Below are 56,001 nucleotides of genomic sequence, written 5' to 3'. Positions count from 1 at the left end.
CCCCACCCCCGCTCCGGTTCCCCGCCCGGAGCGCTCGACACCCCTGCACTGAAAGGTCCTTCGCCATGTCCCAGAGCTACGACACGATCCGCGCCTGCCTGGTCGACGAGTTCGAGGTCGCGCCCGCGCTGGTCACCCCGGAGGCCACCCTCGCCTCGCTCGCCCTCGACAGCCTCGCCCTGGTCGAACTCTCCCTCGTCGTCGAGGAGCGGATCGGCGTCACCGTCGCCGACATCACCCCGGACCGCACCCTCGGCTGGCTCGCCGCCCACGCCGACGCCACCCTCGCGACCGACGCGGGCAGCGACGCCACCCTCGCGGCCACCGACGCCACCCTCACCGCGGGCGCCGTCAGTTGAGGGCGGCGCGCACGGTCGCCGTCACCGGGCTCGGCCTGGTCACCCCGGCCGGCACCGGGGCCGCCGCCGTCTGGGACCGGTTCCTCGACGCCGCGCCCACCGCCCGCCCCGACCCCGAACTCGCCGGCCTGGCCGTCGACTTCTCCTGCCGCCTCGCCGACTTCGACCCGCCCGCCCTGCTCGGCGGGCGGCTCGCCCGCCGCCTCGACCGCTTCAGCCAGATGGCCGTGGTCGCCGCCCGCCAGGCCGTGGCCGACGCCGGGCTCGACCCCGCCGGCTGGGACGGCCCCCGGGTCGGCGTCGTCCTCGGTGTCAGCGCCAACAGCGTCCACACCTACGCCACCGAGTACGCCCGGCTGGCCGCCGGCCGGGCCGACCTCGTCTCGCCGCTGATGCTGCCGCGCAGCATCCCCAACATGGCGGCCGGGGAGGTCGGCCTCGACCTCGGCGCCCGCGGCCCCGGCCTCGTGGTCAGCACCGCCTGCGCCTCCGGCACCACCGCCCTCGCCGTCGCCTGCGACCTGCTCCGCGCCGGCACCTGCGACCTCGTCCTGGCCGGCGGCACCGACAGCGCCCGCACCCCGATGACCGCCGTCGCCTTCGACCGGCTCGGCGCGCTCTCCCGCCGCCGCCACGACCCGGCCGGCGCCTCCCGCCCGTTCGACGCCGATCGCGACGGCTTCGTCCTCGGCGAGGGCGCGGGCGTCCTGGTGCTGGAGCGGGCCGAGCACGCCCGGGCCCGCGGCGCCCGCCCCCGCGCGTACCTCGCCGGGCACGGCGCCGCCGGGGACGCGTACCACTTCACCGCCCCGCACCCCGGCGGCGACGGCCTCGCCCGGGCCGTCCGCGCCGCCCTCGCCGACGCCGGGCTCGCCCCGGACGAGATCGGTCACGTCAACGCGCACGGCACCGGCACCGCGCTGAACGACCCGGCCGAGGCGGCCGCCCTGCGGCAGGTCTTCCACCAGCCGCCGCCGGTGACCGCCAACAAGAGCGTCATCGGCCACACCATGGGCGCGGCCGGGGCGATCGAGGCGGCGCTCACCGTCCTCACCCTCCAGCACCGGCTGATCCCGCCCACCGCCAACCTCGACCGGCTCGACGAGGCGATTGCCCTCGACGTGGTCGTCAAGGCGCCGCGCCCGCTCGCCGTCCCCGCCGCCCTGTCCGTCTCCAGCGGCTTCGGCGGGCACAACGCCGCCCTCGTTCTCACCGCCGCCTGACCCGGGAGCCCCCGCCATGCGCCGCCTCGCCCTCCGGTTCGCCCGGCTCTACTTCCACCTGCTGGCCCACCGGCCGCCCCGCGACTGGACCGTCCCGGTCGCCGACGGCCGGTACCGGCCGGCCGAACCCGCCCCCGACGAGCGGCCGCTCACCCTGCTGCTGCTCGGCGACTCGCTGGCCCGGAGCCTCGGCGCCCTCCGCCCCGAACAGACCCTCGGCGCCCGGCTCGCCCAGGGCCTCGCCGACCGCACCCGCCGGCCGGTCGACCTGCGGGTACGCGCCCGGGTCGGCGCCACCACCGGCGCCGTCGGCCGCCAACTGCCCCGGTCCGCGCGGCTGGTGCCCGGCATCGCGGTGGTGATCGTCGGCGGCAACGACGTGCTGCTGCCCACCCCGCTCGGCCGGGCCGGCCGCCGCTTCGCCCACCTGGCCCGCACTCTGCGGGAGGCCGGCTGGCAGCTCGTCGTGGTGCCCTGCCCCAACCCCGGCTACGGACCGGGCTTCCGCCCGCACGCCCGCTGGATCGGCCACCACCGCTCCCGCCGACTCGCCCGCCTCCAGACCCGCACCGCCGACCGGGTCGGCGCCCACCTCGCCCCCACCTCCGGCCCCGAGTTCCGCGACCGGGCCGCCCAACTCCTCGGCCCCGACGGCATCCACCCCTCCCCGTACGGCTACGCCACCCACGCCGCCCGGATGCTCCCGACCCTCCTCGCCGCCGCCACCCACCTCCCCACCCCGGCCCCGGAGCCGGCCCCGCACTGACCCGGCCGCCCCCTCGTACGCCCCGACGACGCCGGTCCCCGCACCCCAGGGGCGCGGGGACCGGCGCGCGGCGAACCGACCGGCCCGGACTCCGCCGCCTACCCCACCACCACCGCGTCCAGCTGCGCCGCCGTGGCCGCCCGGACCAGGGCCCGCATGACCCGCAGGTCGTCCCCCTGCTCGGGGTGCCACTGCACGCCGAGAGTGAACCCCGGGCCCTCGATCGCCTCCACCGTCCCGTCCGGGGCGTGGGCGCCGACCCGCAGGCCGTTCCCGACCCGGTCGACGGCCTGGTGGTGGAAGGTCGGCACCTCCAGTTCGCTCTCCGGCAGCAGCCCGCCGAGCAGCGTCCCCGGCACCGGCCGGACCAGGTGGGTGCCGTACCGCCCGGGCGAGCCGGCGTGCACGTCGACCGGCACGACGTCCGGCAGGTGCTGCACCAGCGTTCCGCCGCACACCACGTTGAGCACCTGCATGCCCCGGCAGATCCCCAGCAGTGGCATGCCCGCCGCCAGGGCGGCCCGCAGCAGCGCGACCTCCCACTGGTCCCGGTCGGGGTTGTCGACCTCGGTCCGCGGATGGGCGGGCTGCCCGTAGTAGGCGGGGTCGAGGTCGGGCCCGCCGGCGATGACGAGGGCGTCCAGCCGGGCCAGGACCTCGGGCGCCCGGTCCGGGGCGTCGGGCGGCAGGAGCACCGCGACCCCGCCGGAGTCCTGGACGTACGCGGTGTACCGCTCGGGGACCAGGGCGACCCGGCGGGCCCGCCAGTCGCTCCAACTCGCGTCCACCACGTAGGTGCTGACGCCGATGAAAGGCCTGCGATCCATGGCGGGCATTCTCCTCCCGTCCCGCCTGATCCCCCGTCAATCACGCATGTCGGCGCGCCACACCCGCCCGCCCTCTTCCGTGCCGCGAGCCGCAGGCCGTACGGTTCGCTGTGACCGCTTGCTCTCGAAGAGTGATCGAGGAGGAGGGTGTCCGCCATGTCCGAGAACGCCGCCGCGGCCGCGTCGCCCCGGGCGCCGCTGAGCCTGGACGAGCTGCGCACGCTGGTCGACGCGGGCGAGATCCACACCGTCGCGCTCGCCTTCACCGACATGCAGGGGCGCCTCCAGGGCAAACGGTTCGCCGCCCGCTTCTTCCTGGACGAGGTGGTCGAGCACGGCGCCGAGGCGTGCGACTACCTGCTGGCCGTGGACGTCGACCTGAACACCGTGGACGGCTACGCCTTCTCCTCCTGGGCCACCGGCTACGGCGACTTCGCGATGCGCCCGGACCTGGGCACGCTGCGGCGGATCCCCTGGCAGCCGGGCACCGCGCAGGTCACCGCCGACCTCGCCCGGCACGGCGGCCACCCGGTGGACGCCGCCCCCCGCCAGCTGCTGCGCTGCCAGATCGCCCGGCTGGCCGAGTACGGGCTGGCCGCCGACATCGGCACCGAACTGGAGTTCCTGGTGTTCCGGGACACCTACGAGCAGGCCTGGCTGGGCGGCTACCGCGGCCTGACCCCGGCGAACCTGTACAACGTGGACTACTCGATGCTGGGCACGGCCCGGGTGGAGCCGCTGCTGTCCCGGATCCGCAACGAGATGGCCGGCGCGGGCCTGGTGGTCGAGTCGGCGAAGGGCGAGTGCAACCTCGGCCAGCACGAGATCGCCTTCCGCTACGCCGACGCGCTGACCACCTGCGACCAGCACAGCGTCTACAAGACGGGCGCGAAGGAGATCGCCGCGCAACAGGGCTGCGCACTGACCTTCATGGCCAAGTACGACGAACGCGAGGGCAACAGCTGCCACATCCACCTGTCCCTGCGCGACGCGGTGGGCGCGCCCGCCTTCGCGGACCGGGGCGGCCGGATGACGGACACCATGCGGCACTTCCTGGCCGGACAGCTGACGGCGCTGCGCGAGTTCAGCCTGCTGTACGCGCCGAACATCAACTCCTACAAGCGGTACCGCCCGGGCTCGTTCGCCCCGACGGCGGTGGCCTGGGGCCGGGACAACCGGACCTGCGCCTACCGGGTGGTCGGCCACGGCCAGGGGCTGCGGATGGAGAACCGGGTGCCGGGCGGCGACGTCAACCCGTACCTGGCGGTGGCCGGCATGATCGCGGCCGGGCTGCACGGCCTCCAGCAGAAGCTGGAGCTGCCCGCGCCCTGCCTGGGCAACGCCTACGCGGTGGACGAGTACGCCCGGGTGCCCGGATCGCTGCGCGAGGCCGCGGAGTTGTGGGGGCAGAGCGAGCTGGCCCGGACGGCCTTCGGGGACGACGTGGTCGACCACTACCTGAACATGGCGCGGGTGGAGCAGTCCGCGTACGACGGGGCGGTCACCGACTGGGAGCGCTACCGGTCCTTCGAGCGGATGTGAGGCCGGTGTCCGAACCGGCCACCCGCCCCGACCCCACCCCCGGCCGACCCCAGCGAGGAGCAGGAGCCAGATGACCGAGAAGCACGACGCCCCGGTGTGCCGCCGACTGGTCGGCCGCACCGCCGTGATCACCGGCGCGGGCAGCGGGATCGGTCTGGCGGCCGCCCGCCGGCTGGCCTCCGAGGGCGCCAAGGTGGTCTGCGCGGACCTCGACGAGGAGACCGGGCGGGCGGCGGCGAAGGAGGTCGGCGGCCTGTTCGTGCACACCGACGTCACCGACCCGTACATGGTCGAGGCGCTGTTCGACGAGGCGTACGAGACGTACGGGAGCGTGGACGTCGCGTTCAACAACGCGGGCATCTCGCCGCCGGAGGACGACTCGATCCTGACCACCGGGCTGGACGCCTGGCGCAGGGTGCAGGAGGTCAACCTGACCTCGGTGTACCTGTGTTGCAAGGCCGCGCTGCCGTACATGCGGCGGCACGGGCGGGGGTCGATCATCAACACGGCCAGTTTCGTGGCCCGGATGGGCGCGGCGACCTCGCAGATCTCGTACACCGCCTCCAAGGGCGGGGTGCTGGCGATGTCCCGCGAACTGGGCGTGCAGTTCGCCCGGGAAGGCATCCGGGTCAACGCGCTGTCGCCGGGGCCGGTGGACACCCCGCTGCTCCGGGAGCTGTTCGCCGCGGACCCGGAGCGGGCGGCCCGTCGACTGGTGCACATTCCGCTCGGCCGGTTCGCCCGGGCCGAGGAGATCGCGGCCGCGGTGGCCTTCCTGGCGAGCGACGACTCGTCGTTCATCACGGCGAGCGAGTTCCTGGTGGACGGCGGCATCTCCGGGGCCTACGTCACCCCGCAGTAGGCCTGCCGGGCACCCCGCGCCGCTTCTCACCGGAATCTCATCGAAAACCGCCGGAATTCCCGGTTGCGCTGATTTCACGTTTATCCGCGTGCCTTTAGATTCTCTGCTGTGAGTGAGCAGATTCCCGCCGGGTGGTACCCGGACCCGAAGGACACCGCCAGCGACCCGAGACCACAGCGCTGGTGGGACGGCAAGGGCTGGACGGCCAGCACCCGGCCCGCACCCTCGGACGCCCCGCTGCCGGCGGAGCCGGCCGCCGGGATTCCGGAGCCGGCGGCGGCCGAGGAGCCCATGGCACCGGCCGGCGAGGAGCCCACCGTGCTGACGGGCGAGGTGCTGGGCAGCGGGCCGACGGTCCGCTACCCGGAGCCGCCGCCCTTCGGCACCGCCTACGGCGCGGCCGTCCCGGCGGAGCGCAAGCCCCGGCGCAAGCCGTCCAGGCTGGTGGTCGCGACCGGCGTCGCCGCGCTGCTCGGGCTGGCCGCCGGCTCCGGCATCACCTACCTGGCGATGGACGGCCACGACGGGGACCGCCCGCACCGCAACGCCCGCGCGGCCGTGCCGTACGGCGAGGACGGGCCCTGGGGCGGCTTCCCGGGTCTCGGCGGCGGCCGCGGCGACGGCAACGGAGACGGCGGCGGAGACGGCAACGGCGGCGGCAGCGGGGACGGCAAGGCCCCCGGTGGGAACGGCGGCAAGGGCGGCAACGGCAGCGGCAAGAACCGGCCCGGCGCCGGGAACGCGGTCGACCTGGTCAACCGGCTCACCCTGCCCGTCCCCGCCGGCTGGCAGGGCAGCCACACCGTCGAGGGCTTCGCCTCGCTCACCGTCGGCCAGTACACCTGCACGGACGGCACCGATGGCTGCACCCTCGGCGGGGTGGTCACCGGCCGGATCACCGACGGCGGCACCGACGCCCAGGCGGCGGCCAAGGCCGACATCGAGAAGGCGGCCAAGGAGTCCTACGGGGACATCACCGGCCACCAGGAGCTGAAGTCCGAGGCGGTCAAGGTCAACGGCCAGGACGGCTACCTGGTTCGCTGGAAGGTCGACGCGTCCAAGGGCAACAACGGTTACGTGGAGAGCGTGGTCTTCCCGTCCGCCGACGGAAAGTCGCTGGTCTCGGTGCACTTCGGCTTCGACATCGCCGACAAGGCGCCGGACCTCGGGGTGATGGACACCATCCTCAAGGGCATCTCCGACTACAAGGGCAAGCTGCCGTCCCTGCCCGGCGGCGGCCTCCCCGGGATGCCCGGTGTCCCCGGCGGCCCCGGCGCGTCGGGTGCCCCCGGCAACGGCACCTGACCGGCCCGCTCCTCACGCCACGGCGGCCCACCCGGAAACGCTCCGGGTGGGCCGCCGTCGTTCAACGAGCGGGTGGGGCGCCGTCGTTCACCGATCAGGCGGGCAACGGAACCGGGCCGGACGGGGGTTGGGGCCGGCCCGGCTCCGTATCCGGCGTCAGGAGTCGCGTCGAACAGCCTCGATGCGACGGCGCCGGAGCACCATGCCCGCCCAGCCGACGCCGATCGCGGCGGCGCCCGCCAGCAGCAGCGGGCCGGTGGCCGAGGTGCCGACCGCCGCCGAGGCGGTCGGGATCACCGCGCCGGCGGGGGAGTTGGGGTCGCCGCCGTGCCCGTGGTGGGCGACGGTGGACCTGGGTGCGTCGGCCGCGATCTGGGCGTCGCTGGGCGCGGCCGGGGCCTGCGCGGCGAGCGCGGGGGCCGCCTGGGTGCCACCGGTCGCGGCGGAGCCGCCGAAGTCGACGTCGGAGCAGCTGTAGAACGCCTCCGGGCTGTCGCTGCGCTGCCAGATCGTGTACAGCAGCTGGCGGCCGATGCGCTGCGGCAGGGTGCCGGAGTAGGTGTAGTACCCGTCGGTGGCGGTGCGGGTGACCGGCACCTGGGCGACCGGGGTCGGGTCGAGGTCCGACCACTTCAGCGGCTTGGTCGGGTCGTAGCCCTGCTTGGTGAGGTAGACGGTCTGGGTGCCGAGGTGCGGCGCGGTGGTCCGGAACTGGAAGTTGAACGCCCCGGCCTTGACCGGGGTGGCCGGCCAGTCGGTGCGCGGCCAGTCCAGGGCCTGGTACTTGTCGCGGTTGGCCGAGCAGAGCTTGCCGTCCGGGATCAGCGCCTGGTGGTTGCCGTTGGCGTTGGCGATGTTGACCTCGTTCCAGTCGTAGAGCGGCTGGGTGCCGCTCGCGGCGACGAGGTCCTTGCAGACCTGGGACACCGGGTGCTCGGGGCCCTCGGCGTAGCAGGCGGCGACCCGGCTGACCGGGTTGGTCATCGTGCCGTGCGCACTGGCGGTACCGGCGGTGGACGCGGCCACCGCGAGGACCGCGGCGCCGACCACGCCGACGGACAGGGCACTTCGCTTGATGGACATGGGGTGGGGACTCCTTGACCGTCGTTCCGGGCGAGTGTGGGGGAGCGGACACGCCTGCCCGTTCGGGGGCCGCCGGCCCGGCTCGCGGCTCCCCGGCCAGAGCGTATGATTGGTCTGGACCAGCTGGCAATAGCCGGGCGTATGACGCTTCTTGACGGACTGTAGGCTCCCGAGCAGCACAAAGGCCCGATGGAACGCCTGGGTTAGGAGTTCCATCGGGCCTTGTTAAGGCTGGGGAAAGGTCAGCGCTTGTTGTCGTTGTAGAAGCCGGTCATGATCACGTTTCCACTGTGGGTCCCGTGGTTGATCGTGTTGTTGATGATCGTCGCGCCGGGCTCGTGCTGGGGCGGCTTGGGGTTGAACTCCTCCAGGATCGCCTGGAGCTGGGCAACCGACTCCGGGTTGTTCCGCAGCGCCAGCCGCAGCCGCCGCTCCCACTGCGGGACCTGGGTCTCGCCGCTCTGCGGGTCCTCGGCGAGCTCGCCCTGGATCTCGTCCAGCTCCTGCGACACCTCCTCCTCGCGGTTCCGTCCGAACAGCGCGGCGAAGCGCGGCCTCACCTGCGCCCAGGCCTCGGTCACCATCAGGCTGACCAGTGCGGTCGCGCCCCGCGTCGCGAGCTCCGTGATCTCGGCTTCCATCCTGCTCCTCGTTCCTGCCGCAGTGTTGCCACCACCGTAGGGCACGGATCCGACGCGGGGTCAGAGGAACGTCCTTCCCTCACCCCGATAGGTCGGTACCGTCCGGACGATCCGGTCGCCCTCGATCAGGTTCAACTCGGCGAAGCGCTCGCAGAGTTCCCCCGCCTTGGCGTGCCGGAACCAGACCCGGTCGCCGATCAGCAGGTCGTCCGCGGCCGCGCCCAGCAGCGGGGTCTGCACCTCGCCGGCGCCCTCCATCGGGTCGTAGCGCAGCCCCTCCGGCAGGTACGGCACGGGGGAGCGGTCCGGGCCGGCCGCGCCGGAGGCCGGGTAGCCGCCGCCGAGCACGGTCACCACGCCGACGCCGGGGCGGCGCACCACCGGCTGGCCGAACAGCGCGGCCGGGCGGCCCTGGAAGGAGCGGTAGTTGTCGAACAGCCGGGGCTGGTACAGCCCGGAGCCGGCCGCCACCTCGGTGACGGCGCGCTCGGCCACGGTGCTCTCCACGCTGCCGGTGCCCCCGCCGTTGACGAACTCCAGTTCGGCCACCTGCCGCAGCCGCCGGACCACCGCCGCGCGCCGCTCGGCGAGTTCGGTGCGCGCCTTGGCCTGCATCAGCCGGATCAGCTGCGAGCGCACCGGCCGTCCGGGTACCCGGTCGCCGACCCCGGCGACGTGACCCTCGTACGCCATCAGCCCGACCACCCGGAACCCCCGGCGGCGCTGGACGAGTTCGGCGAAGGCACCGAGGTCCTCGGCGGTGCGCAGCGGCGAGCGGCGGGCGCCCACCCGGACCCGGCCGCCGAGCAGGTGGAGGGCGGTGTCCAGCTCCAGGCAGACCCGCACCTCGGCGTCGCCGGAGCGGGCCTTGTCGATCAGGTCGAGCTGGGCGGGGTCGTCGAGGACGACGGTGACCGCGCCGGCGAGCTCCGGGTCGGCGGTCAGTTCGGCGTAGCCGTCCCGGTCGGCGGACGGGTAGGCGAGCAGGACGTCGCGGACGCCGGTGCGGGCCAGCCAGATGGACTCGTCCAGGGTGAAGCTCATCACCCCGGCGAAGCCGTCCGTGGCCAGCACCCGGTCCAGCAGGGCCCGGCAGCGCACCGACTTGCTGGCCACCCGGACCGGCTTCCCGGCGGCGCGGCGGACCAGGTCGGCGGCGTTGGCGTCGAAGGCGGCGAGGTCGACGACGGCCACCGGTCCGTCCAGGTGGGCGGTGGCGCGGTCGTAGCGGGCGCGGTCGGAGACCGGGGCGGGGGCGGACGCTTCGAGCATGACCATGGGCGCAGGGTGCCACACCGCGCTACCCGCGGGTAGGGGGCGCGTGCAGGGAAATGAGGCCGGGGGCCCGCGGTGGCATAGGGTCGGCGGGGTGGACCGCAAAGACTTCTCCAACCCGGCGTTCGTCGGCAAGAACATCCCGAACCCCGGCTTCGGCGACGACGACGGCACCGCCGACCCGGCCCTCACCGCGGCCCTGGCCCGCTGGTCGCAGGACCGCGCGGCGGAGCCCGAGCTGCTGGCGGCGCTGGCGCCGACCCGGCTGATGGTCCCGATCGTCGCCCTGCTGGGCGAGGTCGAGGTGGACGAGCACGGGCACAAGCACGAGAAGACCAGCGACATGGCCGTCCCAGTGCTGGAGGCCCCGGACGGGCGGCGCGCGCTGCCGGCCTTCACCTCGCTGGAGTCGCTGGCCCGCTGGCGCGCCGACGCCCGGCCGGCGCCGACCGCCGCCCCGCAGGCGGCGATGGTGGCCTTCTCCGAGCGTGCCGACACCCTGCTGATCGACCCGGCCGGGCCGGTGCCGTTCCAGCTGTCCGGCGCCCGGCTGCGGGCGCTGGCGGAGAACCGGCCCTACCTGCCGCCGGTGGCCGACCCCGAGGTGCGCGAGGCCGTGCGGGCGCTGCTGGCCGCCGAACCGCAGGTGGTCACCGGGCTGCTGGCGGCCTCCGCGGACGCGGACGGGGTGCTCGCGGTGGTCCTCGACCCGGCGCTGGACCAGCCCGGGATGCAGGCGGCCGTGCAGCGGGTCGGGCAGGCGGTGGCCGCGGACCCGGTGCTGCGGGTGCGGCTGGACCGGGGGCTGGACCTGGCGGTGCTGCCGGCGAGCGCGCAGCTGCCGGGCGAGCCGCTGTACCGGCGGTAGCCGCGATCGCAAAAGGACCACCTACTAGATCTAGTAGGTGGTCCTTTTGATCTCGCTCAGGAGTAGACCGGCCCGGTGAACTTCTCGCCCGGGCCCGCGCCCGGCGCGTCCGGGACGATGGACGCCTCGCGGAAGGCCAGCTGGAGCGAGCGCAGGCCGTCCCGCAGCGGGGCGGCGTGGAAGTTGCTGATCTCCGGGGCGCCGGCGGTGACCAGCCCGGCCAGCGCGGTGATCAGCTTGCGGGCCTCGTCGAGGTCCTTGTCCTTCTCGCCGCCCTCGGCCAGGCCGCACTTGACCGCGGCGGCGCTCATCAGGTGCACCGCGACGGTGGTGATCACCTCGACCGCCGGGACCTCGGCGATGTCCCGGGTGAGGTCGTCGAAGCCGATCGCGTCGTCGTCGGCGCCGGGGGTCTGGGTGGGCTCGCTGCTCAAGGGGGGCTCGTTCCGTCGTGCCGGTGGGAGGTACCCATGGAGCGTACAAGGGGGTGCGTGGAGGGGCGGAATAGCGTTCGGCAGCGCGACGCTGTAAGCTTCGAGACTGACCGGCCGGGTCCCGCACGGGCACCTGGCCAGCAAGTGGAGGCTCCACTCAGGAGGCCCGAGAGGGCAACCGCGAAAGTCTCCCACCTGATCGGCCTCGCGGTCGACGGGTCCCGGTCCGCGACGGGCGCCACGGCGCCGAGTCGCCCGCAGCGCCCCTCACCGGGTGCCGCCCCCGGTTGTGTGGAGCCCCGCTTGTACCGAGCGGGGCTTTTTTCGTGTCGCGGTGCACACGGTGCCGATCCGGTGCCCGGGCAGCGCAGCACGAATGAAGCCCCGCCCAGTGGTCGAGTCCACTACGTGCGACCGCCGTCCGACGGCCGCATCGCAGAAGGTGCAACCGAGGAGGCCCCATCAGCACCGAGCCCCGCATCAACGACCGGATTCGCGTCCCCGAGGTGCGACTCGTCGGTCCCAGCGGCGAGCAGGTCGGCATCGTGCCGCTTGCCAAGGCGCTGGAGCTTGCGCAGGAGTACGACCTCGACCTGGTCGAGGTCGCGGCGACCGCCCGGCCGCCGGTGTGCAAGCTCATGGACTACGGCAAGTTCAAGTACGAGTCGGCCATGAAGGCCCGTGAGGCGCGCAAGAACCAGGCGCACACGGTCATCAAGGAGATGAAGCTCCGGCCGAAGATCGACCCGCACGACTATGACACCAAGAAGGGTCACGTCGTCCGGTTCCTCAAGCAGGGCGACAAGGTCAAGATCACGATCATGTTCCGCGGTCGTGAGCAGTCCCGCCCCGAGCTGGGCTTCCGTCTGCTGCAGCGGCTCGCCGACGACGTCCAGGACCTGGGCTTCGTCGAGTCCTCGCCGAAGCAGGACGGCCGTAACATGATCATGGTTCTTGGCCCGCACAAGAAGAAGACCGAGGCGATGGCCGAGGCCCGCGCCCTCGCGGACGCCCGCAAGGCCGAGCGCCAGGGCCGCACCGCCGACGCCGACGCCGACGCCGCCCCCGCGGCCGACGACGCGGTGGCCGAGGACCTGGTGACCGACGACGCCGTGACCGAGGCCCAGGACGCCCCGGCCGAGGTGGAGGCCGTGGAGGCCGACGCCGCGGTCGAGCAGCCGGCCGCCTCCCAGGGCGCCTGAGCCTTCACCGGCTCGGGAGGTCCGGGAGACCGGCCCCCAGGGTGACAGGGCGACCCGCCCGGTCACCGCAGATCCATCCAGTTCACGCCCGCGTGGCACAGGCCGCGCGGGCGTGGACGGGACCGACGAGGAGATACGGCGAAATGCCGAAGCAGAAGACGCACAGTGGCGCCAGCAAGCGCTTCAAGATCAGTGGCTCTGGCAAGGTGCTGCGCGAGCGCGCCGGCCGCCGCCACCTCCTGGAGCACAAGCCCTCGACGCTGACCCGCAAGCTGGCCGGGACCGTCGAGATGGCCCCCGCTGACGCCAAGAAGATCAAGAAGCTTCTCGGCAAGTGATCGCCCTCCCGCCCGGCGCGAGCCGTGAGCGGGGCAGCTGATCCTTCCCGACCCATTCGAATGACGGACCACGTGAAGTAGTCCGTGGTCCAACCCAAGGAGTAATCAAGTGGCACGCGTCAAGCGGGCAGTCAACGCCCACAAGAAGCGCCGGGTCATCCTGGAGCGCGCCAGCGGCTACCGTGGCCAGCGCTCGCGCCTGTACCGCAAGGCCAAGGAGCAGGTCACCCACTCGCTGGTCTACAACTTCAACGACCGCAAGAAGCGCAAGGGCGACTTCCGTCAGCTGTGGATCCAGCGCATCAACGCTGCGGCCCGTGCCAACGGCATCACCTACAACCGCTTCGTGCAGGGCCTGAAGGCCGCCAGCGTCGAGATCGACCGCAAGATGCTGGCCGACCTGGCCGTCAACGACCCGGGTGCGTTCGCCTCCCTGGTCGAGGTCGCCCAGAAGGCGCTGCCGGCCGACGTCAACGCCCCCAAGGCTGCCGCCGACGCCGCCTGATCTCCCGAGATCAGTTGAGCTCTGACCGGACCCGCAGGCCTCCTGCGGGTCCGGTTTTGCGTTCCCCTCCCACAGCGCTCCCGGAGAACGAGACCATGCCGAGCACCGACACCCCCCTGCTGACCTCCCTGCGCTCGCCGCGCGTCGTCGCCGCCCGGCGGCTCGCCAAGCGGAACCAGCGCACCAAGGAGCGCCGCTTCCTGGCCGAGGGCCCGCAGGCCGTCCGCGAGGCCGTCGCCTTCGGCCAGCTGCCGGGCTCGGCCGAGCACGCCGTGGTCGAGGTGTACGTGACGCCGGAGGCCGCCGAGCGGCACGCCGGGATCGTCGAGGCCGCCCTGGCCGAGGGGCTGCCGGTGCTCACCGCCACCGACGAGGTGATCGCCGGGATCTGCGACACGGTGACCCCGCAGGGCATCGTGGCGCTCTGTCGCTTCATCGACACCCCGTTCGCCGAGGTGCTGAAGGCCCGGCCCCGGCTGGTGGCCGTCCTCGCGCACGTCCGAGACCCCGGGAACGCCGGTACCGTGCTGCGCACCGCCGACGCGGCCGGGGCGGACGCCGTGGTGCTCACCGACGCCTCGGTCGACCTGTACAACCCGAAGGCCGTCCGGGCCTCCGTGGGCAGCCTGTTCCACCTGCCGGTGGCGGTCGGCGTGCCGGTCGAGGAGGCGGTCGGGCGGCTGCGGGAGGCCGGCGTGCGCGTGCTGGCCGCCGACGGCGCGGGGGAGCGCGACCTCGACCAGGAGCTGGACGAGGGCACCCTCGGCGCGCCCGGCGCGTGGGTGTTCGGCAACGAGGCGTGGGGGCTCCCGGAGGAGACCCGCGCACTCACCGACGAGGTCGTGCGCGTGCCGATCCACGGCCACGCCGAGAGCCTCAACCTGGCCACCGCGGCGGCCGTCTGCCTGTACGCCTCGGCCCGGGCCCAGCGCTCGCCCGGCGGCTGTCGCTCGAACGGCTGAGCGCGCGCCCCCCGCGGCGCGCCCGGCACGTCGGGATCGCCCTGCCGCGGGACCTACTGCGGGGGGCTGCGAGGCGCTAGGGTCTGCCTCGGTGGGGGGAACGGCACGGTGGGTAATCGGGGAGGACACCCATGGTCGGCAGCGGGCCAGAGCTCGACCCGGACGACCTGCCGGACGGCCTGGTGGTCGCCGACGCGCTCGGCCGGGTGGTCTGCTTCAACCGGGCCGCGGCCCGGCTCACCGGCGTGCTCCCGGAGGCCGCGCTCGGCAGCGCGCTGGCGGACGTCCTGCCGCTGGAGGACCTGGACGGCCGCCGCTGGTGGCAGCTGACCGACCCGTACGGCGGGCTGGCCACCCGGACCCGGCAGCCGGAGCGCAACCTGCTGCTGCCCGGCGGCCGCGAGGTGCTGGTCTCCGCCCGGTACGTCCGCGCGGTGCCGCGCGGGCCGCTGGAGCGCCTGGTGATCGCGCTGCGCGGCACCGAGGCCCGGCGCCGCACCGAGCGCAGCCACGCCGAGCTGATCGCCACCGTCGCGCACGAGCTGCGCTCCCCGCTGACCAGCGTCAAGGGCTTCACGGCGACCCTGCTGGCCAAGTGGGAGCGGTTCACCGACGGGCAGAAGCGGCTGATGCTGGAGACCGTCGACGCCGACGCCGACCGGGTCACCCGGCTGATCGCCGAGCTGCTGGACATCTCCCGGATCGACGCCGGCCGGCTGGAGCTGCGCAAGCAGGTCGTCGACCTGGCCGCGGCGGTGCGCCGGCACGTCGAGCGCAAGGTCGCCACCGGCATCGCCGAGGAGCGCTTCGACGTCCGGATCGCCGAGCCGCTGACGGTGCTGTGGGCGGACCCGGACAAGGTCGACCAGGTGCTGGCCAACCTGCTGGAAAATGCGGTGCGGCACGGCGAGGGAACTGTCACGATCGAGGTGGCACCGGCCAAGGAGGTCGTCGAGGCGCCCGTCTGGGAGCGCTCCGGCACCCCGCCCCGCATCGTGGAAGGCACCGCGGTCACCGTGAGCGACGAAGGAAGCGGCATCCCCGAGGAGTCGATGCCGCGCGTCTTCACCCGCTTCTGGCGGGGCTCCAAGCGCGGCGGCACGGGCCTGGGCCTCTACATCGTCAAGGGCATCGTCGAGGCCCACGGCGGCTCGATCCGCGTCGACCGCGCGCCCGGCGGCGGCGCCCGGTTCCGATTTATCCTGCCCGCCGGCGTTCCGGACTTCATGCTCTGAAAGCGAAGAGCACGTACTGAGGTCCCGCTGGGCGGGCATCGCGCCAGTCGCGCTACGCGCTGCGACTACACTCGACCTTTGGCGTTGCGCAACGCCCTGCGCGGCTGAGCCGCGGACACCCCTCCCCGTGAGCCTCCGGTGAACGGAGACCGGCTGCCCGTGCCCCGGCCACGCCGGGCGTAACGCAGAGGTACGAGCCCCTTACCTGAGCACGGACGAGCAGGAGCACGGGAAAGATAGAGATGTCGGCACCCAACAAGTCGTACGACCCGGTCGAGGTCGAGGCCCTCAAGCCCGAGGTGGTGGAGCAGGCGCGGGACGAGGCCGTCGCCGCCTTCGCCGCCGCCAGCACGCTCGACGAGCTGAAGCAGGCCAAGGTCGCCCACTACGGCGACCGCTCCGCGCTCGCGCTCGCCAACCGCGAGATCGGCGCCCTGCCCCCGCACGCCAAGGCCGCCGCCGGCAAGCTGATCGGCCAGGCCCGCGGCGCCGTCAACCAGGCCCTCGCCAAGCGCCAGGCCGAGCTGGAGGCGGAGCGCGACGCCCGCGTGCTGGTCGAGGAGGCGGTGGACGTCACGCTGCCGTACGACCGCACCCCGCGCGGCGCCCGGCACCCGCTGACCACGCTGGCCGAGCGCATCGAGGACACCTTCGTCGCGATGGGCTACCAGGTCGCCGAGGGCCCCGAGGTCGAGGCGGAGTGGCTCAACTTCGACGCCCTCAACCTGGGCCCGGACCACCCGGCCCGCTCGATGCAGGACACCTTCTTCGTCCAGGCCCCGGACGGCTCCGCCGACTCCGGCGTGGTGCTGCGCACCCAGACCTCCCCGGTCCAGGCCCGCACCATGCTCGACCGCGAGCCGCCCATCTACGTCGTCTGCCCCGGCCGGGTGTACCGCACCGACGAGCTGGACGCCACCCACACCCCGGTCTTCCGCCAGGTCGAGGGCCTCGCGGTGGACGAGGGCATCACCTTCGCCGACCTCAAGGGCACCATCGAGGTGCTGGTCGAGAAGCTGATCGGCGGCGGCCTCGAACTGCGCTGGCGTCCCTCGTACTTCCCGTTCACCGAGCCGAGCGCCGAGATCGACCTGCAGTGCTTCGTGTGCCGCGGCGAGAGCGTCGGCAACCCGGACCGTCCGTGCCGCACCTGCTCCTCCGAGGGCTGGATCGAGCTCGGCGGCTGCGGTGTGGTCAACCCGCGCGTGCTGGTCGCCTGCGGTGTCGACCCCAACCGCTACAGCGGGTTCGCCTTCGGCCTGGGCCTGGAGCGGATCCTGATGAATCGTCACAACGTCGCCGACATGCGCGACATGGTCGAGGGTGACGTGCGTTTCACCCTTCCGTTCGGGATGGAGATCTGATGCGCGTCCCGCTTTCCTGGCTGCGCGAGTACGTCGACCTGCCGGCCGGCGAGACCGGCCGTGACGTCGCCGAGCGCCTGGTCCGGGCCGGCCTGGAGGTCGAGACCGTCGAGCAGCTCGGCGGCGACCTCAAGGGCCCGCTGGTGGTCGGCGAGGTGCTCTCCATCGAGGAGCTGACCGGCTTCAAGAAGCCGATCCGGCACTGCTTCGTCAACGTCGGCGACGCCAACGGCACCGGCGCCCCGCAGGAGATCGTCTGCGGCGCCACCAACTTCGCCGTCGGCGACAAGGTCGTCGTGGTCCTCCCGGGCGCCGTGCTGCCCGGCCCCTTCCCGATCGCGGAGCGCCAGACCTACGGCCACACCTCGGCCGGCATGATCTGCTCCGCCCGCGAGCTCGGCATGGGCGACGACCACAACGGCATCATCGTGCTCCCGCCGGAGTTCGAGCCCGGCACCGACGCGATCGAGCTGCTCCAGCTCGTCGACGAGGTGCTGGACATCGCCGTCACCCCGGACCGCGGCTACTGCCTGTCCATGCGCGGCGTCGCCCGTGAGGCCGCCGCCGCGTACGGGCTGCCGCTGGCCGACCCGGCGCTGTTGGACGTGCCGCCGGCCAACTCCTTCGGCTACCTGGTCAAGGTCAACGACCCGGCCGGCTGCGACCGCTTCGTCGCCCGCACCGTGGTCGGCGTCGACCCGAACGCCAAGTCCCCGATCTGGCTCCAGCGCCGGCTGCAGAAGTCGGGCATCCGCCCGATCTCGCTGACCGTCGACATCACCAACTACGTGATGCTGGAGGTCGGCCAGCCGCTGCACGCCTACGACAAGCAGCGCGTGGACGGCCCGATCGTGGTCCGCCGGGCGGAGCAGGGCGAGACCCTGACCACCCTGGACGGCGTGACCCGCAAGCTCGCCACCGAGGACCTGCTGATCTGCGACAACAGCGGTCCGATCGGCCTGGCCGGTGTGATGGGCGGCGCCTCCACCGAGATCCTCGACCCGGCCGCCGGCCCGGGCACCACCGAGGTGATCATCGAGGCGGCGCACTTCGACCCGGTCGCCATCGCCCGCTCCGCCAAGCGGCACAAGCTGCCCTCCGAGGCGTCCAAGCGCTTCGAGCGCGGCGTCGACCCGGAGGCCGCCCGCGCCGCCGCCCAGCGCGCGGTCGACCTGCTGGTCCTGATCGCCGGCGGCACCGCCGAGGCCGGGGTCACCGACATCGCGGCCCCGCACCCGGTGCGCACCATCACGATCGCCGCCGACCTGCCCGACCGGGTCGCCGGCACCGGGTACGGCCGCGAGACCGTCACCCGGCGCCTTCAGGAGATCGGCTGCTCGGTCGCCGGCGCCGACGTCCTGGAGGTCACCCCGCCGACCTGGCGCCCCGACCTCACCGACCCGTACGACCTCGCCGAGGAGGTCATCCGGCTGGAGGGCTACGACAACGTCCCCGCCCGGATGCCCAACGTGCCGCCGGGCAAGGGCCTGACCGAGGCCCAGCGGGTGCACCGCCGGATCGGCGTCGCGCTGGCCGGGGCCGGCTACGTCGAGGTCAACAACTACCCGTTCCTCGGCGAGGCCGCCTTCGAGGCGCTCGGCCTGGAGACGGACGACCGGCGCCGCCGCACGGTGAAGCTGGTCAACCCGCTCAACGACGAGGAGCCGGCGCTGCGCACCACGCTGCTGCCGGGCCTGCTCGGGGCGCTGCGCCGCAACACCGGCCGCGGCAACACCGACCTGGCGATCTACGAGACCGGCACGGTCTTCCTGCCCAAGGACGAGCTGACCGTGGCCCCGCGGCCGTCGGTCGAGCACCGGCCGAGCGCCGAGGAGCTGGCCGCGCTGGACGCCGCGCTGCCGGACCAGCCGCGCCGGGTCGCCGTCGCCCTCGCGGGCGAGCGGCTGCCGTCCGGCTGGTGGGGCCAGGGCGCCGGGGCCTCCTGGGCGGACGCCGTCGAGGCGGCCCGTACGGTGGCGCGCGCGGCCGGCATCGAGCTGACGGTCCGCCAGGGACAGCTGGCGCCCTGGCACCCGGGCCGCTGCGCCGAGCTGGTCGTGACCGGCACCGACCGGGTGGTCGGCCACGCCGGTGAGCTGCACCCGCGCGTCGTCAAGGCGCTCGGGCTGCCGGCCCGCACCAGCGCGATGGAGATCGACATCGACCTGCTCACCGCCGACGGCGCCGAGAAGGTCAACGGCCCGGCGGTCTCCGGCTTCCCGGTGGCCACCCAGGACGTCGCCCTGATCGTCGACACCGCCGTCCCGGCCGCCGAGGTCGAGGCCGCGCTGCGCTCCGGCGCGGGCGAACTGCTGGAGGCCATCCGGCTGTTCGACGTCTTCACCGGCGAGCAGGTCGGCGAGGGCAAGAAGTCGCTGGCGTACGCGCTGCGGTTCCGCGCCGCGGACCGCACGCTGACCGCCGACGAGGCCACCGCCGCCCGCGAGGCGGCCGTCGCCGAGGCCGTCGCCCGCACCGGCGCGGTGCTGCGCGGCGCCTGAGCCCGAAGGCCCGGCATCGGGGCCCCGTCCGAACCTCCGGGTTCGGGCGGGGCCCTTTGTCGTGCCGCTTTACGTTCTCTTGGGTTGACGGTCCCTCACATCTCCACTTAACTCATTAACTATGGAAGTAGATAAAGACGGTGACCAGCCCTCGCCGATCGAGTTCCGCCTGGACCCGGCCTCCGGTGTCCCGACCTACCTGCAACTCGTGCAGCAGGTCGAACAGGCGCTGCGGATGGGCTGGTTGACGGAGGGGGACCGGCTGCCCCGGGTGCGCGAGGTGGTGGCCGGGCTGGCGATCAACCCCAACACCGTGCTCAAGGCGTACCGCGAGCTGGAGCACCGCGGCCTGGCTGCCGGCCGGCGCGGACAGGGCACCTTCGTCCGCGGGCTGCCCGCCGGAGTGGTGCCGCTGCGCGAACGGGCGGCACTGCGGCGGGGGTTGCTGGACTGGATGCGGGCCGCGCACGGGGCCGGGCTGGACGAGGAGGGGATGGTCGCGGTGTTCGAGGACGCGCTGCGCGACCTGCGCGAGGGGCGGGACGGGGTGGTGGCCTGATGGCCGTGGACACGGTGATCGACTGCGGCGGGCTCGGCAAGCGCTTCCGCCGCTCCTGGGCGCTGCGGGACTGCCATCTCGCCGTCCCGGCCGGACACGTGGTGGCGCTGGTCGGCCCGAACGGCGCCGGCAAGTCCACCCTGCTCAACCTCGCCGCCGGGCTGACCATGCCGAACGAGGGCGTGATCTCCGTCCTCGGCGGCCAACTCCCGGGCTCGCCCGAGGCGTTGGAGCGGATCGCGTTCGTCGCGCAGAACGCCGCGCTCTACCCCGGCCTGCCGGTGCGCGACCTGCTGCGGATGGGCCGCCACCTCAACCGCCGCTGGGACGAGGCCCGCGCCCGGACCCACCTGGACGGCCTCGGCATCCCGCTGGACCGCAGGTACGGCCGGTTGTCCGGCGGTCAGCAGGCCCAGGTCTCGCTCGCCCTCGCCCTCGCCAAGCGCCCCGAACTCCTGCTGTTGGACGAGCCGTTGGCCGCACTGGACCCGCTCGCCCGGCACGACTTCATGGCGGTGCTGCTGACCGCGGTGACCGAGGACGGCCTGTCGGTGGTGTTCTCCTCGCACGCCGTCAACGAGCTGGAGCAGACCTGCGACTACCTGGTGGTGCTCGGCGGCGGCCGGGTCCAGGTGGCCGGTGAGGTGGACGACCTGCTGGGCGGCCACCGGATGCTGACCGGCCCGACCGCCGGGGCGGCGGAGGTGGCCGCCCGGCTGCCGGTGGTCCGCGACCGCCGGGCCGGCGCCCAGGCCCACCTGCTGGTCCGCACCGGTGGCGTGGACGCCCCGGTCTCCGACGGCTGGCGCCAACAACGCATCGGCCTGGAGGAGTTGGTGCTCTCGTACCTGCGCGAGCCGACCGCCTCCGCCCTCCCCGGCCCGCGTGGGGCCGTCCGTACGCCCGAGAAAGCGATGCTGTCGTGAGTGCCGTCACCGCCGTTCCGGCCGCCCTGCCCCGGATGGGGGCCCTCCAGGCGGCGTGGCTGCGCCACCGCGCCGCGCTGCGCACGGTGATCGGGGTGCTCGCCGGCCTGGCCGTGCTGCTGTTGGTGAGCGGGTACTTCCTGCACCGGGGCTTCGAGCGGTCCGGGGCGGGCGGCTGCGATCCGGCCACCCGGGAGTGCAACGAGCGCTGGAAGGAGTTCCTGCGCGGTTACGGCACCGAGCTGATGCTCGGCAGTAACCTGGTCTACTTCCTCGGCGGCGCGATCGGCGCCTTCGTGGGTGGGCCGCTGCTGGCCCGGGAGTTCGAGCACGGGACGTTCCGGTTCGCCTGGACCCAGGGGGCCGGCCGGACCCGCTGGACGGCCTCCGGGCTGGCGGTGACCGCCGGGGTGCTGGCGGTCGCGACGGCGCTGCTCGCGCAGGTGTTCTCCTGGTGGATCGCGCCGATGCGCCAGCAGGGGAGTCGGTTCGCGCCGCTGCTGTTCGTGGGCGCGCCGCCGGCGCTGGCCGGCCGGGTGCTGCTGGTCTTCGCGGTGTCCGCACTGGCCGGTGCGGTGCTGCGGCGCACCGTGGTGGCGGTCGGGATCGGTGTGGCGGCCTCGGTGCTGGTCACCCTGGGGGCGGAGACGCTGCGGTTCCACTACCGCGCGCCGCTCCAGGAGACCCTGCACACGCTGTCCCAGGTATGGGTCGACCACCGCTGGACGGGGAGCAGCTGGTACACCGATCCGGCCGGCAACCGGATCGGCACCGCTGAGCTCTTCGACCGGGGGCACGACTACTGGGGTGTGCAGAAGCTGGTGCAGGACGGCGGCTACGCCGTCCACGAGGTCTACCAGCCGGACGACCGCTACTGGCCGTTCCAGTTCATCGAGCTCGGCTGGATGACCGTGCTCGCGGTGGCGCTCGGTGCGGTGACGGTCTGGTGGGTGCGCCGCGGGGCGCGCTGAACCGGTTCTTGAAGAGAATCCGTCAAACCTCTTGCGGGGGTGCTCGCGGAGGGCGCATCCTCCTCGTTAGGAAAGTTTCCTAACCTCCCCGAGGAAACGGAGCGCCAGATGCGTCCTCAGCACCACCGTGCCCTTCGCATAGCCCTCGCCGCCGCGCTGGTCGCGGCCCCCGCCACCGTCGCGGCGGCCGGGGCCGCGCAGGCAACCCCCGTGCCTGCCGCGGCCGTTCAGCTCAAGGGCGTCGGTCTGGACGACCCGCACAAGAAGGACATCGCGATGCAGCTGGTGTCCAGCGCCGAGAACTCCTCGCTGGACTGGAAGGCCCAGTACAAGTACATCGAGGACATCGGCGACGGCCGCGGGTACACCGGCGGCATCATCGGCTTCTGTTCCGGCACCGGCGACATGCTCGACCTCGTCCAGCACTACACCGACCTCAAGCCGGGCAATGTCCTCGCCAAGTACCTGCCCGCGCTGCGGAAGGTCAACGGCAGCGACTCGCACGCCGGCCTCGGCGCCGCCTTCGAGCGGGACTGGGCCGCCGCCGCCAAGGACACCGTCTTCCAGCAGGCCCAGAACGACGAGCGCGACCGGGTCTACTTCAACCCCGCCGTCAAGCAGGCCAAGGCCGACGGGCTGCGCGCGCTCGGCCAGTTCGCCTACTACGACGCCATCGTCATGCACGGCCCCGGCAACAGCTCGGACAGCTTCGGCGGGATCCGGGCCGCCGCCATGAAGAAGGCCAGGACCCCGGCCCAGGGCGGTGACGAGGCCACCTACCTCAAGGCCTTCCTGGACGCCCGCAAGGTCGTGATGAAGAAGGAGCAGGCGCACTCCGACACCAGCCGGGTCGACACCGAGCAGCTGGTCTTCCTCAACGCGAAGAACTTCGACCTCAACCCGCCGCTCAAGTGGAAGGTCTACGGCGACAGTTACGCCATCAACAGCTGACGCCACGTCAACAGTCGGCCCGGGGGCGGGACATCGCCCCCGGGCCCGCTCAGCTCAGCGCGGGGTTCAGGCGCTGGCGGTGTAGTCGTAGAAGCCGCGGCCGGACTTGCGGCCCAGCAGACCCGCGTCGACCATCCGGGACAGCAGCGGGGGAGCGGCGTACAGCGGCTCCTTGTACTCGTCGTACATCGACTCGGCGATCGACACGATGGTGTCCAGGCCGATCAGGTCGCACAGCCGCAGCGGGCCCATCGGGTGGGCGCAGCCGGCCTCCATGCCCTTGTCGATGTCGGAGGCGGTGGCCACGCCCGACTCGAACATCCGCACCGCGGACAGCAGGTAGGGCACCAGCAGGGCGTTGACCACGAAGCCGGCCCGGTCCCGGGCGCGGATCGGCTCCTTGCCGAGCGCCTCGGAGGCGAAGGCCTCGACCCGCTCGGTGGTGGCCGCCGAGGTGGTCAGGGTCGGGATGACCTCGACCAGCTTCTGCACCGGCGCCGGGTTGAAGAAGTGCAGGCCGATGACCTGCTCCGGGCGGGAGGTGGCGGCGGCCAGCTTCACGATCGGGATCGAGGACGTGTTGGAGGCGAGGATCGCGTCCCGGCGCTCGACCACCTGGTCCAGCGTCTGGAAGATCTGGACCTTGATGTCCTCGCGCTCGGCGACGGCCTCGACGACCAGGTCGCGGTCGGCGAAGTCGGACAGGTTGACGGTGAAGGACAGCCGGGCCAGGGCCTCGTCCCGCTGCTCGGGGGTCAGCTTGCCGCGCTTGACGGCCGTCTCCAGGGAGTTGGTCAGCCGGGCGCGGCCGAACTCCAGCGCCTCCCCGCTGGCCTCCGACACCAGGACGTCCAGCCCGGCGCGGGCGAAGACCTCCGCGATGCCCGACCCCATCAGGCCGCAGCCGATCACTCCGACGCGCGCGATGTCACTCACTCAGTTGCCCTTCGGTGGTGCTGGGGGTCGCCCAGCGACAGGTGGCCCAGCATGGTGCTGGTCGGCGGGGCCGGTGGTCCGGAACGGGTGGACCGGGCACCGCCCCGACGACGTTACTACTCCGTACCGGCCAGTAGGTCACCCCCTCCCCGGTCGAGTGCCACCGCGTACGGATCGTTCGTACGGATCCTCCGAACGGGTGAGGACGGCCGGGCCCGGCGTGTGTCCGGCCCGGCTCCGCCCGGCGGCCGACAGAATCGCGGGACGGCCGGGCAGCGGGACACGGGACGGCCGGCAGCAGGACGCGGGACGGCCGGGCAGCAGGCGAAGGGAGTACGGGGATGCCGACGGGATCGCTCACAGGACAGGTCGCCCTGATCACCGGCGCCGGCCGGGGTATCGGCCGGGAGATCGCCATCGGCCTGGCCGCCGAGGGCATGGCCGTCGGGCTGGTCGGCCGCACCCACGAGACGCTGACCGACACCCTCAAGGAGTGCGCCCGGCACGGCGCCCGCGGCGTCGCCGTCACCGCCGACGTCACCCGCCTCGGCGCGGTCCGCGAGGCCGTCCGGGTCGTCGAACGCGACCTCGGCCCGATCGACCTGCTGGTCAACAACGCCGGACTGGTCGACCGCGCCGAGGTGCCGCTCTGGGAGACCGACGCCAACCAGTGGTGGCAGGTGATCGAGACCAACCTGCGCGGCCCCTACAACCTGCTGCGCTGCGTGCTGCCCGACATGGTGTCCCGGCGGAGCGGGCGGATCGTCAACCTCAACTCAGGCTTCGCGCTGCGCCCGGACGGCCACTACACCGCGTACGCGACCTCCAAGGGCGCGCTGCTCCAGCTCTCCGACAACATGGCGGACTCGCTCGCCGAGCACGGCATCGTCGTCCTGGACATCAGCCCGGGCGCGGTGGCCACCGACATGACCGCCGGCATGCCGATGTTCCAGGGCATGAAGGCCTGGGGCTCCCTCCCGTACGTGGTCGCGGTCACCGTGGACGCCGCCCGCGGCCGCTTCGACGCGCTGCACGGGCGGTTCATCCACGCCGGGCGGGACGACCTGGTGGAACTCGTCGAGCGGGCGGAGGAGATCCGCACGGCGGACGCCCGGACGCTGCGCCTGCGGCCGTACAAGGCGGACGACCCGATGGCCTGACGGCCCGCGATGGCCTGACGGCCCCGGGGGTCGTCAGGCGCCTCAGGCGCAGAGCTGGCTGGCGGTGACCGGCTTGAGGCCGGTCTTGGCGAAGCCGTCCAGGATGGCCGGCAGCGCGTCCACCGTGCACTGGTGGCCCATGTGCAGCGCGACCACCGAACCGCCGCGCACCGAGCCGAGCACCCGCCGCTGCAACTCGGCGGCGGTCGGGTCGCTGTAGTCGCGCGGGTCGACGTCGAAGGAGAGCACGTGCTCGTACCCGACCGCCTTGGCCTGCTCGCGCACCATCGGCGTCGCGTACTGCGCGGCGGAGGGGCGGAACCAGCGGCCGATCGAGCCGGTGAGCTTCTGGAGCCGGTCCGCGCACTGGGCGATCTCGGCGCGCGCCTGGTCCGGGGTCATCGCGGAGATGTTGAGGTGGTTCTGGGTGTGGTTGCCCAGTTCGTGGCCGCCGTCCAGGATCCGCCGGGCCATCTGCGGCTGCTGGTCGAGCCAGCTGCCGACCACCATCACGGTCAGCTTGGCGCCGTGCTGCTCGGCGATCTCCAGCAGGGCGGTGGCCAGCTTCGGGTCGCCGCTGCCGTGGAAGGTGAGTGCCACGTTCTTGCCGGTGCGCGGGCCGTACACGACCTCGGCCGGGGTGCCGGGGGCGAGCGGCGGCAGCACCGGCGGGGCCGGCGGCGGGGTGGCGGCCGCGGGGTCGGCGGTGGGCTGCGGCTCCGGCGGGGCGGTCGGCGGCGCGGAGGCCGGGCCCTCGCCGCCGTTCCAGGCCGGGTCGGTGGTGTGCGACGGATCGACGTTGCCCGGGTGCACGGCGAGTGCCCCGGGGTCGGTCCGGCGCGGGGCGCCGCTCCCACACGCGGAGATCAGACCGCCGGCGGCGGTGAGGGCGGCCAGCTGGGCGGCGGAGCGCAGTACGGTGCGGCGGTCGGCAGTCATCGGAGGCCAGCATAGAGACGGCCGACCCGGGGAGCGATCCGGGGCTGCCCGGACACCCCGTTTGACGTGCACACGCAGTCTCGGTGAGGTCGTGCGGAAACCTGAACTCCCGCTGTTTCCCCGGCGTGTCGTCGGATACGATCGCGGCGCACCGCGCGCTACGGGCCGGTAGCCAGGCCGGGGCGCGGGGGCGCCAGCCGTACCGGACGGGCCCACCGGCCGTGGTGCACGGCGACACTTCCGGCAGTGAGCACGGCTCTGTTGCGTATGGGGGCGGAATGAGCATGGACGAGCACACCGCGGACGGCGGGCAGGACACCGCCGTCAACTGGGACTGGGCCAGGGCCGAGGACTGGCAGCCGCCGAGCGAACTCGACACCGGCATACCGCACACCGCCCGGATGTACGACTACTACCTGGGCGGCAAGGACAACTTCGAGGCCGACCGCAAGGCCGCCGAGGCCGCCATCGCCGCCTACCCGGCGCTGCCGCTGCTGGCCCGCACCAACCGGCAGTTCCTCGGCCGCGCCGTCGAGTTCGTGGCCGGCCGCGGCATCCGCCAGTTCGTCGACATCGGCACCGGCATCCCGACCGTCGGCTCCACCAGCGAGGTCGCCCAGCGGGTCGCCCCGGACGCCCGCGTGGTCTACGTCGACAACGACCCGATCGTCGCCACCCACGCCCGCGCCCTGCTGGCCGGCCACCCCGCCGGGCACACCTCGGTGATCGAGGCCGACCTGCGCGAGCCGGAGCAGATCCTCGACCACCCGGCCCTGCGCGCCGCCGTCGACCTCTCCCGGCCGGTCGGCCTGATGCTGGTCGCCGTCCTGCACTTCATCCGCGACGAGGAGGGCGCCCAGCGGATCGTGCAGATCCTGCGCGACGCGCTCGCCCCCGGCAGCGCGCTGATCCTCTCCCACGGCAGCCCCGACTTCGCCTCCCGGGAGAGCGCCGCCGAGGGCACCCGGATCTACCGCAGCGCCAGCGCCCCGCTGGTGCTCCGCCCCCGGGCCGGAGTCGAACCCTTCTTCGGCGACTTCGAGTTCGCCGGCCCCGGCCTGGTCCAACTCCCCCTCTGGCGCCCCACCGCCGGCCACGTCCGCACCGCCGACCTCCCCGACGGCTGGCAGGACGTCTCCGCCTACGCCGGCGTCGCCTTCAAGCCCTGACCCCACCCCGGCCCCGGCGGCTTGCCGTGCAGGCGGGCCATCCGGTGGTGCGTACCGGGAGAAAATGACGCGACACGGTGTGTGGCGCGCTGTTAGCTTCCGGGGCATGGAACCCCTGAGTGAGAACGAGATCCGCGCGTCCTTCGTCAACTGCTCCAAGGGCGAGGCCCGTCGGCTCAACCTGCCCCGGGGGCTGGCCGAACTGCCGTGGGAGAACCTGGACTTCCTCGGCTGGCGGGACGCCGGCGCGCCCGACCGCGGCTACCTGGTCGCGCCGGTCGGCGGCGAGCTGGTGGGCGTCACCCTGCGGGTGCCGTCGATCCGCCGCAGCCTGACCAAGAGCAACGTCTGTTCGCTGTGCGTCACCGCCCACGCCGGCTCCGGCGTCGCCCTGCTCGCGGCCCGCCGAGCCGGGGTGTCCGGGCGCGAGGGCAACACGGTCGGCACCTACATCTGCGCCGACCTCGCCTGCTCGCTGTACGTGCGCGGGCTGAAGAAGTCCACGCTGGTCACCCGGCCCGACGAGTCGCTGCCGCTGGAGGCGCAGATCGCCCGTACGGTGGGCAACCTGGAGGCCTTCCTCGCCAAGGTACTGACCGACACCGCCGCGTGACGCCCGGCGGGAGCGGCCTCAGCGCCCGCGCAGCTGGTCCAGGTCGCGCCGCTCCCGCTTGGTCGGCCGCCCCGCACCCCGGTCCCGCTCGCCGGCCGTCGCGACGAACTCGCGCGGCGGCCGCGGCGGGCTGTTGTCGACGAGGCACTCCGCCGCCACCGCCGCGCCGACCCGCTTGCGGATCAGCTTCTGGACGACGACGACCCGCTCGTACCCCTCCTCGCGCACCCGCACCTCGTCCCCGGGTCGCAGCGACTGGGCGGGCTTGGCCCGCTCGCCGTTCACCTTGACGTGCCCGGCCCGGCAGGCGGCCGCCGCCAGCGCGCGCGTCTTGGCCAGCCGGACCGACCAGATCCAGCTGTCCACCCGCACGCTTCCCTCGTGTTCAGCCATCCCCGGAGCCTATCCCCGGCAGCCGGACGCCCGAAGGCGGACGTCAAAGCCGCGGCGCCTCCTGGACGGCCCAGCCGTTGCCGTCCGGGTCGTTGAAGAACACGAACGAGTTCCAGGCCTCGCCGTGCCCGTTCACCCGGACACCCGCCTCGAAGTGCTGCACCGGGCTGACCTCCACGCCCCGCGCCGCCAGCTCCGCGTGCGCCTTCTCGATGTCCGGCACCACCAGCTGGAGCCCCTTCACCGAGCCGGGCGGCGACTCGATCACCCCGGTGCCGACCACGATCGAGCACGCCGAGCCCGGGGGCGTCAGCTGCACCACCCGGACCCCGTCCCGGAGCCGGGTGTCGTGGTCGACCGTGAAGCCGGCCTGCTCCTCGTAGAACAGCTTCGCCCGGTCGACGTCCGACACCGGGACCACCACGACTTCGAGCTTCCAGTCCATCGCCCTCACCCCTCTCGCCGGGCCCTTCCAGTATCGGTCGCCCGAACGGAGGAGTCGCGCGGTCGGCTAGCCTGAGAGCACGATGAACCGCCTCAGCCCGCCCGCCGCCGCGACGCCCTTCACCACCCCGTGGGGAACCTTCGACCTCACCCGCCACCCCGAGGACCCGCGCGAGCGGCTGCGGGCCTGGGACGCCGCCGACGAGTACCTGCTGCGCCATCTCGCGGGGGAGACGGACAGCGCCGTCGGCGCCGCGACGGACCTCACCGACCGCCGGATCGTCGTCCTCGGCGACCGCTGGGGCGCCCTGACCACCGCGCTCGCCCCGCACCGGCCGGTCCAGATCGGCGACTCCCACCTCGGCCGGCAGGCCACGCTCGCCAACCTCGCCCGGGCCGGCGCCGAGCCCGACCCGGACCGGCTGCGCACCACCCGGGACACCCCGCCGGAGCGGATCGACGTCCTGCTGGTGCGCGTCCCCAAGAGCCTGGCCCTGTTGGAGGACCAGCTGCACCGGCTCGCCCCCGCCGTCCACCCCGGCACGGTGGTGGTCGGCGCCGGCATGGTCACCGAGATCCACACCTCCACGCTCGAGCTCTTCGAGCGGATCCTCGGGCCGACCCGCACCTCGCTCGCGGTCCGCAAGGCCCGGCTGATCTTCTGCACCCCCGACCCGGCCCTGGACCCCGGCCCCAACCCCTGGCCGCACCGCTACGCGCTGCCGGGCGACATCGGCCCCGCCTCCGGCCGCACCGTGGTCAACCACGCCGGCACCTTCTGCGCGGAGCGCCTGGACATCGGCACCCGCTTCTTCCTCGGCCACCTGCCGACCCCCGCCCCGGGCGCCCGGGTGGTCGACCTGGGCTGCGGCAACGGCGTGGTCGGTACGGCGGCCGCGCTCGCCGGGCCCGGCGCCGAGCTGGTGTTCGTCGACGAGTCGCACCAGGCGGTGGCCTCCGCCGAGGAGACCTTCCGGACCAACCTGGGCCCGGACGCCCCGGCCGAGTTCCTCACCGCGGACGCGCTGGCCGCGGACGTGATCGCCCCCGGCTCGGTGGACCTCGTCCTCAACAACCCGCCGTTCCACTCCCACCAGGCGACCACCGACGCCACCGCCTGGCGGATGTTCACCGGATCCCGGCGCGCGCTGAAGCCCGGCGGCGAACTCTGGGTGGTCGGCAACCGCCACCTCGGCTACCACGTCAAGCTGCGCCGTCTGTTCGGCAACTGCCAACTCGTGGCCGGCAACCCCAAGTTCGTCGTCCTCCGCGCGGTCAAGCGCTGAATCCGTCAGGGCTGCCGATCAGCGCCGCCGATCGGGGCCACCGGTCACGGTCAGCGGTCGAGGTCAGCGTCAAGGCGACGGTCGAGGCCACCCGCCCAGGGTGGCCTTTTCCGCATACTCCTTGCATGGATGTTCCGTGCTGCGTATATTCATGCCACGACTAAGGAGGAACGCCATGGCATTGCGAGTCGCCGTCGCCGGCGCGAGCGGATACGCGGGCGGCGAACTGCTGCGCCTGCTGCTCGGCCACCCGGAGGTGGAGATCGGGGCGCTGACCGGCGGCTCGAACGCGGGCACCAGGCTCGGCGCGCTTCAGCCGCACCTGATCCCGCTCGCCGACCGCGTCCTCGAACCCACCACCCCCGAGGTGCTGGCCGACCACGACGTGGTGTTCCTCGCGCTGCCGCACGGCCAGTCCGCCGCCGTCGCCGAGGCGCTCGGCGGCAATGTGCTGGTGGTCGACTGCGGCGCCGACTTCCGGCTGAAGTCCGCCGCCGACTGGGAGCAGTTCTACGGCTCCGCGCACGCCGGCACCTGGCCCTACGGTCTGCCCGAACTCCCCGGCCACCGCGCCGCGTTGAAGGGCAGCAACCGGATCGCCGTGCCCGGCTGCTACCCGACCGCGGTCTCCCTGGCGCTGTTCCCGGCGTACGCGGCGGGCCTGGCCGAGCCGGAGGCCGTCGTGGTCGCCGCCTCCGGTACGTCCGGCGCGGGCAAGGCCGCCAAGACCCACCTGCTGGGCAGCGAGGTGATGGGCAGCGTCAGCCCGTACGGGGTCGGCGGCGGCCACCGGCACACCCCGGAGATGGCGCAGAACCTCGGCCCGCTGGCGGGCGAGCCGGTCACCGTCTCCTTCACCCCCACCCTGGTCCCGATGCCGCGCGGCATCCTCGCCACCTGCTCCGCGAAGGCGAAGCCCGGGGTGACGGCGGAGGGCCTGCGCGCCGCCTACGCCGAGGCGTTCGCGGGCGAGCCGTTCGTCCACCTGCTGCCCGAGGGGCAGTGGCCGCAGACCAGCAGCGTCTACGGCGCCAACACCGCCCTGGTCCAGGTCGCCCTGGACACCACCGCCGGGCGGATCATCGCGATCAGCGCGATCGACAACCTCGTCAAGGGCACCGCGGGCGGCGCGGTGCAGAGCATGAACATCGCCCTCGGCCTCCCCGAGGAGCTGGGCCTTCCCGTGAACGGAGTCGCACCGTGACCAGCCCCCTGAACACCGGAGTGACGGCGGCCAAGGGCTTTCGCGCCGCCGGGGTCACCGCCGGCATCAAGGCCTCCGGCACCCCGGACCTCGCCCTGGTGGTCAACGACGGCCCCTCGTTCGCCGCGGCCGGCGTCTTCACCTCGAACCGGGTCAAGGCCGCGCCCGTGCTCTGGTCGGAGCAGGTCCTCAAGGGCGGCCTGGTGTCCGCCGTCGTCCTCAACTCCGGTGGCGCCAACGCCTGTACCGGCCCGCTGGGCTTCCAGGACACCCACGCCACCGCCGAGAAGGTCGCCGCGGAGCTGAACCTCAACGCGGGCGAGGTGGCCGTCGCCTCCACCGGCCTGATCGGCCAGCGCCTGCCGATGGACGTGCTGCTGCCGGGCGTCACCCTGGCCGCCGGCGAGCTCAGCCCGACCGGTGGCGAGGCCGCCGCGGTCGCCATCAAGACCACCGACACCGTCCACAAGACCGCCCAGGTCACCAGCCCGGCCGGCTGGACGGTCGGCGGCATGGCCAAGGGCGCGGGCATGCTCGCCCCGAGCCTGGCCACCATGCTGGTCGTCCTCACCACCGACGCCGACCTGGACGCCGCCGCCCTGGACGCCGCGCTGCGCGGCGCCACCCGCACCACCTTCGACCGGATCGACTCCGACGGCTGCATGTCCACCAACGACACCGTGCTGCTGCTGGCCTCGGCCGCCTCCGGGATCGTCCCCGACCGGGCCGAGTTCGCCGAGGCCGTCCGCACCGTCAGCGCCGACCTGGCCCGCCAGCTGATCGCCGACGCCGAGGGCGCCAGCAAGGACATCCGGATCGACGTCGTCGGCGCCGCCGCCGAGGACGAGGCCGTCGACGTGGCCCGGACGATCAGCCGCAACAACCTGCTCAAGTGCGCCATCCACGGCGAGGACCCCAACTGGGGCCGGGTGCTGGCGGCGATCGGCACCACCGCCGCCGTCTTCGACCCCGACCGGCTGGACGTGGCCATCAACGGGGTCTGGGTCTGCCAGAGTGGCAGCGTGGGGGAGGACCGCGACCTGGTGGACATGAGCGGCCGGGAGGTCGTCATCACCGCGAACCTGAACGCCGGTACGGCGAGCGCGTCGCTGTGGACCAATGACCTCACCGCCGACTACGTCCACGAGAACAGCGCCTACTCCACCTGAGCCGCGACATCCGTTCCGACAAGGGAATCCCGTGCAGATCGCACCCAAGGGCGAACAGGCCCGCAACAACACCGCGTTGCCCAAGGCCATGACGCTGATCGAGGCGCTGCCGTGGCTGGAGCGCTTCCACGGCAAGACCGTCGTCATCAAGTTCGGCGGCAACGCCATGGTGGACGACGACCTCAAGGCGGCCTTCGCCCAGGACGTCGTCTTCCTCCGCTACGCCGGGCTGCACCCGGTCGTGGTGCACGGCGGCGGCCCGCAGATCAGTGCCCAACTGGACAAGCTCGGCCTGGAGTCCAGCTTCACCAACGGTCTGCGGGTCACCACCCCGGAGACCATGGACGTGGTCCGGATGGTGCTGGCCGGCCAGGTGCAGCGCGAGCTGGTCGGCCTGCTCAACGGGCACGGCCCGTTCGCGGTCGGCATGACCGGCGAGGACGCGCACACCATGACGGCGGTCAAGCGGTACGCGGTGGTGGACGGCGAGCAGGTCGACATCGGCCTGGTCGGCGACATCGTCAACATCGAGGCGGGCGCGGTGAAGGCGCTGATCGCGGACGGCCGGATCCCGGTCATCTCCTCGATCGCGCGCGGCGCCGACGGCCACGTCTACAACATCAACGCCGACACCGCGGCCGCCGCCCTCGCGGTCGCGCTCGGCGCCGAGATGCTGGTGGTGCTGACCGACGTCGAGGGTCTGTACAAGGACTGGCCGCACTCCGACGACGTGATCAGCCAGCTCAGCGCGGGTGAGCTGGAGGAGCTGCTGCCCGGCCTGGCCAGTGGCATGCTCCCCAAGATGGAGGGCTGCCTGCGCGCCGTCCGCTCCGGCGTGGGCACCGCCCGCGTACTGGACGGCCGGGTGCCGCACAGCCTGCTGCTGGAGATCTTCACCGACGAGGGCATCGGCACGATGGTCGTGCCGGACGACGAACCGACCGTGACCGGGGGACTGGCATGACCGCGAACGAGCAGCTCACGCACCGGTGGCAGCACACCTTCACCGACAACTACGGCACCCCGCGGATCCCGCTGGTGCGCGGCGAGGGCAGCAAGCTCTGGGACGCCGACGGCAAGGAGTACACCGACCTGCTCGGCGGCATCGCCGTCAACGCCCTCGGCACCGCCCACCCGGCGGTGGTCGCGGCGGTGACGAAGCAGATCGCCACCCTCGGCCACGTCTCCAACCTCTTCATGGCCGAGCCGACCATCGCCCTCGCCGAGCGGCTGCTGACGCTGGACGGCCGCGAGGGCGGCCGGGTGTTCTTCTGCAACTCCGGCGCCGAGGCCAACGAGGCCGCGTTCAAGATCAGCCGGCGGACCGGCCGCACCCACCTGGTCGCCCTCCAGGGCGGCTTCCACGGCCGGACGATGGGCGCCCTCGCGCTCACCGGCCAGCCCGCCAAGCAGGAGCCGTTCCGCCCGCTGCCCGGAGACGTCACGCACGTCCCGTTCGGCGACGTCGAGGCGCTGCGCGCGGCCGTCACCACCGAGACCGCGGCGGTCTTCCTGGAGCCGATCCAGGGCGAGAACGGCGCGATCCCGCTGCCCGACGGCTACCTCAGGGCGGCCCGCGAGATCACCCGGGCCACCGGCACCCTGCTGGTCCTGGACGAGATCCAGACCGGCGTCGGCCGCACCGGCCACTGGTACGCCCACCAGGCCGTCGAGGGCGTCGAGCCGGACGTGGTCACGCTCGCCAAGGCGCTCGGCGGCGGGCTGCCGATGGGCGCGGTGCTCGCCTTCGGGCCGGCCGCCGAACTGCTCACCCCGGGCCAGCACGGCACCACCTTCGGCGGCAACCCGGTGGCCGCGGCGGCCGGGCTCGCGGTGCTGGACACCATCGAGGCGGAGGGCCTGCTGGAGCACGTCCGCAAGCTCGGCGAGCGGCTGCGGCACGGCGTCGAGGCGATCGGCGACCCGCTGGTCTCGCACGTGCGCGGCGCCGGCCTGCTGCTCGGCATCGTCCTCACCGAGCCCGTCTCGGCCAAGGTCCAGGCCGTCGCGCAGGAGGCCGGGTTCCTGGTGAACGCCGCCGTCCCGGACGCCGTCCGGCTCGCCCCGCCGCTGGTGCTGACCGAGCAGGAGGCGGACGCCTTCCTCGCGGCCCTGCCAGGGATCCTCCGGACGGTGCGCGAGAGCGCCCCGGCCGATGCGAGCTGACCGCGGTCCGGGAGAATAATCACATGACCGCTTCCAACTCCGGCCAGTCCGCCGCCGGCCCGACGCCGCAGGTGCCGCAGACCCGCACCGCGCGCCACCGGCGGATCGTGGACCTGCTCACCCGCCAGCCCGTGCGCTCGCAGAGCCAGCTCGCCAAGCTGCTCGCCGACGACGGACTCGTGGTCACCCAGGCCACCCTCTCCCGGGACCTGGACGAGCTGGGCGCGGTCAAGATCCGCAACCGGGACGGCGCGCTGATCTACGCCGTCCCGGCCGAGGGCGGCGACCGCACGCCGCGCGCGCCGATGGGGGAGTCGGCCAGCGAGGGCCGGATGGCCCGGCTGGCCGGCGAACTCATGGTGTCGGCGACGGCCTCCGGCAACCTCGTGGTGCTGCGCACCCCGCCGGGGGCCGCGCAGTTCCTCGCCTCGGCGATCGACCAGGCCGAGGTGTTCGAGATCATCGGCACCATCGCCGGCGACGACACCGTCCTGCTGATCAGCCGGGACCCGGCCGGCGGCCAGGCCCTCGCCGACCACCTCATGCAACTCGCCCAGGCGAAGGCGCAGTAGCGCCACAGGGCGGGTCTGACACCGCCCAGCACCCCGAAGCCCCGGCCGGTGGAGCGATCCGCCGACCGGGGTTTTGTGTTTCATACGGCTTGGTGCATACTTATGCCGAACACCGTAAACCTGTACGACCCGTGAGCAGTGCAGTGAGGAGCCAACGCGATGACCGCCGACGCTGACCAGCCCGCCGACGTCCGCCTCTGGGGCGCGCGCTTCGCCGACGGCCCGTCCGAGGCGCTGGCCAGGCTCTCCGCCTCGGTCCACTTCGACTGGCGCCTCGCGCCGTACGACATCGCCGGCTCCAAGGCCCACGCCCGGGTCCTGCACAAGGCCGGCCTGCTCTCCGACGAGGAGCTGGCCGGCATGCTGGAGGGGCTCGACCGGCTGCTCGCCGACGTCGAGGCGGGCACCTTCACCGGCACCGTCGCCGACGAGGACGTCCACACCGCCCTGGAGCGCGGCCTGCTGGAGCGCCTCGGCGCCGAGCTCGGCGGGAAGCTGCGGGCCGGGCGCTCGCGCAACGACCAGATCGCCACCCTGTTCCGGATGTACCTGCGGGACCACGCGAAGATCATCGGCGGCCTGCTGCTCGACCTCCAGCACGCCCTGGTCGGGCTGGCCGAGGCGCACCCCGACACCGCGATGCCGGGCCGCACCCACCTCCAGCACGCCCAGCCCGTGCTCTTCGCCCACCACGTCCTCGCGCACGTGCAGGCCCTCGGCCGGGACGCCGAGCGGCTGCGCCAGTGGGACGCCCGTACCGCCGTCTCGCCGTACGGCTCCGGTGCGCTGGCCGGTTCCTCGCTCGGCCTCGACCCGCAGGCCGTCGCCGCCGACCTCGGCTTCGAGGGCGGCTCGGTCGGCAACTCCATCGACGGCACCGCCTCGCGCGACTTCGTCGCCGAGTTCGCCTTCGTGACCGCGATGACCGGCATCAACCTCTCCCGGATCGCGGAGGAGGTGATCATCTGGAACACCAAGGAGTTCGGCTTCATCACGCTGCACGACGCCTTCTCCACCGGCTCCTCGATCATGCCGCAGAAGAAGAACCCGGACATCGCCGAGCTGGCCCGGGGCAAGTCCGGCCGCCTGATCGGCAACCTGACCGGCCTGCTGGCCACCCTCAAGGCCCTGCCGCTCGCCTACAACCGGGACCTCCAGGAGGACAAGGAGCCGGTCTTCGACTCCTGCGACACCCTGGAGGTGCTGCTGCCGGCCTTCACCGGGATGATGGCCACCCTCACCGTGCACCGGGAGCGGCTGGAGGAGCTGGCCCCGGCCGGGTTCTCGCTCGCCACCGACATCGCCGAGTGGCTGGTCAAGCAGGGCGTGCCGTTCCGGGTGGCGCACGAGGTGGCCGGCGCCTGCGTCAAGGTCTGCGAGGCGCAGGGCATCGAACTGTCGGACCTGACGGACGAACAGTTCGCCTCGATCTCCGGACACCTGACGCCCGAGGTCCGCTCGGTGCTGAGCGTGCACGGCGCCATCGCCGCCCGCAACGGGCGCGGCGGCACCGCTCCGTCGGCGGTCGCGGTCCAGCTCGCCGAAGTGAAGGCGGACCTGGCGCGGCAGCAGGAGTGGGTCCAGGGGTGACCCTGGGTCGGCATCGGAGGGGCGTGGCGGGTGACCGCCGCGCCCCTTTCCGTTGCGCGCCCCCGGCCGGGCGTAACCGGGCCCGGTCCGGCCCGTCATGCACGGTGTGTGCACCACCCTTCCGACCGCCCTTCCGCCCGTCCCCTCCGCCGAGGACGTGTACCTCGCCGAGTACCGCCGCCGCGCGGTCCGCGCGGCCGTGGCCGGCCTGCCGGGCCGCTGCCCGCAGCTGGTCGCCGCCCTCATCGAGGACCCGCCGCCGAGCTACCGCGAGCTCTCCGAACGCCTCGGCATGCCGCGCGGCTCCATCGGTCCCACCCGCTCCCGCTGCCTGGCCTGTCTGCGCGCGCTGCTGAACGCCGAGCGGTACCCGTGAACCCCGCGTGACACCGGTCCGCCGCTCGCCCCAGGCCCCCGCCGCGCGGCCGCCCCGCCGGGTGACCCTGCTCACGCCGAACCTCCGGAAGGTTGAGAGCAGCTGACACGCGGGTAGAGCGCTGGCGAACGTAGAGCTCTTGACGGTGCCGCGATCACTCGGATACTGAGCGTGAGCGCGTCGCCGTCGGCCCGGGGCGTTTCCGGGCCGTACGGCTGGTACGTTCGTGCGCCACCCCCGGTCAGGGCAGATCCCCGGCCGGGACACCTCCGGCAGGGCATCCGGTGCGGCACCCTCACGTTTGCGCGCCGGGCACGACGATGGGGAGGCCCCAGCAATGGGCATGAGCGTGATCATCTCGGCGGCGGACGCCGAGGACACGGAGCAGATCCTCAAGCTCCAGTACCTCGGTTACCAGGCCGAGGCGGAGCTGTACGGCGACTGGGCGATCGAGCCCCTGACGCAGAGCCTGGAGAGCCTGCGCGCCGAACTGGCCGAGCAGCACGTCCTGGTGGCCCGCCTCGGCGACGAGGTGGTCGGCGCGGTCCGCGGCCACCTGGACGACGAGGGCGTCGGCCGGATAGGGCGCCTGGTCGTCCACCCGCGGATGCAGCGGCACGGCCTCGGCGGGCGGCTGCTGGACGCGCTGGAGCGCCGCCTCGCCGAGGACGGCCGCCCGCTGACCTCCTACCGCCTGTTCACCGGCCACCGCAGCCTCGGCAACCTGCGCCTGTACGCCCGCCAGGGCTACCAGCAGACCTCGGTCGAGCAGGTCAGTGAGCGGTTGAGTTTCGTGCACCTGGAGAAGTCCGCGGTGGAGCCGCTGGCCGCCACCGCCTGACCCTTCCGGGACGTTTCGGTACGTCCCACCGAGCCTCACCCCGCCTCGGCGCCGCCACCATCCGGACATTCCGGTGGCGGCGCCGAGGCGTATCCCCGCTGGTCACAGCGATATCCGTCCGCATTGCGGACAGCGGTCCCAGTTAATTGGGCGCATATCGGCCCATCTGATTTACTGGCTCACATGACTGCGACGACGAAATGGACCCCCACCGGCACCATGCCGGCAGGTGAGCGTGCCATGTGTCGTCGAATGTGTCACTGCTGAGGGCCACCGTCCCTTCCTCGCGCCCCGAAGCGAGACCCCCGGCGCCGCTCCCGTCCGTGTGAGCGCGCCCAGCCTGCCGCACCCCCTCCCTCCGCCTGCCCGCGTCCGGGCCGGTGGTTCTTCCCGATGACTCGTCAGGGCCGCGCCGTCGCGCGGCCCGGCCGCCCGGCGGCCGCGATCAAGGGGTGGCAGGTCCTGATCCCCCCTGGCGAAGCGCCGTGCCCGTCGCCGACCGCAACCCGGTCGAGCGGCCGGCCGCCGCCCGCCCCCGACCCACGGAAGCAGCTGTGATCACCACCACGGACCTCACGAAGGTCTACCGCTCCCGAGGCCGCGAGGTGACCGCCCTCGCCGGTGTCGACCTGCACGTCCGCCCGGGCGAGGTCTACGGAGTCGTCGGCACCAGCGGCGCCGGCAAGTCCACCCTCATCCGCTGCGTGAACATGCTGGAGCGCCCGACCTCCGGCACCGTCACCGTGGACGGGGTCGACCTCACCGGGCTCTCCGGCGGCGAGAACCGGGCCGGCCGGGAACTGCGCGAGGCCCGCCGCCGGATCGGCATGGTCTTCCAGCACTTCAACCTGCTCGCCTCGCGGACGGTGCAGCAGAACGTCGAACTCCCGCTGGAGATCATCGGCCTGGACCGCACCCAGCGCCGCCGCAAGGCCGCCGAACTGCTCGACCTCGTCGGGCTCGGCGACAAGGCCGGCAGCTACCCCAACCAGCTGTCGGGCGGTCAGAAGCAGCGCGTCGGCATCGCCCGCGCCCTGGCCGGCGACCCCAAGGTGCTGCTCTCCGACGAGGCCACCTCGGCGCTCGACCCGGAGACCACCCGCTCGATCCTCAAGCTGCTGCGCGACCTCAACCAGCAGCTCGGCCTCACCGTCCTGCTGATCACCCACGAGATGGACGTCATCAAGACCGTCTGCGACTCCGCCGCCCTGATGCGCGGCGGCCGGGTGGTCGAGTCCGGCGAGCTCACCGACCTGCTGGCCGAGCCCGGCTCGGAGCTCGCCCGGGAGCTGTTCCCGCTCGGCGAGTTCGGCACCGGCCACCCCGGCTCCACCGTGCTGGAGATCACCTTCCAGGGCGACACCTCCGCCCAGCCCTTCGTCTCCCAGCTCGCCCGCACCTACCAGATCGACATCAACATCCTCGGCGCGGCGGTGGAGACCATCGCCGGCCGGCTGGTCGGCCGGATGCGGGTCGAACTGCCCGGCAGCCGGCACGACAACGTGGTGCCGATCGGCTACCTGCGCGAGCAGGGCCTCCAGGTGGACGTACTCGGCGCGGCGGACGGAGCGGTGGCATGACCTGGGACCAGATGTGGGCCCTGATGGGCCCGGCCACGCGGGAGACCTTCCAGATGGTCGGCGTCTCGACCGTCCTCACGGTGCTGCTCGGCCTGCCGCTGGGCGTGCTGCTGGTGCTCACCGACAAGGGCGGCCTGCTGGCCAACCGGGTCGTCAACAAGGCCATCGGCTTCGTGGTGAACCTCGCCCGCTCGGTGCCGTTCATCATCCTGATGATCGCGCTGATCTCCTTCACCCGCTGGCTGGTCGGCACCTCCATCGGCTGGCAGGCGGCCACCGTGCCGCTCACCATCGGGGCCATCCCGTTCTTCGCCCGCCTGGTCGAGACCTCCATTCGCGAGGTCGACCGCGGCCTGGTCGAGGCGGTCCAGTCGATGGGCGGCAGCAGCTGGACGATCGTCCGCAAGACCCTGCTCCCCGAGGCGCTGCCCGGCATCGTGGCCTCGGTGACCACCACGGTCATCACGCTGATCAGCTACTCCGCGATGGCCGGCACCGTCGGCGGCGGCGGCCTCGGCACCCTCGCCGTCAACTACGGCTACCAGCGCTTCGAGACCGCCTTCATGTGGGTCATCGTGGCCGAGCTGGTGATCATCGTCACCGCCGTCCAGCTGCTCGGCGACCACGCCGTGCGCCGGCTCGCCAACCGCGGCCGCACCGGCGGCCGGACCAGGCTGCTCGGCCGCACCCCGGCCGCCCCCGACGAGGATCTCGTCGCCCCCTAGACCTACCCCGTCCGACTCCGGACGCGGCTCCCCGTATCACGCAGAAAGGCACTTTTCGTGCGCAACGCCCTGAAGTTCACCAGCATCCTCGCCACCGCCGGCCTCGCCCTGTCGCTGGCCGCCTGCGGCAGCTCCGGGTCCTCCTCCTCGGACCCGAACGCGCCGCTCGAGGTCGTCGCCAGCCCCACCCCGCACGGACAGATCCTCAAGTTCGTCAAGGACAACCTCGCGGAGAAGGCCGGGCTCAAGCTCGACATCAAGGAGGTCACCGACTACGTGACCCCCAACACGGCGGTGCAGGACGGTTCGGCCGACGCCAACTACTTCCAGCACGTCCCGTACCTGGAGGACTTCAACAAGAAGCGCGGTACCGACATCGTCTCGGTCGCGACCGTGCACCTGGAGCCGCTCGGCGTCTACTCCAAGAAGGTCAAGGCGATCACCGACCTGCCGGACGGCGCCACCGTCGGCCTGCCCAACGACGCCACCAACGAGGGCCGCGCGCTCAAGCTGCTCGCCGACAACAAGCTCATCACCCTCAAGGACGGCGTCACCACCGCCGCCACCCCGGCCGACATCACGGCCAACCCGAAGAACCTCAAGTGGAAGGAGCTGGAGGCCGCCCAGCTGCCCCGCTCCGTCGCCGACCTCGACGCGGCCGTCATCAACGGCAACTACGCGCTCGACTCCGGCCTGAAGCCGGCCACCGACGCGCTCGTGCTGGAGAAGGCCGAGGGCAACCCGTACGCCAACATCCTCGCCGTCAAGAAGGGCAAGGAGAACGACCCGCGGGTCAAGAAGCTCGCCGAGCTGCTGCACTCCGACGAGGTCAAGAAGTACATCGACGACACCTTCAAGGGCTCGGTCGTCCCGGCCTTCTGACCGGCGCCCCGAACCGCACCCGCTCCCGACCGGGCCCCCGCCAACTCCGGCGGGGGCCCGGTCGGGCAGTATGCACCAGGACCGCCCTGGCCGAGGGCGTTCTGACGTACCGTCGTGCGGGCGGCGCACCGCGTGCTACCCGGGGCGCGGCGGAGGCGTACGGTGTTGTGTCCACGACCCGGCGAGGAGAGACGGCATGGCAGCGAGCTTCCCCGAGACCGCCATCAGCACCGAGCGGCTGCTGTTGCGACCCGTTGCGGAGACCGACGCGCCCGACCTCGCCGCGATGATGGCCGACGACCTCGTGCTCGCCTGGACGGACCTCCCGCACCCCTTCACCGAGGGCTACGCCGCCGAACTCGCCCGCACCCTCGCCCCCGCCCACCGGGCCGGCGGCCGCGGCATCGTCTTCGCGGTCACCGAGAACCTCACCCAACGCCTGGTCGGCCTGGTCGAACTGCGCAACACCGACTGGCGGTTGCGCACCACCGAGATCGCCTACGTCACCGCCGCCTGGGCGCGCGGCGAGGGCTACGCGCCGGAGGCCGTCCTCGGCGTCGCCCAGTGGCTGTTCGAGGACCGCGGCTTCCTGCGCCTGGAGCTGCGCACCGCCGCCGGGAACACTGCCGCCCAGCAGGTCGCCCAGAAGGTCGGCGGCATCAGCGAGGGCGTGCTGCGCAGCGCCTGGATAGTGCGCGGCGAATCCGGCGAGGTGACGGAAGAGAGCCGCAGCGACCTCATCCTGTGGAGCCTGCTGCCCGAGGACATGGAGACGCCCGAGCCGCAGCAGGACGGCTGGCACGGCGACCACCGCTACGTGCTGCGCGACTGAACCGCCGCAGGTCACCCGCTTGTCACGGACATGTGTGCGAGATGTCGACGCCGGGAGGAACACACCCGGTAGCCTCTGCTCCGGCGCCGTACCCCGGCGCGGTTCGAGGGCGCACCGAGGCGCGCACGGAGTCGAGGGAGAACGGCCGCAGATGGCTGACCGGATCACGGTCATCGGGTGGGACGGCACACCGCTGACCGAGGCCGCCGGCGCGGCCCTCGCCGCGGCGACCCTGGTGGCCGGAGCCCCCTACCAACTGGGCGCCCTCCCGGTGCCGGCCGCCGCCGAGCGGATCACCCTCGGCAACATCCCGCAGGCCGCCCGGCGGATCGCCGAGCACCGCGGCGCGGCCGTCGTCGTCGCCGAGGGCGACCCCGGCTTCTTCGGCGTGGTGCGCGCGCTGCGCCGCCCCGAGTACGGCCTCGAACTGGAGGTCCTGCCCGCCGTCTCCTCCGTCGCGACCGCCTTCGCCCGGGCCGGCATGCCCTGGGAGGACGCCCAGGTGGTCAGCGCCCACGGCGGGCGGCTGCGCCGCGCGGCCAACATCTGCCGGGCCCACCCCAAGGTCGCGGTGCTCACCGCGCCGGGCGCCGGGCCGGCCGAGCTCGCCCTGATGCTGCGCGGGGTGCACCGGACCTTCGTGGTCTGCGAGGCCCTCGGCACCCCGGAGGAGAGCGTCACCGTCCTCACCTCCGACCGGATCGCCGACCACGACTGGCGCGACCCCAACGTGGTGCTGGTGATCGGCGGCAACGGCGGTGCCGCCCCGGTCGGCGCGGCCGACGAGGCGGCGGGCTGGCTGGCCGGACGCCCGGTCGGCTTCCCCGGCGCGGAGCGCGGCTGGGCGCTCCCCGGCGACGCCTACGCGGGCGCCGGGCGCACGGCGGACGCGCCGGGCGCTTCCGGCGCGCTCCCCGCGCACGTCCGTGCGCTGGTGCTGGCCCGTCTGGGTGCCCGTCCGGGAGACCTGGTCTGGTCGGTCGGCGCGGGCAGCGGCGCCCTCGCGGTGGAGGCGGCCCGGTTCGGCGCGGCCGTGGTCGCGGTGGAGGCCTCCCGCTCGGCCTGCGCCCGGCTGGCCGTCAACGCCCGGCGGTACGGCGTCGAGGTGGAGACCGTGCACGGGCAGGGCCCCGAGGTGCTCGGCGGCCTGCCGGAGCCGGACGCGGCGGTGGTGGAGTCCGGCGGGCTCGACGTGGTGCGCGCGGTGCTGGCCCGCCGGCCCGAGCGGTTCGTCGCGGTGCCCGCGACCTTCGGCGAGGCCGAGCAGATCCGGCGGGCGATCGTCGCGGCCGGCTACCGGGCGGACGGCGCGCTGCTGCAGTCCACCCCGCTGCCGGGCGCCGAGACCGGCGCGGGCCTGGCGCTCGGGGCGACCGCAACCGGCGCGCTGCTGCTCTGGGGTGAGCAGATCGTGTGAAGACCTCGGGGCCCGACGGGCGGGTCCCGGCGGCGGCCCGGTGCGGCCGGACGGTGATCCAGGTCGCATCCGGACACCGATTCGAGAGGTGAACGCGGCGGGCCGGTAGTGTGGCGCCTAGCTGACTGCGGTGTCGGCGACCCGCCCGATCCGGTCGGTTTGTCACCTTTTTGACGTGGTGCAACCCGGGCTGGTTCGGAGTGTGGGCGATTCGACGGGCCGCGTGCCGGACCTGGAGAATGCCGTAGGGTCCGGTGCGGTCGTGCCGGTTGCCCCGGGTTGTCGTTGTTTCAGATGGCGTGCCGTCCCCCGCGGGCGGTGCGCGGGCCGGGGTACCGCAGCGCGCCGGAAGGACTTGGGCCGCAGCGCTACGGGCGCGGCGGCCGCGTGTGGTTGAGGGGCGGGTCGGTGCAGGCCCGGCCCGTGCGGATGGGCGCTGCGATCGGTGATCGCGTCGCCAAGGGCGCGGCAGCGGCCTGGAAGGAGCTTTGACAATGACCGATGGCGGCCACGTCCCGGGCGAGGGACTGCCGGAGCACCTGCACGCCGGGCCCGATCCGCTCGGCGGACCGGAGGGCGTCGCGGGCGTTGCACCCCTGCAAGGCGTCGCGACGGACGGCGGTGTGATCCCGAACCCGGCGGTGCCGGGGAACGGCCTGCCCGGTGCGGTGCCCCCCGGCGTGGGCGTCATCCCGCCGCAGGGCCAGCCGCAGGGCGCGCCCGGTTTCGCCGTCCCGGTTCCCGGCGCGGCCGTGCCCGGCGCGGCCGTCCCCGGGGGCATGGCGCCCGGCGGCATGGTTCCCGGCACGCCGATGGGCGAGATGCCGATGGCCGGCATGCCGATGGCGGGTGCGCCGATGGCCGGTGGCCCGATGGCCGGTGCGCCGATGGCCGGTATGCCCGGCGAGGGCTGGGCCGTCGACCCGGGCGCGCCGCGCCCCGCCTTCCACTTCCTCGACCAGCCCGACCAGCCGGACCTGCTGGACGACGAGGACGACGTCCTGCTGATGCCCGGTCCGCAGGGCTCCTGGGGCGAGCCGATGGCGCCCGCCGCCGAGGGCGCCCACGCCGCGCAGCTGCACGACGGCACCCCGGTCGAGCCGTCCTGGCCGCCGCTGGACCCGCCGGTGCTCGGCGCCGAGCAGGCGCAGCAGCCCGTCCAGGCCGCCGTCCCGGCGCAGCCGTCGGGCCAGGACCCGCTGACGGCGGCTCAGGCGCCGCGCCGCCCGCTGCACGCCGGCCCGCCGATCCCGGACCCGTCGCTGATGACCGGCCAGGTCCCGGTCCGCTCGCTCGCCGACCGCGGGCCGTCGCAGGGCGGCACGCCCGCGCACGGCATCCCGGTCGTCGGCCGTCCGCCGATGGCCGAGGCCGCCGCGCCGATGGCCCCCGCGCCGCAGGGGGTGCCGGTCGCGCCGGTGCCGCCGGTGGCGGAGGCCCAGGGCGTCCCGCTCGCGCCGGAGGCCCAGCCGTTCCCGCAGCCGGTCGAGGTGCCGATGCCGGTCGAGGCCGTGCTGGCCGTGGAGACGGTCGGGGCGATCGAGGTCGTCGAGGTGGTCGAGACGGCGGAGGCGGTCGACCCCGCCGTGGCCGCCGCGCCTGTCGAGGCCGCGCCGCAGGCCGTCGTGGTCGAGCCGGTGCCGGCCGAGGCCGCCCAGCCGGTCGCCGATCCGGCAGGTGTGCCGATCGTCGCGCCCGACGCCGGTGTCGTGGTCGAGCCCGTCGCCGAGGTCGCCCCCGAGGCCGCCGCGCAGCAGGCCCCGGCCGAGCTCGCCGCCGAGGTGGCTGCGCAGGTCGCCGAGGTCGCCGAGCCGGTCGCCGCCGAGCAGGCCGAGGCCGCCGCCCCGGCCGGTCAGCCGCGCCGGATCTCCGCCTTCCTCGCCGCGCCCACCCCGCACGGCCTGCCCCCGGTCCAGGCGGCCGCGCAGGCCCCGGTGGCCGAGGAGACCGCCACCCAGCAGCCCGCGCCCATAGCGGCCGCCGACGCGCCGCAGGCCGTCCAGCCGGTCGAGGGCGTGCCGTCCGCCGAGGCCGTCGACACCGTCGTGGCCGCACCGGAGGCCGGCGCCGAGCTCGCGGTCGAGGCCGTGGTCGTGGCCGAGGCGGTCGCCGAGACCGCCGCCGGGACCGGCGAGATGCCGTCCGGCCAGGCCGTGGTCGAGCCGGTGGCCGAGGCCGCCACCGAGGCCGGGCAGCCGCAGCCGGACCAGGCCCAGGTCGACACCCCGGCCGAGCCGGTGGCGCCGCAGCCGGTCGAGGCCGCCGTCGAGACCCCGGTCGAGCCGGTCGCCGAGGCCGCCGCGCCGGAGCAGGCCGAACCGCAGGCCGTCGCCGAGGCCGCCGAGCCCACCGCCGTACCCGCCGAGGCCGGTGCCGAGACCCCGGTCGAGCCGGTCGCCGAGCCCCTGGTGACCCCGGAGGCCGAGCCGCAGCCCGCCGCCGAGGTGGGCCCCGAGCCGGTCGCCGCCGCGGCCGCGCCTGCCGAGGCCATGCTCGCCGAGGGCGCGCCCGTCGAGGCCGTGCCCGTCGAGGGCGCCCCGGAGGCCGTGGTCGAGGCCGCCCCCGAGACCGCCGAGGCCCCCGCCGCCGAGGGGCAGCCGGCCGGGGAGCCCCAGCCGGAGGAGCCCGCGGAGCCCCGTGGCCCGGCCGCCGTCGGCTACGACGAGGCCGGCCGCGAGGCCGTCCACCAGGTCATCCGCGAGCGCCGCGACATCCGCAACGGCTTCCGCCCGGACCCGATCCCGCACGAGGTGCTGATCCGCGTCCTGGAGGCCGCCCACACCGCGCCCAGCGTCGGCTACTCCCAGCCCTGGGACTTCGTGGTGATCCGCTCGGCCAAGACCCGCCGACACATGCACGCCCTGGCCGAGCGCCAGCGCGAGGCGTACGCGGACTCGCTGCCCAAGGGCCGGGCCAAGCAGTTCAAGGAAATCAAGATCGAGGCCATCCTCGACACGCCGGTGAACATCGTGGTCACCGCCGACCGCACCCGCGGCGGCCGACACACCCTGGGCCGGCACACCCAGCCGCAGATGGCCCCGTACTCGGCCGCCCTGGCCGTCGAGAACCTCTGGCTGGCCGCCCGCGCCGAGGGCCTGGGCGTCGGCTGGGTGAGCTTCTTCGACGACGAGGAGCTGGTCCGCGAGCTCGGCCTGCCCGAGCACCTGGAGGTCGTCGCCTACCTGTGCGTCGGCTACGTCGACTCCTTCCCGGACGAGCCCGAGCTGGAGCAGCAGGGCTGGGCGAAGAAGCGCCCGCTCTCCTGGGTCGTCCACGAGGAGCAGTACGGCAACCGCGCGCTGCCCGGCGAGGAGCCGCAGGACCTGCTGGCCGAGACCCTGCGCGGCATCCGCCCGCTGGACGCCAAGGCGCTCGGCGAGGCCTGGGACCGGCAGAAGCGGATGACCAAGCCGGCCGGCTCGCTCGGCATGCTGGAGATCATCTCCGCCCAGCTGTGCGGGCTGTCCCGCAAGTGCCCGCCGCCGATCCCGGAGCCCGCCTGCGTGGCGATCTTCGCGGGTGACCACGGCGTGCACGCCCAGGGCGTCACCCCGTGGCCGCAGGAGGTGACCGCCCAGATGGTCGGCAACTTCCTCGCCGGGGGAGCGGTGATCAACGCCTTCGCCAAGCAGATCGGCACCGAGGTCTGCGTGGTCGACGTCGGCGTCGCAGCCGAGCTGCCGGACGCCATCCAGCAGGGCCGCACCACCGGTCTGCTGCCGCGCAAGGTCAAGCCCGGCACCGACGACATGACCCAGGGCCCGGCGATGACCCGCGAGGAGGCCGTCAAGGCCATCGAGGTCGGCATCGAGACCGCCCGCGACCTGGTCGCGGCGGGCAACAAGGCGCTGGTCACCGGTGACATGGGGATCGCCAACACCACCGCCTCGGCCGCCCTGATCTCGGTCTTCACCGGCCTCGACCCGGCCGAGGTCACCGGCCGCGGCACCGGCATCGACGACGAGACGCACGCCCGCAAGGTCGAGGTGGTCCGCGCCGCGCTGGCCCTGCACCAGCCCGACCCGGCCGACCCGATCGGCGTCCTCGCCGCCATCGGCGGCCTGGAGCACGCGGCGATCGCGGGCTTCCTGCTGGGCGCCGCCTCGCTGCGCACCCCGGTGGTCCTGGACGGCGTCATCGCGGGTTCGGCCGCGCTGGCCGCCAAGGCGATCGCCCCCGAGGTGCTGGCCGCCTGCATCGCCGGCCACCGCTCCGCCGAGCCCGGCCACCAGGCCGCGCTGGCGAAGCTCGGCCTGCGTCCGCTGATCGACCTGGACCTGCGGCTCGGCGAGGGCACCGGTGCCCTGCTGGCCCTGCCGCTGGTGCAGAGTGCGGCCCGCGCGATGCACGATGTAGCCACCTTCGACTCCGCCGGGGTCACCGAGAAGGCCTGACGTTCCCGTCACCGCTCCGCGGACCGGCCCGAGGGCGCGCCGGACCGCGGAGCGGCGTCACGTCGTACCCGCACCCCACCTCACCCCCGACGAGGAGCACCGCCGATGACCGCGCCCACCCCCCACGCCGGCACCGAAGGCCGTACCCCCTACCCGGTCGGCCTGCTGCTCGCCGGCCGCCGCGTCGTCGTGGTCGGTGGCGGCCAGGTCGCCCAGCGCCGGCTGCCGGCCCTGATCGCCGCCGGTGCCGAGCTGCACCTGATATCCCCGGACACCACCCCGGCCGTCCAGGCCATGGCCGACGCGGGCGAGCTCACCTGGCACGCCCGCCCGTACCGGGACGGCGACCTCGCCGGCGCCTGGTACGCCCTGGTCGCCACCGACGACCCGGCCGTGAACGTCGCGGTCAGCGCCGAGGCCGAGCGGGAGCGGGTGTTCTGCGCCCGCAGCGACGACGCGGCCGCCGCCACCGCCTGGACCCCGGCCAGCGGCCGCGACGCGGGCGCCACCGTCGCCGTCCTGACCGGCGACCCGCGGCACTCCGCCGGGCTGCGCGACGCCATCGTGGACGGCCTGCGGGACGGCTCGCTGGCCGCCCGCCAGTTCCGCGCCCACGGCGCCGGGGTGGCCCTGGTCGGCGGCGGCCCCGGCGACCCGGACCTGATCACGGTGCGCGGCCGCCGCCTGCTCGCCGACGCCGACGTGGTGGTCACCGACCGCCTCGCCCCGCGCGAGCTGCTGGCCGAACTGCCCGAGCACGTCGAGGTGATCGACGCCTCCAAGATCCCCTACGGCCGCTTCATGGCCCAGGAGGCGATCAACCGCACCCTGATCGAGCACGCCAAGGCCGGCAAGTTCGTGGTCCGGCTCAAGGGCGGCGACCCGTACGTCTTCGGGCGCGGCGGCGAGGAGCTGCTGGCCTGCGCCGAGGCCGGGCTGCCGGTCACGGTCGTCCCCGGGATCTCCAGCTCGATCAGCGTCCCGGCGGCGGCCGGCGTCCCGGTCACCCACCGGGGCATGACGCACGAGTTCACCGTGATCTCCGGCCACGTCGGCCCGGACGACGAGCGCTCGCTCACCAACTGGGAGGCCGCGGCGAAGATGAGCGGCACCCTGGTGCTGCTGATGGCCGTGGACAAGATCGGCGCGATCGCCGCGAAGCTGGTCGAGTACGGCCGCCCGGGCGACACTCCGGTCGCCGTCGTCCAGGAGGGCACCACCGCCGCCCAGCGCCGGGTGGACGCCACCCTGGCCACCGTGGCCGCGACCGTCGAGGCCGAGGGGGTCAAGCCCCCGGCGGTGATCGTCATCGGTGACGTCGTCAACGTCCTGGCGGCCGCCTTCGGGCGCTGAGCCCGCCCGGAGCCGAGCACGCACGGAGTGGGAAGTCGGCGGGCCCGACTTCCCACTCCGCCCGGCTTTCCACTCCGTCTCCGTCCGGCTACCCACTCCGCCCGGCTACTCCAGCGGCTGCTCCGTCCAGATCACCTTGCCGGTCGCGGTGTAGCGCGTCCCCCAGCGGTCCGCGAACTGCGCCACCAGGAACAGCCCGCGCCCGCCCTCGTCCGTGGTCGCCGCGTACTTCAGGTGCGGCGAGGTGCTGCTGCCGTCGGACACCTCGCAGATCAGCGCCCGGTCCCGCAGCAGCCGTACCCGGATCGGCCCCGAACCGTAGCGGATCGCGTTGGTCACCAGCTCGCTCAGGATCAGCTCGGTGACGAACGCCGCCTCGTCCAGCCCCCACGCCGTCAGCCGCTCGGCCACCGCGGCCCGGATCCCGCCCACCGCGGCCGGGTCGGAGGCCACGTCCCACTCCGCCACCTGCTCCGGGGCCAGCGCCTGGGTGCGCGCCACCAGCAGCGCGATGTCGTCCTGCGGGTGCGCGGGCAGCATCCGGCCGAGCACGTCCGCACAGGTCTGTTCGGGCGTGCGCGGCGGCCCGGTCAGCGCCGCCCGCAGCAGCTCCAGCCCCTCGTCGATGTCCCGCTCGCGGTCCTCCACCAGGCCGTCCGTGTAGAGCACCAGCCGACTGCCCTCGGCGAGCTCCAGCTCGACCGTCTCGAACGGCAGCACCGCCAGCCCCAGCGGCGGCCCGGTCGGCAGCTCCGGGAACACCACCCGGCCGTCCGGGTCCACCACCGCCGGTGGCGGGTGCCCGGCGCTGGCCAGCGTGCAGCGCTGCGACACCGGGTCGTAGATCGCGTACAGGCAGGTCGCCCCGGCCAGCGCCGCGCTGTCCCCGGTGTCCGTCTCGTCCTGGTCGATCCGGTGCACCAGGTCGTCCAGGTGCCCCAGCAGCTCGTCGGGCGGCAGGTCCAGCGTCGAGAAGTTGTGGATCGCCGTCCGCAGCCGCCCCATCGTGGCCGCCGCGTGCAGCCCGTGCCCCACCACGTCCCCGACCACCAGCGCCACCCGGGCGCCCGGCAGCGGGATCACGTCGAACCAGTCCCCGCCCACCCCGGCCTGCGCCGGCAGGTAGCGGTGCGCGACCTCCAGCGCGTTCTGCGCCGGCAGGTTGCGCGGCAGCAGGCTGTGCTGGAGGGTCACCGCCATCGCGTGCTCCCGGGTGTACCGGCGCGCGTTGTCGATGCACACCGCCGCGTGCGCCACCAACTCCTCCGCCAGCGTCAGGTCGTCCGGCTCGAAGGCCTCCGTTCCCGTCGCCCGCCAGAACCGGACCACCCCCAGCAGCACCCCGCGCGCCCGCAACGGCACCCGCACCAGCGAGTGCACCCCGTACGCCAGCGCCTGCGCGGCCCCCTCCGGGTCCTGCTCCCGCCAGGCCTGCGACTCGGCCAGCCGCGGCTCCAGGCCCGCCAGGCCGCTGCCCAGCGCCCCGGCCAGCGGGGTGTCCGGCACCACGTCCAGCACCGTGCCCACCGGGTAGAACGGCGCGTCGTTCCGGACGCCCGCGTACGCCGCCCGGCGCATCCGCCCCAGCGAGTCCCCGGCCGGCGGCTCCTCGCCCGCGACGACCTGCTCGGCCAGGTCCACCGTGACGAAGTCCGCGAACCGGGGCACCGTGACCTGCGCCAGCTCCTCCGCCGTCCGGGTCACGTCCAGCGTGCTGCCCACCGTCACCCCGGCGTCGTACAGCAGCCGCAGCCGGCGCTGGGCGCCCTCGGCCCGGCCGGACAGCGCCAGCAGCTCGGTCGAGTCGCGCAGGGTGGCGACGCAGCCGGGCGGGCCGCCGTCCTGGTCGGTCAGCCGGACGTTCACCGCCAGCAGGCGCTCCCCGGCCAGCACCACCTCGTCGGTCACCGGCCGGTTGCCGGTGAGCAGCGCCTCGGGCGTGGGCTCCAGGCCCAGCTCGGTCACCGGCCGGCCCTCGGCGTCCGGCGGCAGGTCCAGCAGCCGCCGCGCCTCGTCGTTGAAGAGCAGCAGCCGCCCGTCCCCGCCGACGATCATGACGCCCTCGCGCACCGCGTGCAGCACGGCCGCGTGGTGCTCGTACATCCGGGTCATCTCTTCCGGGCCCAGCCCGTGCGTCTGCCGCCGCAACCGCCGGCTGATCAGCGCCGTCCCCAGGGTGGCCAGTCCGACGGCCCCGGCCGCCGCGCCCAGGACCACCGGCAGCTGGCGCTCGCTCGCGGTGCTGATGTTCTCCAGCGTGATGCCCGCCGACACCATCCCGGCCACCGAGCCGTCCGGCGCGTACACCGGGACGACCGCCTGGACCAGCGGGCCCAGGGTGCCGGTGATCTCCTCGGTCACCACCTGCCCCTGGAGGGCGGGCTCGTAGGTGCCGATGAACTTCTGGCCGATCCGGGCGGGGTTGGGGTGGGTGTACCGGATGCCGTCGTTGTTCAGCACCACGATGAAGTCGACCCCCGACGCGACCCGGGCGGCCTGCGCCTTCGGTTGCAGGATCGCGGTCGGGTCGGGGGAGTGCAGCGCCTCGACGATGCCCGGGGAGTTGGCGAAGGTCTGGGCGACCGCCACCGACCGGTTCCGGGCCTCGCGGTCGGCGTCGTTGCGCGACTGCACCACCAGTGCCACCAGGGCTGCCACCACCAGCAGCAGCACGACGAGGATCTGCAGCACGAACACCTGACCGGCCACCGACCGGTGTTTCACCGGCCACGACCGCTTCGCGCGGGGAACCTGTTGCCGACCGTGTGGGCGCCCACCGGAGGAGCCGGCGGTACCAGTGGATCGGAGGGCGGCGGAACCAGAAGCACCAGAGGCCGACGGAGCCCAGGATCGGCCCGAAAAACGGGCCATACGTCATATTTGCATCCCGGCGGCCGAGGGGCCAAGGGCGGCGCGTCGCGCGCTTCGCCCGTTTGGCCTTCCTCGCCCCGCCTTGGCAAGATCGCAGGGTGTCCGAACCCAGCACCATCACCGACCCCGCCGACCCGCGCCTCGCCGACTACACCGGCCTCACCGACGTCGAGCTGCGCCGCCGCCGCGAACCCGCCGAGGGCCTCTTCATCGCGGAGGGCGAGAAGGTCATCCGCCGCGCCCTCGACGCCGGCTACCGGATGCGGTCGATGCTGCTGACCTCCAAGTGGCTCGACGTGATGGCCGACGTCATCGCCGCGGCCGAGGCGCCCGTCCACGTGGTCGAACCCGGCCTCGCCGAGGCCGTCACCGGCTACCACGTCCACCGCGGCGCCCTCGCCTCGATGGAACGCAAGCCGCTGCCGGACGCCGCCGCCCTGCTCACCGGAGCCCGCCGGGTGGCCGTCCTCGAAGGCCTGGTCGACCACACCAACCTCGGCGCCATCTTCCGCAGCGCGGCGGCCCTCGGGATGGACGCCGTCCTCCTCTCGCCCGACTGCGCCGACCCGCTCTACCGCCGCGCCGTCAAGGTCTCCATGGGCGCCGTCTTCGCCGTCCCCTACGCCCGCCTCGACCCCTGGCCCGCCGCCCTGGACACCGTCCGCGCCGCCGGCTTCACCCTCCTCGCCCTCACCCCCGCCGAGGGGGCCGTCGACCTCGCCACCCTCACCCCGGCCCGCCTCCCCAAGGCCGCCCTGATGCTCGGCGCCGAAGGCGACGGCCTCACCCACGGGGCCCTCGCCGCCGCCGACCACCCCGTCCGCATCCCCATGGCCCACGGCATCGACTCCCTCAACGTGGGCGCCGCCGCCGCCGTAGCCTTCTACGCCGTCACCACTCCCTGACCCCGCCCCACCCCGCGCACAAGAAGTCGGCCCGCCCGACTTCCTGTGCGCGCCCCTGCCTGGCTTCCTACGCGTGCCCGTCACCGCCACCCGGCCCCGCGCATAGGAAGTCGGCCTACCCGACTTCCCATGCGTGCCCCTGGCCACTGCCCCGCCCCACTGGGCTCCCCACGCGCGCCGGTCACCCCGCCCCGCCCGGGAAGTCGGCCCGCCCGACTTTCCGTGCTCCGGAGGTGCCTGTGCCTGCCCGAGCGCCGCTCTTCCTGCGCAAGGAAGGCCCTCCACCTGGAGCCGATGCTTCTCCTCGTGCACTGCGAGAACGCGCTCTTGTCATGGGCCTGACATTGACTCCCGCGCCTGAGAAGTCGACCAGTCCGACTTCCTGCGCAGCCCGTGAGGTCACCCCGTGGGGGAGGTGGGTGGGGCGGGGGCGGCGGCCGGGGGCGGGGTGGTGGGGCCGGCGCCGGGCCAGGACTCCTCCAGCGTGCCGTCGGCCCGCACCGTGTAGCGGGTGGAGGTGACGGCGCCGGTCGGCGCCACGTGCTCCTCGCGGATCACCGCACCGCCGTCCAGCCGCCAGGCCGCCGCCGCCTGGGGGTCGGCCGCCGAGGTGCGGGAGGTGGCGGCGACCGGGGTGTCCCCGGTGAAGGTGAACAGCTGGACGAGGTCGACCGGCACCGACCCTTCCGTCCGCCGCAGCACGACGACGGTCGCCGGCGCGCCCTTGTACCGGGCGGGCAGGACCGAACTCAGCACGACCTGCGGTCCGCCCCCCACGGACTTCCCGTCCCGCAGGGCGATGCCGGGCCCGCCCGCCCCGTCGGGGTAGCTGCGGTTCGGCCAGTCGACCGTCGGCGCCGGCCCCTGCGACGCCGCGAGGGCGGTGTCGCCGGCCGCCGGACCGCCGTGCGCGGCCGCCGAGAGCGGGGCGGTGCCGGGCGTGGCCCTGTCCACCGAGGTCCCGGCCGCCGCCTGCTCGCCGCCGGTCGCGCCGCCCGCAGCGGCTCCGGCGCTGACGGTGACCGCCGGGCCGCCCGGCGCCCGCAGGCCCTGGTTGCTCCGGTTCTCGCACCCCTGCGCCGCCGCGATGGCCAGCGCGACCCCGATGGTGACGGTGACGAAGACGACGAGCCGCTGTCGCAGCAGCCGCTGCCGCGCGCTGCCGGGCCGCCCACCGGGGGCGGGGGTGTGCTGGCGGTCGCGCGGGTGGACGCGGTCCCGGCTGCCGGGGCGGCCGGGGGGCGGGGTCTGCGGGCGGTCCCGAAGCGGACGGTCCCGGAGCGGACGGGTGACCGGGGTGGCCTCGGGCCGGGGGAGCGGCGCCCCCTGCGGGCGGCGCGTCGCGGCCGGCCGGGCACCCGACGCGGCGCCCGGGGCGGCCGCCGCCCGGGCCCGTGCCGGTGCGGCCGGCTCGGGCGAACGCCCGGGGGCCGGAACCCCGTGCCGGGCGCCGTCGGCGTTCGGCGGCGCCGGGGCCGCACCCCGCCCGGGCCGGGGGGGCCGTACGCCGCCAGGGCCGACCGCCGCGGCCGCCGCCCCGCGGGCCGCCAGCTCGCTGAGCCGCTCGTGCAGGGCGGCCGCGCCGGGCCGCTCTGCGGGCTCCTTGGCGAGGCAGGCCCGGATCAGCGGCGCGAGCTGCGGCGGTACGGCCGACAGGTCGGGCTCCTCGTGGACGACCCGGTAGAGCATGACCTCGGAGGACGCCCCCGACCCGAACGGGGTGTCCCCGGTGAGCGCGTACGCGAGGGTGGCGCCGAACGCGAAGACGTCCGTGGCGGGTGTGACGGCGGCGCCGCGGACCTGTTCGGGCGCGAGGAAGCCGGGGGAGCCGACCGCCGTCCCGACGTGGGTGAGCGTGCTGGCGCCGCGCGACCAGGCGATGCCGAAGTCGATGATCCGCGGCCCGCGGGGCGAGAGCAGGATGTTGGACGGCTTGAGGTCGCGGTGGACGACCCCGGCCTCGTGCACCTTGACCAGCCCGTCGGCGAGCGCGGCCCCGATCCGGGCGGCCTCCGGCCAGCTCAGCGGCCCCTCGTCGCCGACCCGCTTGTAGAGCGAGGGCCCGGGCACGTACGCGGTGGCCAGCCACGGCCGGTCGGCCTCGATGTCGGAGCCGACGACGCGGGCGGTGCAGCCGCCCCGGATGCGGGAGGCGGCGGCGATCTCGCGGGCGAAGCGGGTGCGGAACTCCTGGTCCTCGGCGAGCTCGGCCCGGATCAGCTTGAGGGCGACGCGCTGCCCGCGGCGGTCGGAGCCGAGGTACACCACGCCCATCCCGCCGGCGCCCAGTCGCCGGTGCAGGCGGTACGGCCCGACGATGCGGGGGTCCTCACGCCTCAGCCGCATCATCGCCATGTCTTCGTTCCCCGTCAGCCTGTGGGTGAGGCCCCGTCGGTGTGGGGCATCGTCAGTTCCTGTCCGGCACAGCTTACGGACTGCCTGCTGCGGTGTGCTGATACGCAACACCTCAAGCCGCCGTGCGATTGTCCGATCTTGCACTGCGCCGCAGGTCACCGGGGTGCCGAATCGTTTCTCGGGGTTGTCTCTCAGGGTTCCCCCGGGGGTGCGGCGAGGACTCTCTCCCCCTGCGGTAGTACGCCCTGGGTCGGAGCGTCATCCTCGGGGAGGCCCGAGGAACGGTACGACGGCATGACGTCCGAATGGCCCCCGGACGCCTAGCGTTGTTCCCAGCGGTGGACGGGGAGCTCGTCCCCCGAGGTAAGCCGTCCACCGCGCCAACTCGACCGGATCAGGAGTGAGGGAATGGCACCGCAGCTCACCGGAACGGCCCGCCGTCGGCGGCCGGCCGTCAGCCGGTCCGGCCCGGGCGAACAGCCCACCCGGCACCCGGCGGTGGCCCTGGCCATGGCCCTGCCGTGCGCCGCGCTGCTGGTCGTGCTGTTCGGCGGGTGGGAGCAGATGGCGAGCCAGGCCCAGGCCGTCGCCGACCTGCTCGGCCGCTGACGGCGGTCACCGAGGCGGCCGCCGACAGCGGCCACCGAGATCGGGCCGGCCCCGGAGGCCGGCCACCAGAACGGGCACTGATCCCCTGGGGACGGGGAGCAGTGCCGCCGGGGAGGCCGCGGGCCGCAATGAATCGCGGACGGGCGAGAGCGGTGCGCAGAGCACCCCGGCAGGCGGAGATGCCGCGTACGGACGTCGGTGAGGGCGACCGTACGCGGCTCTTCTCCTCCCACCCGCAGAACCCCGCGGAAGCCCGGAAACGCCAAAGGGCCGGGGCCGTGACCCTCGCGGATCACGGCCCCGGCCGATTACTGTGCGCGATACTGGGATTGAACCAGTGACCCCTACCGTGTCAAGGTAGTGCTCTCCCGCTGAGCTAATCGCGCCTGGTGTGGCGGTCTTGCAGCAGACCCCGAAGGGCCCGACGTGCGCGATACTGGGATTGAACCAGTGACCCCTACCGTGTCAAGGTAGTGCTCTCCCGCTGAGCTAATCGCGCCTGGTGTGGCGGTCTTGCAGCA

Annotated in this window: 50 protein-coding genes, 2 tRNA genes and 1 pseudogene (1 of these 53 cut by a window edge); 40 read left to right on the top strand and 13 right to left on the bottom strand. The window is 74.0% G+C overall.

Going from position 1 to position 56,001, the window contains the following annotated elements:
* The 4 genes in view from ABTY15_RS10375 to ABTY15_RS10360 are tightly spaced (at most 16 nt apart) and all read left to right on the top strand, a layout consistent with a single transcriptional unit that may run on beyond the window.
* Positions 1-52, top strand: partial view of an MFS transporter gene (locus ABTY15_RS10375; RefSeq protein WP_350579294.1) — the final stretch only. It extends 1,403 nt beyond the left edge of the window; 52 of the gene's 1,455 nt are visible here — the last part of the coding sequence; its start codon lies beyond the left edge, outside the window; the stop codon is at positions 50-52.
* Between the two features lie 13 nt (positions 53-65).
* Positions 66-359 carry a phosphopantetheine-binding protein gene (locus ABTY15_RS10370; protein WP_350579288.1) on the top strand — a complete coding sequence of 98 codons (294 nt, stop codon included), beginning with the start codon at positions 66-68 and terminating at the stop codon, positions 357-359.
* Complete coding sequence (locus ABTY15_RS10365; RefSeq protein WP_350579285.1) at positions 356-1,582, top strand: beta-ketoacyl-[acyl-carrier-protein] synthase family protein; 1,227 nt, start codon at positions 356-358, stop codon at positions 1,580-1,582. The genes ABTY15_RS10370 and ABTY15_RS10365 overlap by 4 nt, the downstream gene beginning before the upstream one ends.
* 16 nt (positions 1,583-1,598) lie before the next feature.
* Positions 1,599-2,348 carry an SGNH/GDSL hydrolase family protein gene (locus ABTY15_RS10360; protein WP_350579282.1) on the top strand — a complete coding sequence of 250 codons (750 nt, stop codon included), beginning with the start codon at positions 1,599-1,601 and terminating at the stop codon, positions 2,346-2,348.
* 98 nt (positions 2,349-2,446) lie between these two features.
* On the opposite strand, the gene ABTY15_RS10355 is transcribed toward ABTY15_RS10360, so the two are convergent.
* On the bottom strand, positions 2,447-3,175 hold the full coding sequence (locus ABTY15_RS10355; protein WP_350579279.1) for a gamma-glutamyl-gamma-aminobutyrate hydrolase family protein: 729 nt from the start codon (positions 3,173-3,175) through the stop codon (positions 2,447-2,449).
* A gap of 156 nt (positions 3,176-3,331) precedes the next feature.
* Between ABTY15_RS10355 and ABTY15_RS10350 the strand changes: the two genes are divergently transcribed.
* From ABTY15_RS10350 to ABTY15_RS10340, 3 genes are all read left to right on the top strand, one after another.
* Positions 3,332-4,717, top strand: a complete 1,386-nt coding sequence (locus ABTY15_RS10350; protein WP_350579276.1) for a glutamine synthetase family protein — start codon at positions 3,332-3,334, stop codon at positions 4,715-4,717.
* Positions 4,718-4,787: 70 nt separating this feature from the next.
* The gene (locus ABTY15_RS10345; protein WP_350579273.1) at positions 4,788-5,579 is read left to right on the top strand and encodes a 3-oxoacyl-ACP reductase; all 792 of its coding nucleotides are present in this window, start codon (positions 4,788-4,790) and stop codon (positions 5,577-5,579) included.
* Positions 5,580-5,687: 108 nt separating this feature from the next.
* Positions 5,688-6,884: a DUF2510 domain-containing protein gene (locus tag ABTY15_RS10340; protein ID WP_350579271.1), complete on the top strand. Its 1,197-nt coding sequence runs from the start codon at positions 5,688-5,690 to the stop codon at positions 6,882-6,884.
* Positions 6,885-7,040: 156 nt separating this feature from the next.
* Here the strand turns inward: ABTY15_RS10340 and ABTY15_RS10335 are convergent, their stop codons facing one another.
* From ABTY15_RS10335 to ABTY15_RS10325, 3 genes are all read right to left on the bottom strand, one after another.
* Positions 7,041-7,967, bottom strand: coding sequence for a lytic polysaccharide monooxygenase auxiliary activity family 9 protein (locus tag ABTY15_RS10335; protein ID WP_350579268.1), 927 nt, complete (start codon positions 7,965-7,967; stop codon positions 7,041-7,043).
* Between the two features lie 242 nt (positions 7,968-8,209).
* Positions 8,210-8,608 carry a hypothetical protein gene (locus ABTY15_RS10330; RefSeq protein WP_350579265.1) on the bottom strand — a complete coding sequence of 133 codons (399 nt, stop codon included), beginning with the start codon at positions 8,606-8,608 and terminating at the stop codon, positions 8,210-8,212.
* A 60-nt stretch (positions 8,609-8,668) separates the two neighbouring features.
* Positions 8,669-9,880 carry an alanine racemase gene (locus tag ABTY15_RS10325; protein WP_502893472.1) on the bottom strand — a complete coding sequence of 404 codons (1,212 nt, stop codon included), beginning with the start codon at positions 9,878-9,880 and terminating at the stop codon, positions 8,669-8,671.
* Between the two features lie 97 nt (positions 9,881-9,977).
* On the opposite strand from ABTY15_RS10325, the gene ABTY15_RS10320 reads away from it, so the two are divergent.
* Positions 9,978-10,751 (top strand): SseB family protein, encoded by a 774-nt coding sequence (locus tag ABTY15_RS10320; protein WP_350579260.1) that lies wholly within the window; start codon positions 9,978-9,980, stop codon positions 10,749-10,751.
* 56 nt (positions 10,752-10,807) lie between these two features.
* On the opposite strand, the gene ABTY15_RS10315 is transcribed toward ABTY15_RS10320, so the two are convergent.
* Complete coding sequence (locus ABTY15_RS10315; protein ID WP_224281591.1) at positions 10,808-11,185, bottom strand: DUF1844 domain-containing protein; 378 nt, start codon at positions 11,183-11,185, stop codon at positions 10,808-10,810.
* A 461-nt stretch (positions 11,186-11,646) separates the two neighbouring features.
* Between ABTY15_RS10315 and infC the strand changes: the two genes are divergently transcribed.
* From infC to ABTY15_RS10260, 11 genes are all read left to right on the top strand, one after another.
* Positions 11,647-12,387: a translation initiation factor IF-3 gene (gene infC / locus ABTY15_RS10310; protein ID WP_350579717.1), complete on the top strand. Its 741-nt coding sequence runs from the start codon at positions 11,647-11,649 to the stop codon at positions 12,385-12,387.
* A gap of 143 nt (positions 12,388-12,530) precedes the next feature.
* Entirely contained in the window at positions 12,531-12,725 is a 195-nt protein-coding gene (rpmI, locus tag ABTY15_RS10305; RefSeq protein ID WP_030286227.1) for a 50S ribosomal protein L35, read from the top strand.
* A 109-nt stretch (positions 12,726-12,834) separates the two neighbouring features.
* Positions 12,835-13,230: a 50S ribosomal protein L20 gene (rplT, locus tag ABTY15_RS10300; protein ID WP_030055649.1), complete on the top strand. Its 396-nt coding sequence runs from the start codon at positions 12,835-12,837 to the stop codon at positions 13,228-13,230.
* A 95-nt stretch (positions 13,231-13,325) separates the two neighbouring features.
* Positions 13,326-14,192 (top strand): TrmH family RNA methyltransferase, encoded by an 867-nt coding sequence (locus ABTY15_RS10295; RefSeq protein WP_350579256.1) that lies wholly within the window; start codon positions 13,326-13,328, stop codon positions 14,190-14,192.
* 131 nt (positions 14,193-14,323) lie between these two features.
* Positions 14,324-15,427 (top strand): sensor histidine kinase, encoded by a 1,104-nt coding sequence (locus ABTY15_RS10290; protein ID WP_350579253.1) that lies wholly within the window; start codon positions 14,324-14,326, stop codon positions 15,425-15,427.
* A gap of 242 nt (positions 15,428-15,669) precedes the next feature.
* A complete protein-coding gene (pheS, locus tag ABTY15_RS10285; RefSeq protein ID WP_350579250.1) occupies positions 15,670-16,791 on the top strand; it encodes a phenylalanine--tRNA ligase subunit alpha in 1,122 nt (373 codons plus the stop codon).
* Positions 16,791-19,292, top strand: coding sequence for a phenylalanine--tRNA ligase subunit beta (gene pheT, locus ABTY15_RS10280; protein WP_350579247.1), 2,502 nt, complete (start codon positions 16,791-16,793; stop codon positions 19,290-19,292). Before pheS ends, pheT begins: the two co-directional genes overlap by 1 nt.
* Before the next feature lie 121 nt (positions 19,293-19,413).
* Positions 19,414-19,851, top strand: coding sequence for a GntR family transcriptional regulator (locus ABTY15_RS10275; protein WP_350579244.1), 438 nt, complete (start codon positions 19,414-19,416; stop codon positions 19,849-19,851).
* Positions 19,851-20,777 (top strand): ATP-binding cassette domain-containing protein, encoded by a 927-nt coding sequence (locus tag ABTY15_RS10270; protein ID WP_350579241.1) that lies wholly within the window; start codon positions 19,851-19,853, stop codon positions 20,775-20,777. The genes ABTY15_RS10275 and ABTY15_RS10270 overlap by 1 nt, the downstream gene beginning before the upstream one ends.
* Positions 20,774-21,748, top strand: coding sequence for an ABC-2 membrane transporter-related protein (locus tag ABTY15_RS10265; protein WP_350579238.1), 975 nt, complete (start codon positions 20,774-20,776; stop codon positions 21,746-21,748). The genes ABTY15_RS10270 and ABTY15_RS10265 overlap by 4 nt, the downstream gene beginning before the upstream one ends.
* 108 nt (positions 21,749-21,856) lie before the next feature.
* Entirely contained in the window at positions 21,857-22,699 is an 843-nt protein-coding gene (locus ABTY15_RS10260; RefSeq protein WP_350579235.1) for a chitosanase, read from the top strand.
* Positions 22,700-22,765: 66 nt separating this feature from the next.
* Here ABTY15_RS10260 and ABTY15_RS10255 read toward each other — a convergent pair whose 3' ends face one another.
* The gene (locus ABTY15_RS10255; RefSeq protein WP_350579233.1) at positions 22,766-23,635 is read right to left on the bottom strand and encodes a 3-hydroxybutyryl-CoA dehydrogenase; all 870 of its coding nucleotides are present in this window, start codon (positions 23,633-23,635) and stop codon (positions 22,766-22,768) included.
* Positions 23,636-23,976: 341 nt separating this feature from the next.
* Between ABTY15_RS10255 and ABTY15_RS10250 the strand changes: the two genes are divergently transcribed.
* Positions 23,977-24,795 carry an SDR family NAD(P)-dependent oxidoreductase gene (locus ABTY15_RS10250; RefSeq protein WP_350579231.1) on the top strand — a complete coding sequence of 273 codons (819 nt, stop codon included), beginning with the start codon at positions 23,977-23,979 and terminating at the stop codon, positions 24,793-24,795.
* Positions 24,796-24,837: 42 nt separating this feature from the next.
* Here ABTY15_RS10250 and ABTY15_RS10245 read toward each other — a convergent pair whose 3' ends face one another.
* Entirely contained in the window at positions 24,838-25,734 is an 897-nt protein-coding gene (locus ABTY15_RS10245) for a polysaccharide deacetylase family protein (RefSeq protein ID WP_350579228.1), read from the bottom strand.
* A 284-nt stretch (positions 25,735-26,018) separates the two neighbouring features.
* Here ABTY15_RS10245 and ABTY15_RS10240 point away from each other — a divergent pair, with 284 nt between their 5' ends.
* Together ABTY15_RS10240 and ABTY15_RS10235 are read left to right on the top strand one after the other, a co-directional pair.
* On the top strand, positions 26,019-26,903 hold the full coding sequence (locus ABTY15_RS10240) for an SAM-dependent methyltransferase (protein ID WP_350579225.1): 885 nt from the start codon (positions 26,019-26,021) through the stop codon (positions 26,901-26,903).
* A 106-nt stretch (positions 26,904-27,009) separates the two neighbouring features.
* Positions 27,010-27,516 carry an FBP domain-containing protein gene (locus ABTY15_RS10235; protein WP_350579223.1) on the top strand — a complete coding sequence of 169 codons (507 nt, stop codon included), beginning with the start codon at positions 27,010-27,012 and terminating at the stop codon, positions 27,514-27,516.
* A gap of 18 nt (positions 27,517-27,534) precedes the next feature.
* Here ABTY15_RS10235 and ABTY15_RS10230 read toward each other — a convergent pair whose 3' ends face one another.
* Both ABTY15_RS10230 and ABTY15_RS10225 read right to left on the bottom strand, forming a co-directional pair.
* Positions 27,535-27,909 carry an RNA-binding S4 domain-containing protein gene (locus ABTY15_RS10230; RefSeq protein WP_350579221.1) on the bottom strand — a complete coding sequence of 125 codons (375 nt, stop codon included), beginning with the start codon at positions 27,907-27,909 and terminating at the stop codon, positions 27,535-27,537.
* 43 nt (positions 27,910-27,952) lie between these two features.
* Positions 27,953-28,354, bottom strand: a complete 402-nt coding sequence (locus ABTY15_RS10225; RefSeq protein ID WP_350579219.1) for a VOC family protein — start codon at positions 28,352-28,354, stop codon at positions 27,953-27,955.
* A gap of 82 nt (positions 28,355-28,436) precedes the next feature.
* On the opposite strand from ABTY15_RS10225, the gene ABTY15_RS10220 reads away from it, so the two are divergent.
* From ABTY15_RS10220 to cobA, 16 genes are all read left to right on the top strand, one after another.
* Positions 28,437-29,639 carry a methyltransferase gene (locus ABTY15_RS10220; RefSeq protein WP_350579216.1) on the top strand — a complete coding sequence of 401 codons (1,203 nt, stop codon included), beginning with the start codon at positions 28,437-28,439 and terminating at the stop codon, positions 29,637-29,639.
* 175 nt (positions 29,640-29,814) lie between these two features.
* On the top strand, positions 29,815-30,843 hold the full coding sequence (gene argC, locus ABTY15_RS10215; protein ID WP_350579213.1) for an N-acetyl-gamma-glutamyl-phosphate reductase: 1,029 nt from the start codon (positions 29,815-29,817) through the stop codon (positions 30,841-30,843).
* A complete protein-coding gene (gene argJ, locus ABTY15_RS10210) occupies positions 30,840-32,012 on the top strand; it encodes a bifunctional glutamate N-acetyltransferase/amino-acid acetyltransferase ArgJ (protein WP_350579209.1) in 1,173 nt (390 codons plus the stop codon). Before argC ends, argJ begins: the two co-directional genes overlap by 4 nt.
* 88 nt (positions 32,013-32,100) lie before the next feature.
* On the top strand, positions 32,101-32,976 hold the full coding sequence (gene argB / locus ABTY15_RS10205) for an acetylglutamate kinase (RefSeq protein ID WP_350579715.1): 876 nt from the start codon (positions 32,101-32,103) through the stop codon (positions 32,974-32,976).
* Positions 32,973-34,178 (top strand): acetylornithine transaminase, encoded by a 1,206-nt coding sequence (locus ABTY15_RS10200; protein WP_350579207.1) that lies wholly within the window; start codon positions 32,973-32,975, stop codon positions 34,176-34,178. The genes argB and ABTY15_RS10200 overlap by 4 nt, the downstream gene beginning before the upstream one ends.
* Positions 34,179-34,201: 23 nt before the next feature.
* Positions 34,202-34,750 carry an arginine repressor gene (locus ABTY15_RS10195; protein ID WP_153460079.1) on the top strand — a complete coding sequence of 183 codons (549 nt, stop codon included), beginning with the start codon at positions 34,202-34,204 and terminating at the stop codon, positions 34,748-34,750.
* A 159-nt stretch (positions 34,751-34,909) separates the two neighbouring features.
* Positions 34,910-36,340 (top strand): argininosuccinate lyase, encoded by a 1,431-nt coding sequence (argH, locus tag ABTY15_RS10190; RefSeq protein WP_350579204.1) that lies wholly within the window; start codon positions 34,910-34,912, stop codon positions 36,338-36,340.
* Between the two features lie 106 nt (positions 36,341-36,446).
* Positions 36,447-36,716, top strand: a complete 270-nt coding sequence (locus ABTY15_RS10185) for a hypothetical protein (RefSeq protein ID WP_350579201.1) — start codon at positions 36,447-36,449, stop codon at positions 36,714-36,716.
* 337 nt (positions 36,717-37,053) lie between these two features.
* Positions 37,054-37,557, top strand: coding sequence for a GNAT family N-acetyltransferase (locus tag ABTY15_RS10180; RefSeq protein ID WP_350579198.1), 504 nt, complete (start codon positions 37,054-37,056; stop codon positions 37,555-37,557).
* Between the two features lie 554 nt (positions 37,558-38,111).
* Positions 38,112-39,137 (top strand): methionine ABC transporter ATP-binding protein, encoded by a 1,026-nt coding sequence (locus ABTY15_RS10175; protein WP_350579196.1) that lies wholly within the window; start codon positions 38,112-38,114, stop codon positions 39,135-39,137.
* Positions 39,134-39,862 (top strand): methionine ABC transporter permease, encoded by a 729-nt coding sequence (locus ABTY15_RS10170; RefSeq protein ID WP_350579192.1) that lies wholly within the window; start codon positions 39,134-39,136, stop codon positions 39,860-39,862. Before ABTY15_RS10175 ends, ABTY15_RS10170 begins: the two co-directional genes overlap by 4 nt.
* A gap of 57 nt (positions 39,863-39,919) precedes the next feature.
* Entirely contained in the window at positions 39,920-40,744 is an 825-nt protein-coding gene (locus ABTY15_RS10165; RefSeq protein ID WP_350579189.1) for a MetQ/NlpA family ABC transporter substrate-binding protein, read from the top strand.
* Positions 40,745-40,940: 196 nt separating this feature from the next.
* Positions 40,941-41,576 carry a GNAT family N-acetyltransferase gene (locus ABTY15_RS10160; protein ID WP_350579186.1) on the top strand — a complete coding sequence of 212 codons (636 nt, stop codon included), beginning with the start codon at positions 40,941-40,943 and terminating at the stop codon, positions 41,574-41,576.
* A gap of 151 nt (positions 41,577-41,727) precedes the next feature.
* Positions 41,728-42,993, top strand: coding sequence for a precorrin-6y C5,15-methyltransferase (decarboxylating) subunit CbiE (cbiE, locus tag ABTY15_RS10155; protein ID WP_350579184.1), 1,266 nt, complete (start codon positions 41,728-41,730; stop codon positions 42,991-42,993).
* Positions 42,994-43,487: 494 nt separating this feature from the next.
* Entirely contained in the window at positions 43,488-47,387 is a 3,900-nt protein-coding gene (cobT, locus tag ABTY15_RS10150; RefSeq protein WP_350579181.1) for a nicotinate-nucleotide--dimethylbenzimidazole phosphoribosyltransferase, read from the top strand.
* Between the two features lie 105 nt (positions 47,388-47,492).
* On the top strand, positions 47,493-48,740 hold the full coding sequence (gene cobA, locus ABTY15_RS10145; RefSeq protein ID WP_350579178.1) for a uroporphyrinogen-III C-methyltransferase: 1,248 nt from the start codon (positions 47,493-47,495) through the stop codon (positions 48,738-48,740).
* Positions 48,741-48,845: 105 nt separating this feature from the next.
* Here cobA and ABTY15_RS10140 read toward each other — a convergent pair whose 3' ends face one another.
* A complete protein-coding gene (locus tag ABTY15_RS10140) occupies positions 48,846-51,611 on the bottom strand; it encodes a SpoIIE family protein phosphatase (protein ID WP_502893465.1) in 2,766 nt (921 codons plus the stop codon).
* Positions 51,612-51,709: 98 nt separating this feature from the next.
* Here ABTY15_RS10140 and ABTY15_RS10135 point away from each other — a divergent pair, with 98 nt between their 5' ends.
* Entirely contained in the window at positions 51,710-52,516 is an 807-nt protein-coding gene (locus ABTY15_RS10135; protein WP_350579173.1) for a TrmH family RNA methyltransferase, read from the top strand.
* 1,014 nt (positions 52,517-53,530) lie between these two features.
* On the opposite strand, the pseudogene ABTY15_RS10130 reads toward ABTY15_RS10135, so the two are convergent.
* Positions 53,531-54,871 (bottom strand): annotated as a pseudogene (locus ABTY15_RS10130) (serine/threonine-protein kinase); the annotation flags it as partial.
* A 408-nt stretch (positions 54,872-55,279) separates the two neighbouring features.
* Here ABTY15_RS10130 and ABTY15_RS10125 point away from each other — a divergent pair.
* Entirely contained in the window at positions 55,280-55,480 is a 201-nt protein-coding gene (locus ABTY15_RS10125; protein WP_350579171.1) for a hypothetical protein, read from the top strand.
* A gap of 314 nt (positions 55,481-55,794) precedes the next feature.
* Here the strand turns inward: ABTY15_RS10125 and ABTY15_RS10120 are convergent.
* Positions 55,795-55,866 (bottom strand) — tRNA-Val (locus ABTY15_RS10120).
* A 41-nt stretch (positions 55,867-55,907) separates the two neighbouring features.
* Positions 55,908-55,979 (bottom strand) — tRNA-Val (locus ABTY15_RS10115).
* Positions 55,980-56,001: the final 22 nt, after the last annotated feature.

Origin of the sequence: Kitasatospora sp. NPDC097643, assembly GCF_040302625.1 — a bacterium.
In the GTDB taxonomy this organism is placed as follows: domain Bacteria; phylum Actinomycetota; class Actinomycetes; order Streptomycetales; family Streptomycetaceae; genus Kitasatospora.
The sequence above is the reverse complement of the archived record's forward strand: the minus strand, read 5'-3'. Positions and strand labels throughout refer to the sequence as shown.

What these genes read in the sequence shown, in the direction of transcription:
- argH (WP_350579204.1), top strand. Translation starts at nt 34,910, where the DNA reads ATGACCGCCGACGCTGACCAGCCCGCCGACGTCCGCCTCTGGGGCGCG.
- rpmI (WP_030286227.1), top strand. Translation starts at nt 12,531, where the DNA reads ATGCCGAAGCAGAAGACGCACAGTGGCGCCAGCAAGCGCTTCAAGATC.
- ABTY15_RS10230 (WP_350579221.1), bottom strand. Translation starts at nt 27,909, where the DNA reads ATGGCTGAACACGAGGGAAGCGTGCGGGTGGACAGCTGGATCTGGTCG.
- ABTY15_RS10270 (WP_350579241.1), top strand. Translation starts at nt 19,851, where the DNA reads ATGGCCGTGGACACGGTGATCGACTGCGGCGGGCTCGGCAAGCGCTTC.
- ABTY15_RS10195 (WP_153460079.1), top strand. Translation starts at nt 34,202, where the DNA reads ATGACCGCTTCCAACTCCGGCCAGTCCGCCGCCGGCCCGACGCCGCAG.
- ABTY15_RS10225 (WP_350579219.1), bottom strand. Translation starts at nt 28,354, where the DNA reads ATGGACTGGAAGCTCGAAGTCGTGGTGGTCCCGGTGTCGGACGTCGAC.
- ABTY15_RS10360 (WP_350579282.1), top strand. Translation starts at nt 1,599, where the DNA reads ATGCGCCGCCTCGCCCTCCGGTTCGCCCGGCTCTACTTCCACCTGCTG.
- ABTY15_RS10350 (WP_350579276.1), top strand. Translation starts at nt 3,332, where the DNA reads ATGTCCGAGAACGCCGCCGCGGCCGCGTCGCCCCGGGCGCCGCTGAGC.
- ABTY15_RS10260 (WP_350579235.1), top strand. Translation starts at nt 21,857, where the DNA reads ATGCGTCCTCAGCACCACCGTGCCCTTCGCATAGCCCTCGCCGCCGCG.
- ABTY15_RS10355 (WP_350579279.1), bottom strand. Translation starts at nt 3,175, where the DNA reads ATGGATCGCAGGCCTTTCATCGGCGTCAGCACCTACGTGGTGGACGCG.
- cbiE (WP_350579184.1), top strand. Translation starts at nt 41,728, where the DNA reads ATGGCTGACCGGATCACGGTCATCGGGTGGGACGGCACACCGCTGACC.
- cobT (WP_350579181.1), top strand. Translation starts at nt 43,488, where the DNA reads ATGACCGATGGCGGCCACGTCCCGGGCGAGGGACTGCCGGAGCACCTG.
- ABTY15_RS10330 (WP_350579265.1), bottom strand. Translation starts at nt 8,608, where the DNA reads ATGGAAGCCGAGATCACGGAGCTCGCGACGCGGGGCGCGACCGCACTG.
- ABTY15_RS10140 (WP_502893465.1), bottom strand. Translation starts at nt 51,611, where the DNA reads ATGGCCCGTTTTTCGGGCCGATCCTGGGCTCCGTCGGCCTCTGGTGCT.
- ABTY15_RS10180 (WP_350579198.1), top strand. Translation starts at nt 37,054, where the DNA reads ATGGGCATGAGCGTGATCATCTCGGCGGCGGACGCCGAGGACACGGAG.
- pheS (WP_350579250.1), top strand. Translation starts at nt 15,670, where the DNA reads ATGTCGGCACCCAACAAGTCGTACGACCCGGTCGAGGTCGAGGCCCTC.
- argC (WP_350579213.1), top strand. Translation starts at nt 29,815, where the DNA reads ATGGCATTGCGAGTCGCCGTCGCCGGCGCGAGCGGATACGCGGGCGGC.
- ABTY15_RS10295 (WP_350579256.1), top strand. Translation starts at nt 13,326, where the DNA reads ATGCCGAGCACCGACACCCCCCTGCTGACCTCCCTGCGCTCGCCGCGC.
- ABTY15_RS10290 (WP_350579253.1), top strand. Translation starts at nt 14,324, where the DNA reads ATGGTCGGCAGCGGGCCAGAGCTCGACCCGGACGACCTGCCGGACGGC.
- ABTY15_RS10335 (WP_350579268.1), bottom strand. Translation starts at nt 7,967, where the DNA reads ATGTCCATCAAGCGAAGTGCCCTGTCCGTCGGCGTGGTCGGCGCCGCG.
- ABTY15_RS10125 (WP_350579171.1), top strand. Translation starts at nt 55,280, where the DNA reads ATGGCACCGCAGCTCACCGGAACGGCCCGCCGTCGGCGGCCGGCCGTC.
- ABTY15_RS10235 (WP_350579223.1), top strand. Translation starts at nt 27,010, where the DNA reads ATGGAACCCCTGAGTGAGAACGAGATCCGCGCGTCCTTCGTCAACTGC.
- ABTY15_RS10275 (WP_350579244.1), top strand. Translation starts at nt 19,414, where the DNA reads ATGGAAGTAGATAAAGACGGTGACCAGCCCTCGCCGATCGAGTTCCGC.
- ABTY15_RS10325 (WP_502893472.1), bottom strand. Translation starts at nt 9,880, where the DNA reads ATGCTCGAAGCGTCCGCCCCCGCCCCGGTCTCCGACCGCGCCCGCTAC.
- ABTY15_RS10240 (WP_350579225.1), top strand. Translation starts at nt 26,019, where the DNA reads ATGGACGAGCACACCGCGGACGGCGGGCAGGACACCGCCGTCAACTGG.
- ABTY15_RS10370 (WP_350579288.1), top strand. Translation starts at nt 66, where the DNA reads ATGTCCCAGAGCTACGACACGATCCGCGCCTGCCTGGTCGACGAGTTC.
- ABTY15_RS10220 (WP_350579216.1), top strand. Translation starts at nt 28,437, where the DNA reads ATGAACCGCCTCAGCCCGCCCGCCGCCGCGACGCCCTTCACCACCCCG.
- cobA (WP_350579178.1), top strand. Translation starts at nt 47,493, where the DNA reads ATGACCGCGCCCACCCCCCACGCCGGCACCGAAGGCCGTACCCCCTAC.
- ABTY15_RS10345 (WP_350579273.1), top strand. Translation starts at nt 4,788, where the DNA reads ATGACCGAGAAGCACGACGCCCCGGTGTGCCGCCGACTGGTCGGCCGC.
- ABTY15_RS10250 (WP_350579231.1), top strand. Translation starts at nt 23,977, where the DNA reads ATGCCGACGGGATCGCTCACAGGACAGGTCGCCCTGATCACCGGCGCC.
- ABTY15_RS10245 (WP_350579228.1), bottom strand. Translation starts at nt 25,734, where the DNA reads ATGACTGCCGACCGCCGCACCGTACTGCGCTCCGCCGCCCAGCTGGCC.
- ABTY15_RS10200 (WP_350579207.1), top strand. Translation starts at nt 32,973, where the DNA reads ATGACCGCGAACGAGCAGCTCACGCACCGGTGGCAGCACACCTTCACC.
- pheT (WP_350579247.1), top strand. Translation starts at nt 16,791, where the DNA reads ATGCGCGTCCCGCTTTCCTGGCTGCGCGAGTACGTCGACCTGCCGGCC.
- ABTY15_RS10170 (WP_350579192.1), top strand. Translation starts at nt 39,134, where the DNA reads ATGACCTGGGACCAGATGTGGGCCCTGATGGGCCCGGCCACGCGGGAG.
- argB (WP_350579715.1), top strand. Translation starts at nt 32,101, where the DNA reads ATGACGCTGATCGAGGCGCTGCCGTGGCTGGAGCGCTTCCACGGCAAG.
- ABTY15_RS10160 (WP_350579186.1), top strand. Translation starts at nt 40,941, where the DNA reads ATGGCAGCGAGCTTCCCCGAGACCGCCATCAGCACCGAGCGGCTGCTG.